A 53,624-nucleotide genomic window follows, 5' to 3' on the forward strand; every position below is an offset into this window, starting at 1 on the left:
CAAGGTCTGGCGCGAGATGGACGACCGCGACGAGGAGCCGGTGGTGATCTACCACTCGCACACCTCGACCGAGGCGTACCCGTCCCGTACCGACATCTCGTACGCGGCCGAGCCCAACGCGCACTACGTGCTGGTCTCCACGCGCGACCCCGAGACCTACGAGTTCCGCTCGTACCGGATCCTGGACGGGGAGGTGACCGAGGAGGAGGTCACCATCGTCGGGGACGGCGGGTGAAGGCGCCGGCGGACCGGGCCGGTAAACTGGCGGCCATGTGGACGAGCGAGCGGCAGCCGGGCCCGGCGGGCCCGTATCCGGCCGACTCGCCGCCGCCCGTGCAGAGCTTCCTCTTCGGGCACTCACGTGCCGAAGTCGTCTACGACTGTCGCTGACGCGTCGATTCTCGCCCGGAATTCCCCTGCGCCCCGCCCTGTTGTGATGCCTGAGACGGCCGCGGGCGGGGTGCCCGTACGACCTGAAGGAGATCTTCGCGATGGCGATCGAGGTCCGGATCCCGACGATCCTGCGCAACCTCACCGACGGCGCCAAGGCCGTCGACGGCAAGGGCGGCACGCTCGACGAGCTGTTCTCGGACCTGGACGAGCGGCACCCCGGCCTGCGCGGCCGGCTGGTGGACGACAAGGGCCTGCGCAAGTTCGTCAACGTCTACCTGAACGACGAGGACGTGCGCTTCCTGAACGGCCTGGAGACCGAGGTCTCGGACGGCGACAACGTGACGATCCTCCCGGCCGTCGCCGGGGGCTGAGCCCGGAAGCCGTGCCGACATGCGTTTCGAATCACTGCTGGACTCCCTGGGGCGCACGCCGCTGGTAGGTCTGCCCCGGCTGTCGCCGAGCCCCGAGGTGCGGCTGTGGGCCAAGCTCGAGGACCGCAACCCCACCGGTTCGGTGAAGGACCGGCCCGCCTTCTACATGATCGAGAAGGCGGAGAAGGAGGGGCTGCTCACCCCCGGCTGCACGATCCTGGAGCCCACCTCCGGCAACACCGGCATCTCGCTGGCCATGGTCGCCAAGCTGCGCGGCTACGCGATGGTGTGCGTGATGCCGGAGAACACCTCGGCCGAGCGCCGGCAGCTGCTGGAGATGTGGGGCGCCCGCATCATCTCCTCGCCGGCGGCCGGCGGTTCCAACGAGGCGGTGCGGGTCGCCAAGCGGCTGGCGGAGGAGAACCCCGACTGGGTGATGCTCTACCAGTACGGCAACGAGGCGAACGCGCTGGCGCACTACGAGACGACCGGCCCGGAGATCCTGGAGGACCTGCCGACGGTCACGCACTTCGTGGCCGGGCTGGGCACCACCGGGACGCTGATGGGCGTCGGCCGCTACCTGCGCGAGCAGCGCCCCGACGTCAAGATCGTCGCGGCCGAGCCGCGGTACGGCGAGCTGGTGTACGGGCTGCGCAACATCGATGAGGGGTTCATCCCCGAGCTGTACGACGACTCGGTGCTGACCACCCGCTTCTCGGTGGGCTCGCGGGACGCGCTGCGCCGTACCCGGGAGCTGCTGGAGCAGGAGGGCATCTTCGCGGGGATCTCCACCGGCGGGGCGCTGCACGCGGCGCTGGGCATGGCGGCGAAGGCGGTGAAGGCGGGCGAGCGCGCCGACATCGCGTTCGTCGTGGCCGACGGCGGCTGGAAGTACCTGTCCACCGGCGCGTACGGCGGCACCCTCGAAGAGGCGGAGGCCCGCCTGGAAGGCCAGCTCTGGGCCTGACCGCCCGTCCCGGTCCCGCCGTCCCCGCCTGCCCGGCGACCCCCGCGTTGCGCGCCCGCCCGCCCGGACGCCATACTCGAATCTGATTCTAGTAACGGGTTGTGGAGGTCGCATGGGCAGGTTCGGGGAGGCCACCGCGGTCGAGCGGGTCGCCGAGGGGCGCTACTCGGTCGAGCTGGACGACGGATACCTCATCGGGACGGCGCTCAACGGCGGTTACCTGCTGGCGGTGCTGGCCCGCGCCGCCGTCGACGCCACGCCCCACGAGCACCCCATCTCGACGGCCGCCAACTTCCTGCGGGTGTCCGGCCCGGGGCCGGCCGAGGTCCGGGTCGACGTCAGCAAGGTCGGCCGGACCGCCGCCACCTCCCGGGTCTCCCTCGTCCAGGACGGCCGGACGCTGATCGAGAGCCTGATCACGACCGGCACCCTGGACCCGGCCGCCGAGCCCGACTGGGCCGGCGAGCCGCCCGTCCCGCCGGTGCCGCCGATCGAGAAGTGCACCGAGGGCCTGCAGAACATCGAGCGCGACCGCGGTTTCGCCGACCGGGTCGACATGCGCTTCGACCCGGCCACCATGGGGTGGCTGGACGGCCAGCCGGCCGGGCGGCCCGAGCTGCGGGCCTGGTTCCGGCTGCCGGACGGGGAGGACGCCGACGCCTACGTCCTCGCCCTGGCCGTGGACGCGCTGCCGCCGGTGGCCCTCAACCTGGGCGCCAAGGGCTGGGCCCCGACCGTCGAGCTGACCTGGCACATGCGCGCCGTTCCCGCCCCCGGGCCGCTGGCCCTGCACGGCAGCGGGCGGCTGCTGACCGGCGGCTGGTTCGACGAGGAGGTGGAGGTCTGGGACTCGGCCGGCCGGCTGGTCGCGCAGAGCCGCCAGATCGCCCGCGTCGGCCGCGGCGGGTGACGCGGGGCAAGTCCCGGCAACCACTCGGCATGCCGCCGGTCACACCGCGTCCGACTCGTTCCGGTTTCAGGCATGTGACCATGTGATGTACGACGCATGACGCGCCTGGCGGGCGCGTTCTCGCTTAGCCTTGGGCACCATGTCTGATCGTTCCTGGGGGGCCCGTCCCCCGGATCCCGACGCGCCGATCGGGATCTTCGACAGCGGGTTCGGCGGGCTCACCGTGGCCCGCGCGATCCTCGACCAGCTGCCGCACGAGCCGGTCGTCTACCTCGGCGACTCGGCCCGCCAGCCGTACGGCCCGCGGCCCATCGCCGAGGTGCGCGCGTTCGCGCTGGAGATGCTGGACGAGCTGGTCGAGCAGGGCGTGAAGATGCTGGTCATCGCGTGCAACAGCGCCAGCTCGGCGATGCTGCGCGACGCCCGCGAACGCTACGACGTCCCGGTGGTCGAGGTGATCAACCCGGCCACCCGCCGGGCCGCCCGCGCCACCCGCAACGGCCGGGTGGGGCTGATCGCCACCGAGGCCACCGTCACGAGCCGCGCCTACGAGGACGCGTTCGCCGCGGCGCCGCACATCGAGCTGACCGCCGCCGCGTGCCCGCGCTTCGTCCCGTTCGTGGAGGCGGGGGTGACGATGAGCGAGGAACTGCTGGAGACCGCCCGCGGCTATCTCGCGCCGATCACCGACGCCGGGTGCGACACCCTGATCCTCGGGTGCACGCACTACCCATTGCTAACCGGCGTGATCTCGTATGTCGTCGGCGACGGCGTCACACTGGTGTCGAGTGCCGATGAAACCGCCAAGGACGTCTATCGAGTGCTGCACGACAGGGGGCTGGCCCGCGCGGAGGCGTCGCCCCCGCCCGAGCACCGGTTCCGCGCGACCGGTGACCCCGACGTGTTCGCCGCGCTCGGCCGCCGCTTCCTGGGGCCGGAGATCGGGCTGGTCGAAACCGCCGAGAGTAAGGCTCTGTCCACCTGATTCCTCGGGAGAAGCTAGAGGAGGAGTGAGCGTGCGGGTCACTGTGATCGGCTGCGCCGGCAGCTTCCCGGGGCCGGAGAGCCCCGCGTCCTGCTACCTGATCCAGGCCGAGGGGTTCTCCCTGCTGCTCGACCTGGGCAACGGAGCGCTCGGCTCGCTGCAGCGCTTCCATCCGCTGTACGAGATCGACGCGATCTGCCTGTCGCACCTGCACGCCGACCACTGCCTCGACCTGTGCGGGTACTGGGTGGCGCGCACGTACCGGCCCGGCGGCGCCCCGCCGCGGATCCCGGTGCACGGCCCGGCCGACACCCCGCGCCGGATGGCCGCCGCGTACGACCTGGAGCCCGAGCCGGGGATGTCGGAGACGTTCGAGTTCCACACCCTCCGGTCCGGCCCGTACGACATCGGCCCCTTCCGCGTGACGACCGCGCTGATGCCGCACCCGGTGGAGGCGTTCGCGTTCCGGATCGAGCACGGCGGGCGGGCGCTGGCCTACTCCGGCGACACCGGCCCGTCCGACGATCTGGTGGAGCTGGCCCGCGGCGCCGACCTCTTCCTGTGCGAGGCGTCGTTCCTGGAGGGCCCCGGGCAGCCCGCGGACCTGCACCTGACCGCGCGCGAGGCGGCCGAGCACGCGGCCCGCGCCGAGGTCGGCCGGCTGGTGCTCACCCATCTCGTGCCGTGGAACGATGCGCAGATGTCGCTCACCGAGGCGAAGGGCAGCGCGTACCGCGGGCCGATCGAGCTGGCCACCGTGGGCGCCGTCTACGACCTCTGAGCGGCTCCGGCCACGGCTAGGGCACCCGGCCGTGCGGCTCGTGGGAGTCCGGCCGCGGCGGCTCGTTGGGGGTGGGGTCGCGGCGCGAGCGCAGGTACGGCTCCGCCAGCGCCGCCAGGGCGCCGCCGACCAGCGGGGCCAGGATGAACAGCCACAGCTGCGACATCGCGTGCCAGCCGCCGAACAGCGCGGGCCCGATCGAGCGGGCCGGGTTCACCGACGTGCCGGTGAGCGGGATGCCCACCAGGTGGACGAGGGCGAGCGTCAGGCCGATCGCCAGGCCGTCGAAGCCGTAGACGTCGTTCCGGCGGGTGACCATCAGCACCACCATGACCAGCATGAACGTCAGGATCACCTCCAGGATGAAGGCCCCGCCGGCGTTGATCTTCTCGCCGTAGCTGTTGGCGCCGTTCACCTGCATGGTGACGTCGCCGGCGGCGGCGACCAGCCGGATCACGGCCATCCCGACGATGCCGCCGACGACCTGCGCCACGATGTAGACGCCCGCCTCGATCGGCGTGATCCGCTTCGCCAGCAGCATTCCGAGCGTGACCGCCGGGTTCACGTGCGACCCCGACGTCGGCCCGATCGCGTACGCCAGCGCCAGCAGCACGAACCCGAACGTCAGCGCCACGCCGAGGGTGCCGACCTCGGCCAGCCCGAATACGGCGCTTCCCACAGCGAAAAAGACGAGCAGGGCGGTACCCGCCCCTTCTGCGATATATCTGTTCATTCCCGTCCCCCCGTTATGACTCACCGTCATTGATTGCCACCGATCGTGAGATCAACCGGTTTTCCGGCAGGTCGCGGCAGGAACGGGGAACGGCTCCGGGCGGGCCTCGGGCCGTTCGGGCGGGGCCCCGGCCGGGCATTAGGGTGGTCACCATGGCCCGTCCTGATGATCGTTCACCCGACCAGCTCCGCCCCGTCCGCTTCGAGCGCGGCTGGCTCGACCATGCCGAGGGCTCGGTGCTGGTCGAGTTCGGCGGCACCCGGGTGCTGTGCGCCGCGTCGGTCCAGGACTCGGTGCCGCGCTGGCGGCGCGACAGCGGGCTGGGCTGGGTCACCGCCGAGTACGCGATGCTGCCCCGCGCCACCAACACCCGCAACGACCGCGAGTCGATCAAGGGCCGGGTCGGCGGCCGCACGCACGAGATCTCCCGGCTGATCGGCCGGTCGGTCCGGGCCTGCCTGGACTTCAAGGCGCTCGGCGAGAACACCGTCCAGCTCGACTGCGACGTCCTCCAGGCCGACGGCGGCACCCGCACCGCCGCGATCACCGGCGCGTACGTGGCGCTGGCCGACGCGGTGAGCTGGATGCGCGAGCGCGGCCTGTGCAAGGGCGACCCGCTGGTGACCTCGGTGTCGGCGGTCAGCGTCGGCGTGATCGACGGCGAGCCCCGGCTCGACCTCTGCTACAAGGAGGACGTGGCCGCCGGGACGGACATGAACGTCGTCTGCACCGGCGACGGCCGCTTCGTCGAGGTGCAGGGCACCGCCGAGGGCGCCCCGTTCGACCGGGCCGAGCTGGACGCGCTGCTCGACCTCGCCGCCGGCGGGTGCGCGCGGCTGACGCAGATGCAGAACGAGGTGCTCGGCCGGTGAGCAGGATCGTGCTGGCGTCCCGGAACAAGGCCAAGATCGTCGAGCTGGAGCGGATCCTGGCCGGCCAGGGCGTCGAGGTGGCCGGGCTGGAGGCGTTCCCGGACGCGCCGGACGTCCCGGAGACCGAGCTGACCTTCGAGGGCAACGCCCTGCTCAAGGCGCGCGCGATCGCCGCGCACACCGGGCTGCCGGCCGTCGCCGACGACTCGGGGCTGTGCGTGGACGCCCTGAACGGCATGCCGGGCGTCCTGTCGGCCCGCTGGTCGGGCCGGTTCGGCGACGCCGCCGAGGGCGGCAAGGACCGCGCCAACCTGGAACTGGTCCTCGACCAGCTGGCCGACGTGGCCGACGACGCGCGCGGCGCCCACTTCGTCTGCGCCGCCGCGCTGGTCGTGCCCGGCGGGGCCGAGCACGTCGTGGAGGGCCGGATGCACGGCCGGGTCATCCGCGCGCCGCGCGGCACCGGCGGCTTCGGCTACGACCCGATCTTTTTGACCGAGGACGGCGTCCGTACCAGCGCCGAGCTGTCGGCCGCCGAGAAGGACGCGATCAGCCACCGCGGCCGGGCGTTCCGCGCGCTGGCCGAGCTGCTGCCGGACGCGCTCGCCACCGCCCGCACGCCGCACTGAGCGACACCGGGCGACGCACCGGCGACGCGCCGGGCGGAAAAGGATCCGCGGCATGACAACCGCGGGCGGCCCGGCGGGGGTTGAGAGGGATGTACGGAAACGTCACCCCTCCGAGGAGCGCCATGATCGACAAGGGTTCCCGCCGCGGCCTGCCGCTGCTGGCCGCGGCCACCGGGCTCGGTGCCGCCGCGCTGGCGGCCGGCGTCTGGGTCGCCACCGCCACCGGCGAGCCCGTCGTGGCCGACCCGGCCTCGGCGAACAGCCCGGCGCCGCCGTCGGCCGCCCCGACCGCTCCGGCCGTCCCGGTGCCGTCCGCCACCGCGCCGCGGCCAGTGCCGCCGTCGGCGGCTCCCACCGCGCCGCAGCCGTCCCCGACCGCCTCGCGGCCGCCCGTGCCGAGGCCCTCGCCCACGCGCCCGGCCCCGCCGAGGCCGACGCCCACGTACACGTCGCCGGAGCCGGCGCCGGTGCCGCCGCAGCGGCCGTAGCGGGGGCCGTCCGCTGTTCGCGACGACCGCGCGGGAGGCCCGCGGGGCGGAGATCACGTTCGAGGAGTTCGTGACCGCCACCGCGGGCCGGCTGCTGCGCACCGCCGTCTTCCTCGTGTACGACCGCCATCTCGCCGAGGACCTGCTCCAGGTCACCTACGAGCGCGTCGCCCGGCGCTGGAGGAAGGTCGCCGCGGGGGAGCCGGAGGCGTACGCCCGCAGGATCCTGGTCAACCTGGCCATCGACGAGCACCGGCGCCGGTCGCGGCGCGGCGACCTGCCCGTCGGCACGCCCGCCGACGTCGAACGGTACGCGCCCGTGCCGGGCGGCGGCGCGGGCGGCGGCGGCCCCGGCGGCGAGCTGGACGAGGTGCTGCGCGCCCTGCCGGTCAAGCAGCGCGCGTGGTCGTCCTGCGGTACTGGTGCGATCTGAGCGAGCAGGAGATCGCCGCCGCCCTGGGCATCTCCCGGGGCACGGTCAAGAGCCACACCGCGCGGGCGATGACCGCCCTGCGCCGGCACATGGAGCGCACGGAGGAGGTCCGGGCCCGTGAACGATGAGCTCGAGACCCTGCTGCGGGAGCACTACCGGCGCCGCGCCGACCGGATCGGCCCGGACGCGGAGCTGCTGCACCGGCTCCGGAACGCGGCCGGCCCGGCGGGCCCGAACCCGTACCCGCACCCGCGCGTGCGGCGGCGCGGCCCGTGGCTCCGCATCGGGCTGTGGGCCGTCCCCGCGCTCGCCGCGGTGGCCGCCGTGGTCGCGTTCGCCCTGCTCGGGCCGGGGGAGCAGCGCCGGGAACGGCCGGAGCCGCTGGCGCCCGCGCCGAGCCTGACCGTGCCGGTGCCGACGCCGACCCGGCCCCTCCCGGTGCCGCGGCCGACGCGCCCGGGCCCGGAACCGCGCGGCGGGAACGTCCCGCCGGCCGGGACCACCCCCACCTCGGCCCCGCCGGAACCCGTCCGGCGCGCGCCGTCGCGCACGGGGGAGTGAGGGCGGTCAGCCGCCCAGGCGCAGGCCGGGGAGCATGTGCCAGCCGACCGTCTCCACCACGGTGCGGAGCTGCGGCGACATCCGGTCGAGCACCAGCGGGCAGCGGCCGTCCGCGTGCGCGGCGGCGTCCGCGAGGATGTTCAGCGCGCCCAGGTCGATGAACCGCAGCCGGGACAGGTCCAGATGGACCTCCCGGCCGCCGGCGCCGGCCGCCGCCGTGGTCAGCGCCTCCAGCAGGACGGCGTGCCGGGACGCGTCCAGCTCGCCGGACAGCGCCAGCCCGGGCGGGCGGAACGTGCGCACGATCCGCAGCACGGAGTCCTCGAACTCGGGATCGGGGACGACCTCCACGCCGTGCGACGCGCCGAGGGCGGCCAGCTCGGCGGCGGTGCAGCGGGCGCGGTCGAACTGGCACAGCGCGATCGCCCGGGTGCTCGGCCCGATCGCGATGTCGATCCGCCGCTCGCAGCCCAGCAGCAGCTCCAGCCCGCTCGGGCGGCGGACCGCCCAGGTCATGTCGGCGGCGATCCGGATGCCCCGGTGGCCGTCGGCCCCGTCCCGGACGGCCTCGGCCACCGCGCGCACCAGCGCCGCCGGGTCGAAGTGGCCGCCGCGGCCGTACCGCCCGCCGCGGCCGAGCGCGACGATGCTCAGCCGCTCGTGGGCGGGCAGCCGGGGCGCGGTGACGGGGGCCGCGCCCGCCAGGTAGACGACCTTCTCCCCGGCGTCCAGCCCGGCGCGCACGAACGCGCCGGTGACATGGTGCTGCTCCTCGCGGCCCGTGTACGCCAGCCAGGCGTGGTCCCCGGGGCGCAGCTCCCGTACCGGCCTCCGGACCGACCAGGGGCTCTCCATGCCTCCCACGGCGCCTCCACCGCGGCTCGCGCCGGGTCCCCTCAGCGCCGCTGCCGCATCCGCACGAACGTACCGTCCCAGCCGGCCCGCAGCTCCATGAGATCGACCAGGAGCCGCACCGTCCACAGCCCGAAGCCGGGCCGCAGCGCCGACTCGGGCGGGTCGAAGCCGACCAGGGAGTCGGCGTCCCGCCAGATGCCGTGGTCGCCGACCTCGCACACCAGCTCGGGTCCCTCCGCCCACAGCCACAGCCCGGCGGGCGGCGCGCCGTGCCGGAGGGCGTTGGCGGCCGCCTCGTTGGCGGCGGTCACCAGGTTCTGCGCGGCCTGCCGGGGGAGGCCGTGCGCCGCCGCCCGGTCGCCGACGAAGGCCCGCAGCCCGCGCAGGTCGGCGGAGTCGATCGCGAGGTACGCGGCGTCCCGGGGACGCTCGAAGCGGCGGGTGCGGTCGCAGCGGGCGCCGAAGTCGGCGGGCCTGACGTACTCGGGATTGCGCACCGTCAGGTCGCCGGAGGCCAGCAGCGGATGCGTCTCCCGGGCATGCCGGATGATCTCGGGGGGCAGCGCGGTCCGGTCGTACGGGCACAGCGCCCGCGCCCCCGAGCCGGCGAACGCGACGTTGATGAGCGACTCGTACCGGGCCCATTCGAGCGTCTCGCGCGCGCTCCAGCCGGACCAGACGGGCTCGGCCAGCGCCCGCACCCGCCGCGGCCGCTCCGCCTTGACCAGCTCCTGGTAGATCTTCAGCGTGCGCACCGGGTGCCGGTAGAAGTCCTCGGACGCGTGGAAGGCGACCGCGCCGGCGCGGTCGCCCAGCGCGTCCCGCAGCGGGCCGTGCCCGGCCCGCCGGAGGACGGCGACGACCGCCTCGCCCGCCTCCAGCCCGGCGGTCAGGAACGGCACCGCGACCGAGAGGAGGTCGTCCGCGCCGTCGTAGATCAGCGCGCGGTGCTCCAGCGTCATGGGGCGCCGCCTTCCGGGCCGTGCGGGGCGCGTCCCCGGCCGCGGACCAGCCCCGGCAGCCGGTGCCAGCCGACCATCTCGATCACGCTCTCCACGTCCGGCGGCAGGTAATCGAGGACCAGCGCCCGGCCGCCGCCCAGCCGGGTCGCGTGCTCGGCCAGCAGGGTGAGTCCGCCGAGGTCGATGAAGCCCAGCTCGGCGAAGTCGAGATGGATCTGCCGGTGCGAGCGGGCGACCCGGTCGAGCTCCTCGGTGAACCGGGCGTGCCGGACGGCGTCCAGCTCGCCCGCCAGGCGCAGCCCGTGCGGCTGGAACGTGCGCACGATCCGCAGCACCCCGTCGTCGAACTCCGGATCGACCTCGATCAGCACCTCGTGGGTGGCGCGCAGCGCGGCCAGCTGCCCGGGCGAGCAGGCGCGCCGGGAGACCTGGCAGATCGCCATCGCCATCGTGCTCGGCGAGACCGCGTCGCCGAAGCCCTGCTCGCAGCCCAGCATCGGGCCGAGGTCGGCACCGTCCCGGCCGGCCAGCACCCAGCTGTGGTCGATGGTGAGGCGGGCGGCGCGGAACCCCTGGCCGAACGTCCCGTCGACCTCGCGGCCGAGGGTGTCCAGCAGCCGGTCGGGCTCGAACGCGCCGTCGCGCCCCCGGCACGCCTCCTCCGTCGGGATCACCCGCAGCTGCCCCGACCCGGTGTAGTCGCACAGGTCGAGCGAGGTGCGCATGGACATGCCCGGCAGCCGGTCCGGCGGCGTGTCGGTGACGTACACGACCTTCTCCCCGTGGCGCAGCCCCGCCTCGATGAACGTGCCGATGACCCGGTCGCGCTCCTCGGCGCCGGAGTAGGCCAGCCAGCCGTGGTCGCCCGGCCGGACCTCGGTGACGGGACGCTTGGCGAACCAGGTGGTGTCCATGGCCTGCCCATCGGGATCGTCGGGGTGCTGACAAGCGTACGCCGCCCGGCGGGATTCGTAAGCCCAACGCATGGAGTTCCTCACGCTGTGTCGACCGCCTGCGCGGTGCCCGCCGGGACGGCGGGCGGCCGGAGCCGCAGCCGCACCGTGGTGCCCTGCTCCCCGGTACGGATCTGGACGGCGGAGCAGAGCAGCCGGACGGCCCACAGCCCGAACCTCCCGGGCCCCGCCGCGTTCCCCCGGGCCGCGCCCGGCGGCCCGGGGGAACGCGGCGGCACGAGCCCGTGCCCGGCCGCCGCGGGCCACCGCCCGGCATCGGTGACCTGGCAGACCACCGAGCCGTCCGCGGGGTCGGTCCACATCGTGAGCGTCATCGGCGGCGCGCCGTGCCGGACCGCGTTGGTCACCACCTCGGTCGCCGCGACCAGCAGCCGCTGCACGTCCCCGGCGGGCAGCCCGGCGCGGCGGGCGAAGTCGCCGGCGTACGCCCGCAGCCAGTACAGGTCGGGCCGGTCGAGCGCCATCGACTCGGCGTCCGGCGGCGGCGCGGGCAGCGGCTCACCGTCGCAGCGGGCGCTGAACGTCCAGGGGTCCAGGTAGCCGGGGTTGCGGACGGCCGTGACGCCGCGGACGCTCTCCGGGTGCGTGCGCCGCGACGAGGCCACGACGCCCGCGGGCAGGCTCCGCGCGTACGGGCACAGGATCGCGGTCGCGGTGCCGGCGAACGCGACGTTGACCAGCGCCTCGGTCCGCTGCCACTCCAGGACCTCCGGCGCGGGCCGGCCGTTCCAGCCGGGCTCGCCCAGGATCCGCAGCCGCCGCCCCTCCCGCTCCGCCGCGTCCGCCATGTCCAGGCAGCCGGCCAGCGTGCGGGCGGGATGCGAGTACCAGGCGGCCGACTCGTGGAACTCGATCCCGGCCGCGGCCGCGCCCAGCTCGCCGCGCAGCAGCAGCCCGGCGGCCACCGGCGTCACCGCGAGGACCCGGTCGCCGCTCGCGGCGCCCGCGCGCAGGAAGGGGAGGGCGCCGGCGAGATAGTCGTCCATCCCGTCGTACGGAAGCACGCGATGAGTGAAGCTGTCGCTCACGATGCCCACCTGCGTCGGCCGTCGGTGATCGCGGCGTCCCGGAACGGCGAGGAACGGGACCCGTCCAGCCTAGGCCGCGAGCGTCCGGTTGCCGAGAGCGATTTTCACCAACTGAGAATTCCCGGCGGTGCTTCCCGATCAGGACGCTAAGCTGGCCGGGCGCCTCCGGAGCAATGCCCCGGAGTCACCCCGGGCGGACGTGGCGAAATCGGCATACGCGGCAGGTTTAGGTCCTGTTGGTGGAGACACCGTGGGGGTTCGAGTCCCCCCGTCCGCACTGGAACCGTCTACCGCGGAAGGCTAGACGCCCAGGTCGCGCCGCAGCCGCTCGACGTGGCCGGTGGCCTTCACGTTGTAGTACGCCTTCTCGATCTTTCCCTCGGCGTCGATGATGAAGGTCGAGCGGATCACGCCGACGACGACCTTGCCGTAGAGCTTCTTCTCGCCGTACGCGCCGTACGCCTTGAGGACCTGGGTCTCCGGGTCGGACAGCAGCGGGAAGGTCAGCCCCTCCTTCTCCCGGAACTTCGCCAGCTTGGCGGGCTTGTCGGGGGAGATGCCCACGACCGTGACACCGCCGGCCTCCAGCTCGGCCAGGCTGCCCTGGAAGTCGACCGACTCCTTGGTGCAGCCGGGGGTCATCGCCGCCGGGTAGAAGTACAGGATCACCCGCCGGCCGCGCAGGGACTCCAGCGTGACCGGCGCGCCGTCGGCGTCCGGAAGCTCGAATCCGGGGGCGACGTCGCCGGGCTCCAACCGCTCGGACACCGGTACCGCCTTTCTCTGGACTGGTCGGCTCCACCGTACCGGCTGGGGCGGCGCGGGCGTTTCGCGGGCAGACCTGCGACACTGTTCGGATCATGCGTGGCTGAGGCTCGAACGAGAAGGAACAGGCATGGCTGACAGGTCCCGCGACCCGGAGGCGCTGGAGCGGCAGATTGAGCGCGCCCGCCTGGAGCTCGCCCAGACGATCGACGAGCTCGCCGAGCGGGTCAACCCGCGGAACGTGGCGCAGCGCGGCGCCGAGCGCCTCAAGGACGAGGCCGGCCAGGTCGCCAAGGCCGTCGGTGCGATCTTCACGCCGGCCGAGGGCAAGGACGGCGAGGACGACCGGCCCGGCGGGATCGACCCCCGGATGGTGGCGGCCGGGGTCGGCGCGGCCGTCGCGGTCACCGCCCTGGTGCTCTGGCGGCGCAGGCGCCGCCGCCGCTGACCAGCAGGAACGAGGCGCCGGCCCGCGCGCGAGCGCGGGGACCGGCGCCTCGCCGCGTCCGGGCCAGGAGGTCGACCACGCCGCGCAGCTCGGCCAGCTCGCCGCGGCACCGGCCGCATCCGGCGAGATGGTCGCGCAGCTCGTCGGCCTCGCCCTCGGCCAGCCGCCCGAGGGCGTACACGCCGAGGCCGATCCGGTAGTCGCCGCAGTCGGTTGGTCTCACACCTCATGTACGCGGGAGCGCCCCCGGCCGTTCAGCCGAACTGGGGGAGATGCGCCCGGTGCGCGGCCAGCCCCTCGTCCAGGATCTTCTCGGCGGTGTGCTTGCTCCGCACGAACGGGTGCGCCATCAGCGCCTGGAGGGCCGTGCGGCGGGACCCGGTGACGGCGGCGTCGGCGGCGAGCCGCTCGTACGCGTGGATCGCCTGCGTCAGCCCCCGCACGGGCCCCGGCAGCGGCCCCATCGTCAGCGGGACGGGGCCCGACCTCCCGACCAGCGCCGGCACCTCCACGATCGCGTCGTCCTCCAGCGAGGAGATCGCGCCGTTGTTCCGGGTGTTGACGATCATGCGGCGGCCCTCGTCGCGGTGCAGCGCGCAGATGGTGTCGACGGCGAACTCGCCGTGCTCGCCGCCGCCGCGCTCCCGGCTCGGGTCCGGGTCGTCCCCGGCGGCCTCGGCCCGGATCCCCTCGTAGTACGCGGGCAGCATGTCCTGGATGTCCTCGGCGCGGGTGCGGCCCTTCTCGCGCAGCTCACGCACGACGTCGTCGTGGAAGAAGTAGTACTTGGAGTACGAGTTGGGCAGGAAGCCGAGGGCCTTGGCCAGCTCCGCCATCCGGGACGGGTCGCGCCACGGCGTGGCGCCGCCGCCGGGCACCTCCAGCCCGTCCAGCAGGGCGGGCAGGTCGAGCCGCTCACCGTCGAGGCGGAGCCGCTCGGCCCAGGTGGCGTGGTTGAGCCCGATCCAGTCGGCCTCCAGCCGCTCGAACGGCAGCCCGAGCAGCTCGGCCCACATCTCGGTGTCGCCGACGTGCTGGTCGCACAGCCCGATGATCCGGGCGCCGGAGTGCCGCGCGACGGCGTCGGTGACCACGTTCGTCGGGTTGGTGTAGTTGACGATCCAGGCGTCCGGATCGGCCGCGGCGGCGATCTCCAGCAGCACCGGGACGGACCGGCACGCCATCAGGAACCCGCCGGGCCCGGCCGTCTCCTGGCCGACGACGCCGTGCTTCAGCGGGATCGACTCGTCCAGGTGGCGGCCCGCCATCCCGCCCGGCCGGAACGTGGTGAACACGTACGCGGCGCCGTCCAGCGCCGCCTTCAGGCCGGTGTGCGCGGTGACGGTGAACGCGGCGCCGCGCGCGGCGAACATCCGCCGCGCCAGCCCGGCCATCAGCTCCAGATGGCCGGCGTCGATGTCGTGGCAGGCCAGCTCGGCCCCGGCGAGGTCGTCCGCGCGGTGCAGCAGCCCGCGGACGATCCCCGGCATGTAGCCGCTGCCCGCCCCGATGATCGCGATCTTCACGGTGTCCCCGGTGTTCAAAAGGCTCCTTGCCGCAGGGTCGGCTCCGCGCGGGTGACCGAGTCGGCCCCGCTCTCCAGTTCGGTCTCCGGGATGTACGGGACGACGAACGCGTACTGCTCCAGCACCTCGGCCGGCACCTCGCCGGTCTCCCCGAACGCCGCGATCTCGCCCCAGCACGGCGCGCCGAGCGAGCCGCTGTGGTGCCGTACCGACAGGCCCGCGCACAGGTTGGCGAAGCGCAGCCGGTGGTCGAGCGGCCAGTCGGCGAGCGTCCCGAACACGAACCCGGCGGCGAACACGTCGCCGGCGCCCGTCGGGTCGAGCGCCGTGACGGGCAGCGCCGCCGCCGAGGCGCGCGTCCCGGCGCGCGCGTCGATCGCGATGGCGCCGCGCGCGCCCTGCTTCACCACCACGACCGGGACCCGCTCGGCGAGCGCCTCCAGGGCCTCTTCGGGCGTGCGGGTGCGGGTGTAGGCCATCGCCTCGACCGCGTTCGGCAGGAAGACGTCCACGTGCTCCAGCCGGTCCAGCACGTCCGTGGACCACGTCTCGGTCGGGTCCCAGCCCAGGTCGGCGAACACCAGCGCCCCGCCGCGCCGCATCTCCAGCGCCCAGTCCGGGACCGGGCGGTCGATGTCGACGAAGCAGGTGGCGGCGCGCGGCGGCGTGGCGACCAGTTCGTCGGCGGGCAGCGGCGGCGGCCGGGTGAACGTCACCATGCTGCGGTCGGACGCGTACGCCAGCGACACCGTGACGGGCGTGGACCAGCCGGGCAGCCGCCGCGCCCAGCGCAGGTCGACGTTCTCCTGCTCCGACAGCGTCCGCCACAGGTACGCGCCGAACATGTCGTCGCCGAACGCGGCGGCGAGCCCGGTGCGCAGCCCGAGGCGGCTCATCGCGACCGCGATGTTGGCGATCCCGCCGGGCGCGGAGCCGAGCCCGTCGGTGACCAGCTCGGTGCCGGGCGGCGGCAGCCCCGGCAGCCCCGTGAAGATCATGTCCATGAAGACCTGGCCGGTCAGGAAGACGTCCAGCTCGCGCGGCACCGTCCCCGCGTGGTCGTGCTGGTGCCGGTGCAGGAGTTCACCGGCCGGCCCCCGTTCGGTGCAGGGATCCGCCATCGACGGCTGCGGCGGCGCCCCCTGCTCTGCTGCTGTCATCGTCCCCCTTTTCCTGCAGTCCTGGCCCACGACCGCTCGCCTGGCGGCTCGCGGTCGTGACCATGCCTGTGCGAGCGCGACATCGCTTCGCGATCCGCCCGGGGAGGCGGCGCGCTCGCGCGGTGGCTGAGGTCACTTCACGAACACGCCTTAGCCCAGATCAGGTGCGGTGGCGGTGAAGCGGGCCTCCACCGCGGCCCGGACGATCTGCGTGGCGGGCTCCAGGTCGATCGCCGGCGGCTCGGTGCCCTCCATGGCCCCGCCGGCCGCCGCGGGCGCCGCCATGAGGGACACCGGCTGGGCGCCCCGCGTCGCGGTGTCGCTCGTGAGGCCCTCGTCGGCCAGCTCGACCAGGCCGGTCAGGCGCGCGCCGAGCGCCTCGGCGTAGCTGCGGGCCCGCTCGACCGCCTCGTTCGCGGCCTGCCGGGCGGCCCGCTTGTAGACCTCGCTGTCGCGGCGCAGCCCCCAGTCGGGGCCGTGGACGTAGGCGCGGTCCACGTCGCCGAGCCGCGTGACCAGCTCGCCGAGCACCGCGAAGTCGGCGACGACCAGCCGGATCCAGACGGTGCCCTGGTACGCGCGGATGTCGCCCTCGCGGCGGCGGTACTTGAGCTGCGGCGTGATCGACATGCCGCCGGTCTCCAGCTTCTCGACCGCGTCGCCGTACGACTTGATCAGGTCGAGCGCCTGCTGGTTGCGTTCGACCAGCCGGTCCAGGGCCTGGCGGCGGTCGCGTTCCTGTGACTGGACGTGCACCGACAGGTGCGCGATCTCCGGCTCGACCTCGAGCACGGCCTCGCCGCGGACGCTGATCAGGGGCGCGTTGGTCATACCGGCCAACGTAACCGGTCGGGCGCCCCCGGGGTCAAAGAAATGTGCGACCTTCGCCGCGGTACGTGGGAACGGTCCGGACGGCGCGGTCGTCCTCGATGAGGTGCAGCGCGTCGAACCGCTCGCACAGCTCGCCGGCCTTGGTGTGCCGGAACCACACCCGGTCGCCGACGCGCAGCAGGTCGGCGCTGGAGCCGAGCAGGGGCGTCTGCACCTCGCCGGCGCCCTCGTTGGAGTCGTACGACAGCCCGGTCGGCAGGTACGGCCGGGGCAGCCGCAGCGCGTCGGCCGGGCCGGAGGCGAGGTAGCCGCCGCCCAGGCAGGTGACGACGCCGGGGCCGGGCCGGCGGACGACGGGCAGCGCGAACAGCGCGGCCGGGCGGCCGCTGAAGTTGGAGTAGTTGTCGAACAGGTGCGGCTGGTAGAGCCCGGACCCGGCGGCGATCTCGGTGACGGCGCGCTCGCGGGCGGTCTTCTCGACGCTGCCGGTGCCGCCGCCGTTGACGAACTCCAGGTCGGCGACCTCGCGGACGGCGGCGACGATCGCGGCGCGGCGGCGGGCCAGCTCCATCCGGGAGCGGCGCTGCATGGTCTGGATGGCGCGGGCCATCGCGGGCCGGCCGGGCGGGACGTCGCCGACGCCGGCGATCTGCGACTCGTACGCCATGAGCCCGACGAGCCGCAGCCCCGGCCGCTTGACGATCACCTCGGCGAACGCGCGCACGTCGGCGGCGGTGTGCAGCGGGGAGCGGCGGGCGCCGAACCGGACCCGCCCGCCCAGCGTCCGGTACGAGGCGTCGATGTCCACGCACACCCGGATCGGGCGGCCCCCGGCGGCGTCCTCGACGAGGTCGAGGTGCTCGGCGGAGTCGACCATGAGCGTGACGGTGCGGGCGGCGCGCTCGTCGGCGGCCAGCGCGGCGATCGCGGTGCGGTCGGCGGTGGGGTAGGCGACCAGGATGTCGTCGCTGGTGCCCTGCTCGGCGAGCCAGAGCGCCTCGGGGAGCGTGAACGCCATGATCCCGGCGAACCCGTCCAGTCTCAGGACCTCGTCCAGGAGCGCGCGGCAGCGCACCGACTTGCTCGCCACCCTGATCGGCTTGCCGCCCGCGCGGCGGGCGAGGTCGGCGGCGTTGGCGTGGAAGGCCCGCAGGTCGACGACGGCGAACGGCGCCTCGAATGCCGCGGTGGCGGCGTCGTAACGCTCCCGGAGGTTCATGGGGTCACAGTGCCACAGAACCACCGAATATGAGAAGTTTTCACGATAGCCGGACGGGAGCGATCATCCGGTGATCAGCCTACCCGCGGGTGATCGGCGAAGAAGTCCCAGAGCATCGCGCTCGTCCCGGCGTGCCAGCGGTGCTCGCCGCCCTCGATCTTGCAGAACGCCACCTCGACGCCGCCGCGCCCCTTGCCCGTCCCCTCGCAGTCGGCGCCGTTGCTCAGCCCCTTCAGCGGCCTGGACGGCGCGGGCAGCCCGGCCTTCCGCCGCCAGAGGTCGACCGCCTCCGACACCGGCGGGAACGGCCGGCCGTCGTTGAAGTCGCGCCGCCCGCCCCCGTTGAACGGGACGCTGCCGTCCGCCGTCCCGTGCACGATCATCGCCGACGGAGGCCGCTGCGGATCGCACTCGGTCACCAGCGCACCCTCCACGACCCCGATCGCGGCCACCCGCCCGGGCCGCTCGCAGGCCAGCCGGTACGCCATCCCCGCGCCGTTGGAGAACCCGGTGACGAACACCCGCTTCGGGTCGGCCAGCCCGGCGCCGGTCAGCTTGCCGATCAGCTGCGCCAGGAAGTCCACGTCGTCGATCTTGCCGAGCTTGGCGGGGCCGCAGCAGTCGCCGGCGTTCCAGCTCATCACGAACCCGTCCGGGTAGGCGACGAGGAAGCCCTTGTCGTCGGCGATGCGGTCGTATCCCGTCAGCTTCCGCATCTGGTCCATGTTGGCCGCGCCGCCGTGCAGGGCCAGGACCAGCGGCAGCGGCTCGGCCGGCTTGCCGTCGCGCCACGTGCCGCCGGTGAGCTTGGGCGGGACGTGCAGGAGGTACTCGCGGTGCCCGGGCGTTCCCACGTCGATCTTCTGCTTGTGGGTCCCGGTGTCCGTCGGGACGCCGTCGACGCTTTCGGGCCGCTTCTCGGTCGCGGCCGGCGGCTCGGGGCCGCCGTCCCCGCCGCTCTTCGGGTCGTCGCTGCAGCCCGCCAGCGCCAGTGTGGCGGTTGTGGCGAGGGGCAAGAGGAGGGCAAGGATCCGCCGCATGCGAGCGAATCTAACCCTCAGGAGGCCGCCGAAACTACTCGCTGGTAGGAAGCGCCGGTCAGCCCGGCGAGCCGGGCCAGCCGCCGGTGCGACTCCAGCCGGGCGGCGCGGTCGTGCGTGCTGGTGTGGACGAGGAACTCGTCCGCGCCGGTGCGTTCCAGGAGATCCTCCAGGGCCTCGGCGACGTCGTCCTCGGTCCCGTGCACGTGCCCGCGCAGGGCCTCGTCGAAGTGGCGCCGCTCCCGTTCGTCCAGGTCCATCGCCAGGATCCGCTCCGCCGGGACGAGCGGCGGGAACTCCCCGTGGACCTTGGAGTACGCGTGCGACCACGCCTCCGGAACGAGCATCCGCCACGCCTCCTCCCGCGTGTCGGCGATCGCGACCGTCCCGGAGACGATCACGTACGGCTCGCGTCCCCACGGCCCCGGCCGGAAGCCCGCCCGGTAGCGCTCGATCGCCTCCACCATCCGCGCCCGGCTCCGTACGGCCGCGATCACCAGCGGCAGCCCGGACGCCGCCGCGATGTCCGCGCCCGCCCCCGTGGCCAGCACGAACGCGGGCACCCGCAGCCCCTCCGCCGGCCAGGCGTGCACGCCGGGATGGGCGCTCTGGTCCCCGCTGAAGTAGCCGAGCAGCTCCGCGAGCTGCGCCTCGAAGTCGTCCGCGTCCTTCCGGTCGTGCCCGAGCGCGCGCCGCACGCCGCCGGTGAACCCGACCGAACGCCCGAGCCCCATGTCGATCCGCCCGGGATACAGCGACTCCAGGACGCCGAACTGCTCCGCCACCACCAGCGGCTGATGATTGGGGAGCATGACGCCGCCCGTGCCCACCCGGATCCGGGACGTCGCCGCCGCCACCGCCGCCGCGAGAACGGTCGGCGCCGGCCCCGCCACGCCCGGCACGCCGTGGTGCTCCGACACCCAGAACCGGTGGTACCCGAGCGCCTCCGCCTGCCGCGCGAACTCCACCGTGTCCCGGAGGGCGCGCGGATGCCCCTCGCCCTCCCGCGTACGGGACCGGTCCAGGATCGAGAAACGCGTCGTTCCGAGGCTCACATCTCCTGCAACACCGCACGCCCCGCCGCATTCCTTCGGCGTAAGCTCGGACCGTGCCCGAATACGTCCTGACCCTCTCCTGCCCGGACCGTCCCGGGATCGTCGCGGCCGTCTCCGGCCTGCTCGCCGAGCGCGGCTGCAACATCCTGGAGAGCCAGCAGTACGGCGACCGCGACACCGGCCGCTTCTTCATGCGGGTGCAGTTCGCCGGGCTCCCCGACACCGACCCGGAAGAGCTTCGCGGCGCGTTCGGCGCGCTGAGCGCCGAGCTGGGCCTGGAGTACAGCCTCACCGGCACCACCGACCGGCAGCGCGTGCTGATCATGGTGTCCAAGGGCGGGCACTGCCTGAACGACCTCCTCTACCGGCAGCGGTCCGGGCTGCTCGACATCGACATCGTCGCCGTCGTGTCCAACCACCCCGACCTGCGGCCGCTGACCCAGTCGTACGGCATCGACTACCACCACCTGCCGGTCACCGGGGAGACCCGCGCCGCGCAGGAGGCCGAGGTCCTCACCCTCGTCGAGCACTACCGCGCCGACGTCGTCGTGCTGGCCCGCTACATGCAGATCCTGTCGGACGATTTCTGCGCCAAGCTGCCCGGCCGGGTGATCAACATCCACCACTCGTTCCTGCCGGGGTTCAAGGGCGCCCGCCCGTACCACCAGGCGCACGCGCGCGGCGTGAAGCTGATCGGCGCCACCGCGCACTACGTGACCGCCGACCTGGACGAGGGGCCGATCATCGAGCAGGAGGTCGCCCGGGTGGACCACGGCCACAGCCCGGAGGACCTGATGGCGGTCGGCCGCGACCTGGAGTGCCTGGCGCTGGCCCGCGCCGTCCGCTGGCACACCGAGCACCGGATCCTGCTGAACGGTGAGAGCACCGTCGTCTTCCGCTGATCCGGGCCGTCCGCAGCGCGCCGGGTTTCACAGAATGTGATCTTCCATCACCATGGGTGAGGTGTATCTGCGCACCTCGGGGGTGGTGATGTGGTGACGAGCGAGACGCTGGTCGCGGAACCGGCCGTGGACGCCGAGAGCGGGCAGCGGGCCCGGCGGCTGGCCGCGCGGGAGTTCCGGCCGCGCCGCGCGGCGGCGGGGCTGTGCGCCGCGCTGCTGCTGGCGGTGGCCGGCGGCGTCGCGGCGATCGAGGTGGTGAGCGTCCTCATCGGGGACCCGGCCGGGCTGATCCCGGCCGACCGCTGGGCGGCCTGGCTGCACCGCACCTCATGGAACGATCCACGCGTGCTGGGCGCCGCGGCCGGCGTGACCGCGGTGGGCCTGGCGCTGCTGCTCAGCCTGCTCCCGGCGCACCGCCCGCGGATGATCCCGCTGCACGGCGCCGACCCGTACCTCGCCGCCGCGATCAGCCGCCGCACGCTCCAGCGCTCGCTGGTCTCGGCGGGCCTGAGCGTGCCCGGCATCGTGAAGGTCCGCGTCCGGGTGCGCGGCGGCCGCTTCCGCCGCCGCGTGTCCGTCCGCGCGGTGACCCGCTACCGCAACCCGGCCAACCTCGCCGACCTCGTCCGCGGGGCGCTGGCGGCCCGGCTGTCGGAGATGGACCTGATGGACCCCCGGCGCGTGCGCGTCCGGCTGAGCTGGCGGAAGGACTGACATGAGACTCGCGACCCTGACGACCGGGCTGCTCGTCGTCGCCGCCGGGATCGGCGCCCTGCTGGCCGGCCTCGGCGCGTTCGGCCCCGGCCTCGCCGAGCGCCCCCTGCTCACCTCCGAGATGGCGCGGTACGCGGGGGAGAACGACTGGTTCTGGCCGGTCGCGGGCGGCATCGCCGAGACCGTGGCGCTGGCCGGCCTGATGTGGTTCGGCACGCAGATCCGCGCGTGGACGCTCACCCGCCGCGCCGCCCTGGACGCCCCCACCCGCAAGCTGGCCGCGGTGGCCGGAGGCGAGCTCCTCCGCGAGGCCCGCCACGTCCCCGGGGTCCGCGACGCCCGCGTCCGCCTGACCGGCAGCCGCCTGCGTCCGCGCCTCCTGGTGACCATCCTCTGCGCCCCCGACGCCGCGCCCGCGGAGATCCACACCGACCTCTCCAACGGCCCCGTACAGCGCTACAGGGCCGCCATGGACCTGGACGGCCTGATCACCGTGATCCGCTTCCACATGGAAGACCCGATCCCCACCCCACCGGAGCCCGAACCCGCCATCGCCTGAACCGGGCGAGAAAGCGACACCGCCCCCGGGTCGGCCACGTGGGAGCGCGAGTCCGAACCGGGGGCGGCGGCGTCCGGTGGAGGTGTCCGGGGGCGTCCCCGACTCCGAGCGGGAGGAGCCGGGGACGCCGCCGGGGCCGTCCGCGGATCACATGTCTGTACGGTTCACATGTCTGCACGGTGACTATGCGCGACCCCATGGCGACGGTCACTCTTGTGTACATTTCGTTCACGAGCGCGGCGACGCGCGGCCGGCCCGCCGGTTCCAGGAGCCCGGGCGGATGCGGCGGCCTGGTGGATCGGGTTCAGGGATGTGCTCGGGATGCGGCGGAAAGAGATGATGGCGGGGCCGGGGAAGGGCTGGAGCCTGGCCCGGCAGCTGCTGGTGCTCCAGGCCGCGATCGTGGGACTGCTGGTGGTCGTGGGGGCCGTGGCGGCGTACATGGACTCCCAGCGGGCGGCGCGCGTCCAGGCCCGGCACACCGTGACCGTGGTGGCGCTGACGATCGCGGACGCGCCGAGCGTGCGGGCGGCGCTGTCGGCGCGGGACCCGGCGCGGGCGCTCCAGCCGTACGCGGAGCGGGTCCGGCACGACACCGACGTGGACTTCATCACGATCATGAGTCCGCAGGGGATCCGGTACACGCATCCCAATCCGAGCCGGATCGGGCAGCACTTCGTCGGCAACACGGCGCCGGCGCTGGCCGGTGAGACGTTCAGCGAGACCTACACCGGGACGCTGGGGCCGTCGGTCCGTACCGTGACGCCGGTGTTCGACGACGCCGACCGGGTGGTGGCGCTGGTCGCGGTCGGCATCACGATCGACACGATCTCGGCGGAGCTGCGCGACCGGCTGGTGCCGCTGATCGCGGTGGCGGTGGGCGTGCTGGCGTTCGGGATCGCGGGGAGCTGGCTGGTCAGCACCCGGCTGCGGCGGCAGACGCGGGGCGTGGCGCCGGGCGAGCTGCGCGGCATGTTCGACTACTACGAGGCGATCCTGCACGCGGTGCGGGAGGGCCTGGTGCTGCTCGACCGGGACGGCCGGATCGTGCTGTGCAACGACGCCGCCCGGGACCTGCTCGACCTGCCCCCGAAACCGCAGGGCAGGGACGCGGACCGGCTCGGGCTGCCGCCGGAGCTGGTCGCCGCGATGAACTCCGCCGAGCCGCGCACCGACGAGATCCATGTCGGCGACACCCGGGTGCTGGTGGTGAACACCGCGCCTGTACGGTCCAGGGACCGTGCCATGGGAAACGTCGTGACGCTCCGCGACCACACCGAGCTGCAGGCCCTCCTGGGGGAGCTGGACACCGTACGGGGCTTCGCCGAGTCGCTGCGCTCGCAGGCCCACGAGGCCGCCAACCGGCTGCACACCGTGGTGTCGCTGGTCGAGCTGGGCCGGCCCGCGCAGGCGGTCGAGTTCGCCACCGCCGAGCTGCGGACGGCGCAGCGGCTCACCGACCGGGTGGTGGGCGCGGTCAGCGAGCCCGTCCTGGCGGCGCTGCTGCTCGGCAAGTCGACCGAGGCGGCCGAGCGGGGCGTGGACCTGGAGGTGGCCGACGACATCACGATCGGCGGCGGGGCGGCGGGCGCGGTCGAGCCGCGCGATCTCGTCACCATCCTCGGCAACCTGATCGACAACGCCGTGGACGCGGCGATCGAGGGGCTCGCCGAGGACCGGCCGCCGCGGGTGCGGGTCACCGCCGCGACGACGGCCGGCGAGCTGGTGATCGAGGTCCGCGACACCGGTCCGGGCCTGGACCCGGACAGCGCGCAGGACATGTTCCGGCGCGGCTGGACGACCAAGGCCGCCGACGGCCCGGCCGGGCCGCGCGGGCTGGGTCTGGCGCTGGTCGGGCAGGCCGTCCGGCGCTACCGGGGGACCATCGAGGTGGAGCGGGACGGCGGCGCGGTGCTGCGCGTCCGGCTCCCGCTGCGCTCCCCGGAGGAGATCAGCACGTGATCAAGGTTCTGGTGGTGGAGGACGACCAGGTGGCCGCCGAGGCCCACCGTCAGTACGTGGAACGGGTCGCGGGCTTCGAGGTGGCCGGGGTGGTGCACTCGGGCGCCGACGCGCTGCGGTTCTGCGAGCGCGAGCGGGTGGACGTCGTCCTGCTGGACTTCTACCTGCCGGACACGCACGGGCTGACGGTGTGCCGGGCGCTGCGCGCGGGCGGCCTGGCCGTGGACGTGATCGCGGTGACGTCGGCGCGGGACCTGGCGGTGGTGCGGACGGCCGTGTCGGTGGGCGTCGTCCAGTACCTGCTGAAGCCGTTCACGTTCGCGTCGCTGCGCGACAAGCTGGAGGGGTACGCGCTGTTCCGGCGGCGGGCCGAGCAGCCGGGCGAGGTCAGCGGCCAGGCGGACGTGGACGGCATCCTCGCCGCGCTGCGCACCACCGACCAGCGGTCGCTGCCGAAGGGCATGAGCGGCGCCACCCTCGAAGCGATCACCGAGGTGCTGACGGGTGCGGAGGAGGGGCTGTCGGCGGCGTCCGCGGCGTCCCTCACGGGCGTGTCGCGGGTGACCGCGCGCCGCTACCTGGAGTACCTCGCGGACAACGGGCTGGCGCAGCGCCGGCCCAGCTACGGCCAGGTGGGGCGGCCGGAGGTCCGCTTCTACCCGGTTCCGGCAAAGAGGGATTGACCTGCTTATTGTCGCCGAAGGTGATTTCCGGCGCCCCCGCCGAGTATGTACTGCACACCATCGGTTCATCAGGGGGAAGCCGCCATGACTGAGGGAAAGACGCAGGCCACCGAGCGGCCCGCGGGAGCGAGCCTGCCGGGCCAGACCCGGCGGACGGTGAGCGGGCAGGGGAGCGCGTCCGGCGGGGACCGGAGCGATCTCGTCACGCCGAACGGCCGTACCAAGATCGCCGACGCGGTGGTCGCGAAGGTGGCCGGCATGGCGGCCCGCGAGATCGGCGGGGTGCACGACATGGGCGCCGGGGTGAGCCGCACGATCGGCTCGGTCAAGGAGCGGCTGCCCGGCGGCATGGGCGGCGGGCAGAGCAGCTCGCAGGGCGTGTCGGTGCAGGTCGGCGAGCGGCAGGCCGCGATCGACATCGATCTGATCGTGGAGTACGGCGCGTCCATCCCGGAGCTGGCCGCGGCCGTGCGGGACAACGTGATCGAGGAGGTCGAGCACATGTGCGGGCTCGACGTCGTCGAGGTCAACATCGACGTGGCCGACATCCACCTGCCCGGCGAGGAGGCGCGGGAGGACTCGCAGCCGTCCGAGCCGCGGGTGCGATGACGGCCGGCACGGCGACCGCGGCCCGGCCGCCGGGCACGGCGGGCGCGTCCGGCGCCCCGGAGCGGGTGCGGCTCGCCGAGCGGATCGGCGCGGCCGTCGCGGAGCTGCCGGAGGTGGCGGGACTGTCCGCCGGGCCGCGCGCGCAGGTGGTCACCTACCGCGTCGGCCCCCCGTACGCCGGGGTCGCCGTCCGCGAGGGGGAGGTCGAGGTGGGCGTGAACGTCGCCCGCCCGGACCGGCCGCTGCCCGCGATCGCCGAGAGCGTCCGGCAGGCCGCCCTCCCGCTGGCGGGTGGGCGGCCGGTGCACGTGCTGGTCGCGGACATCGCGGAGGGGGACTGAGATGGACGCTAGAAGGTGGGCGCCGGTCGTCGGGCTGGCCTTCGGCACGGCGCTCGGGTTCGCCGGGGCGTTCGGCGGGTTCGGGACGTTCGTCCTCGTGCTGGTGATCGGCCTGATCGGCATGGCCGTCGGGTTCGCCGTCAGCGGTGACCTGGACGTCGGCGAGCTGGTCTCGTCGGTCGGCGGCCGGAGGGAGCGGCCGTGACCGCCGAGGTGCTGCCGCCCACGGCGGAGCCGCCGCCCCGGCCCGAGCGCTCGCCGGACGCGGGCGACCCGTACGGCGGCGGCCGCGGCCGTACCGAGATCGCCGACCGCGCGGTCGGCCGGATCGTCGCCCGCGCCGTGGCCGAGACCGCGGACGCCGGCGGGCTGGGCCGCGGCGGCAGGGCCCGCACCGACGTGGAGATCGCCGGTTCGGTGGTGACCGCGCGGGTGCGGATGTCGGTGGTCTACCCGGCGCCGGTACGGGACGTCGCCGCCCGGGTGCGCGAGCGCGTCCGGCAGCGGGTGGAGAGCCTGACCGGCCTCGCCGTGCGGCAGGTGGACATCGAGGTCGAGGCGCTGGAACGGCCCGGCCGCGACACCCGGCGGGTGGTCGCGTGACCACCGGCGCCGGGCGGCTGCCCGGAGTCGGGGCGCCGGCCGGCGACAGGAGCAGGGCGGGCGGCCGGGCGGCGCGGCGCGCGTTCCACTCCCGCCGGATCCTGCCCGCGCTGATCGCGGCGCTGCTGCTGACGGCCGCCGGGGTGCTGCTCGCGATCGAGGCGATCTCGGCGCTCGCCGGGGGGCCCGCGCGGCTCGTCCCGTACGACCGGGTGACATCGTGGGCGACCGGCACCGCGTGGAAGGACGCGGCCGCGCTGGCCGCGTCCGGGGTGGCCGCGCTGCTCGGACTGCTGTCGCTGCTGGCCGGGCTGCGGCCGGGCCGGGGCCGGCTGGTCCCGCTGCGCGGCGGCGATCCCCGGCTGACCGTCGCGATCACCCGGCGCGGGCTGCGGTCCGCCGCCGCGGCGGCCGCCGCGGAGACCGCGGGCGTGACGGGGGCGAAGGTCAAGGTGCGCCGGCGCAAGGTCAAGGTGACCGCCGAGACCGCGATGCGGGACCCGGGCGACCTGCGGCAGCGCGTGGAAGAGGCCGTGCGGCGGCGGCTCGACGAGCTGGACCCGCTGCCCCGGCGCGGCGTCGCGGCCCGGGTCCGCGCCCCGAAGGAGTCGTCCTAGGAAGGGAGGTGCCGCCATGGACCGCCACGCGTCACGGCTCAACCACGTGGGCCTCACCCTGCTCGGCCTGGTCCTGCTGGCCGCGGGCGCCGCCGGGCTGGCCCGCGGGCTGGGCGCGTTCGGCACCCGCGCGGCGGCCGACCCGCTGATCACCGAGCGGATGCGGTCGTTCGCGGGGGACCAGGGCTGGTTCTGGCCCGCCGTCGCCGCCACCGGAGTGGTGCTGGCCCTGCTCGGCCTGGCGTGGCTGCTGGCCCAGGCCCGGTCGGAACGGCTGCCCGGGCTGGCGCTGAACCCCGGCGGCGCGGGCGGCTCGACCCGGCTGTCGGGCAAGGCCGTCACGGCGGCGCTGGAGGACGAGATCGGCGACTATCCGGGCGTCCAGGGCGTCCGGGCCCGCCTGCTCGGCAGCTCCGCGCGGCCGCGGCTGCGGCTCCACGTCGCGTACCGGCGCGGCACCGACCTCGCCGAGCTGCGCGACCGCATCGACCGCGAGGGCGTCACCCGCCTCAGGGCCGCCCTCGAACGCGACACGATGCCCGCCGCCGTCCGGCTGCGCCCGGCCGCGGGCAAGAAGGCGAAGCGCCGCGTCGCCTGATCTTGTCTCGTCGCGTCCCGGCGTGCCACCGTGCGACGCATGGAGACGGAGATGCAGGCGAACGTCGCGGCGTTCGAGCAGACGCTGCGGTCCACGATCGCGCTCGCGGAGACGTTCGCGGCCGAGGACTGGCGGCGGCCCACCGACTGCCCCGGCTGGTCGGTCCAGGACGTCGTGTCCCACATGGTCGGCACCGAGCTGATGCTGCTGGGCGAGGACCCCGCCGCCGGTCACGTGCTGGCCGAGGAGCCCGCGCACGTACGGAACGATCTCGGCCGGCTGATCGAGCCCGGCGTCGACGCCCGGCGCGGCCGGTCCGGGCCCGAGGTGCTGGCGGAGCTGCGCGCGGTCCTGGACCGCCGCCTGGAGGCGCTCGCCGGGACCGACCCCGAACGGCCGACGACCGCGCCGACGGGCGCGACGGTGCCGTACAGGGAGTTCATGGTCTTCCGCGCGTTCGACTGCTACATCCACGAGCAGGACGTGCGCCGCGCCGTCGGCCGTCCCGGCAACCTGGACGCCCCTGCCGCGGCGTGCGCGCGCCGGATCATGACGCCGGGCCTGCCGATGATCGTGGGCAAGCGGGCGGGGGCGGCCCCGAAGCAGACCGTCCTGTTCGAGGTCACCGGCGCGTTCACCGCCCGGATCCAGGTCGGCGACGACGGCCGAGCCCGCCCGGTCGAGTCGGGCGCGCCGGACGTCACGCTGCGGATGGACTGGGAGACGTTCATGGTGCTGACCGCGGGCCGCCGTACCGCCGCGGACGTCACGGTGGACGTCGACGGCGACACCGCGCTGGGCGGCCGCGTGCTGGCGAACATGACCCTGACCCCTTGACGCCGGTTTTGACGGGTTTTGGCGGCTGACATCCGTGAATGCCCAGCTCGCTGGGCTATCGTGCGAAGAAATCGGCGTCGAGGGGATGGAGGGTTCAGCTTGAAGGACGTTCCAGCGCAGGCCGGCTCCAGCACGGAGCCCTTCGACGTACGGGGGGATATCACGGACCATTCCGCGGGCCCCTTCCACTGAGCGGCCCGTCGTCCCGGGGACCGTGACGCGCGTCACGGTCCCCGGACGCTTTCCCGTAGTAGGTTGTGTTTTCCAACTTACTAGGGAGCAGGCATGCGCGACGCAGTGATCATCGACGCCGTCCGTACCCCCATCGCCAAGGGCCGCCCGAACGGCGCCCTCCACGACGAGCACCCCGCCGGCCTGCTCGCCCGCACCCTCCGGATCCTCGTCGAGCGCGCCGGCATCGACCCCGCCACCGTCGACGACGTCATCGGCGGCGTGGTCACCCAGGCCGGCGACCAGGCCCTCAACCTCACCCGCACCGCCGTCCTCGCCGCCGGATTCCCCGAGACCGTCCCCGCCATGACCGTCGACCGGCAGTGCGGCTCGTCCCAGCAGGCCGTCCACATCGCCGCCCAGGGCGTGCGGAGCGGCGCGTACGACATCGCCATCGCGTGCGGCGTGGAGTCGATGTCCCGGGTGCCGATGGGATCGTCCGTCCTGCCCGGCTCCGACCCCTTCGCGCCCCTCGCGTCCCGCTACCCCGAGGGCCTCGTCGGCCAGGGCATCAGCGCCGAACTGATCGCCGCGCGCTGGAAGCTCACCCGCGAGGAGATGGACGCCTTCGCGTACGAGTCCCACCGCCGCGCGGCCGCCGCGCACGCCGCCGGCGAGTTCGACCGCGAGCTCGCCTGGCCGGGCACGGACGAGACCGTACGCCCGAACACCTCGCCCGAGATCCTCGCCGGCCTCAAGCCCGCCTACCACGACCCCGCCATGGCCGCCCGCTTCCCGGAGATCGGCTGGAACATCACCGCCGGGAACGCCTCACCCGTCAACGACGGCGCCGCCGCCGTACTGATCATGGGCGCGGACGTCGCCGAACGCCTGAACCTGCGGCCCCGCGCCCGCTTCCGCGCGTTCGCCGTCGCCGGCGACGACCCGCTCCTCATGCTCACCGCGATCATCCCCGCCACCGCCAAGGTCCTCGCCAAAGCCGACCTGCGCCTCTCCGACATCGACCTGTTCGAGGTGAACGAGGCGTTCGCGCCCGTCGTCCTGGCCTGGGCCCGCGAGACCGGCGCCGACCTGTCCCGCGTCAACGTCCGCGGCGGCGCCATCGCGATCGGCCACCCGCTCGGCGCCAGCGGCGCCCGCCTCATGACCACCCTCCTACACGCCCTGGAGGACCGGAACGCCCGCTTCGGCCTCCAGACCATGTGCGAGGCCGGCGGCCTGGCGAACGCCACCGTCATCGAACGTTCCTAAGATGGAGCGCATGCCGAAGGACGCCGACCCGCGCCCCTGCTCGATCGCCGACACGCTCGACATCATCGGCGAACGCTGGACGATCCTCGCGATCCGCGAGCTGTTCCACGGGGTCCGGCGCTTCGACGGCATCGCCCGCAACACCGGCGCGTCCCGCGACATCCTCACCACCCGGCTCCGCAAGCTGGAGTCCGCGGGCATCATCCGCCGCGAGCGCTACAGCGACCACCCGCCCCGCTTCGAGTACCACCTGACCGCCGCGGGGCGGGAGCTGGGCGAGGTCCTGCTCGCCCTCGCCACATGGGGCGACCGCCACCTGAACGCCGACGACCCGCCCGTCCGCTGGCACCACTCCTGCGGCGAGCTCCTCGACCCCGCCATGGTCTGCGCCCACTGCGGCGGCCCCGCCGTCTCCGGCGCCCACACCCCCGTGGGGCGCGGCGTCCTCAACGCTTGATCATCGACCAGGTCCGCGGGCCGCCGTCCGGCAGGTCGTACTCGCTCACGACCTCGAACCCCAGCCGCTGGTAGAACCGGACGTTCCGGTCCGTCGACGTCTCCAGGAACGCCGGCACCCCGTCCCGCTCGGCGGCCTCGATCCCGGGCCGCACGATCGCGCCCCCGAGCCCCGCCCCCTGGGCCGCCGGGTCGACCCCGACCGTCCCGAGGAACCACATCGGCTCCCGCGGCCGCTGCGCCGCCATCACCGCCTCCGCCGCCTCGTACGCCTCCAGCCGGTCCCCGACCAGCTCGGCGAACCGCGGCGCCAGCTCCCCGAAGACGTCCAGCGGCGTCTCCGGCGTCGTCCACACGGCCACGGCCCGGACGCCGTCCTCGACCCACACCTTCCCGTACGGCATCCCCACGTGGGCGAGGAACAGCTTCTGGAACCGCTCCAGCCGTCCCAGGTGATCGTCCTCCGCGAGGACGTGCCGCGTGAACGGATACTGGGCGAACGCCTCCCGCAGCGTCCGCGCCGCCTTCGCGAGATCCGCCTCCTCGGCCTCCCGCACGACAACCTGCACCAACGCGAACCTCCCATCGAGACCACCCCAACCCCTACCACCCCCGGCGGCTCCCGCGCACCTGCGAATGTCGTCCCCCCGGGTCACAATCACCGTTCCATGAGCAGTGAATGGCCGGCCTGGAACGACCTCGCGGGAATCCGCGCCCACCTCGACGCGGGCGCCGACCCGGACGCCCTCGTCCACGGATGGCGCCCCCCGCTGGACTTCGCCGCCGAGTACGGCACCCCCGAAGTGGTCGCGGAACTCGCTGGCCGCGTCACCGACGTCGACGCCGTGAACGAGGGCCGTACCGCCCTCTGGACCGCCGTCTCCGAAGGCCGCCCCGACAACGCGCGCGCCCTCATGGAGGCCGGCGCCGACCCGTGGCGCCCGCTGATCGCCGGCTGGTCGCCCGCCCGCCTGTCCCTGGCAGGCCCCCATCCGGACCTCTTCCCGCCGCGCGCCGAACTCTCCGCCGCCGAGTCCGCCGCCGTCGCCGAGGCCCCCCGCCTGATCGAGGCGCTCGCCCCCGGCCGCGACGGCGGCTTCAGCCTGGCCTGCGTCGCCGGGATCACCGCCGCCGAAGCCGCCCGCCGGCTGGAAGCGTCCCCGGCCGAAGGCCCGGAAGAGGACGACGAGTTCGACGACCTGGACGACCTGCTCGTCGGCGCGACCGACGTCCCGGGCGGCTGCGTGATCGTCCAGCCGTGGGGCTACGCGGCCCAGACGCCCGGCGTGACGAAGGCCCTCTCCTCAGGAACGGTCTGCTACGCCATGTACGCCAACCCCAAGAGCGGCAACCAGGGCCAGATCGTCCGGGACGGCACCATCGAAGGCTGGGACCTGCACCCCGGAGGAGGCGTCCCCCGCCCCGACGCCACGCCCGAGGAGGTCCTCCTCACCTACCTCTACAAGCACGAGGCACCCGCCTACTGCTACGCCTACACGAGCCTCCGCCCGACCGACTCCCGCTCCCTGACCGGCCCACCCGACCAGTGGCTCCAACTCCCCACCCGCGACCACTGGACCTGACCCGCCGGCCCAGTCCGGTCACGGCTCCCGCCGAACGGCCGCGATCGTTCGGCGGGAGCCGTGACCGCGTACGGGTCAGTCGAAGATCTCGTCGACGGTTTCGGCCGTGACGGCACGGTCGAGCCAGCGGTCCAGCTGGTCCTTGTCCGTGCACGCCTGGATTCGAGTCCGGTCGGCTTCGGAGGGCTCCAGCCCGCGCGCGGACAGGATCTTGACGATCGCCCGGGCCTTGCCCCGGGCTTCTCCTTCGGCCTCGCCTTCGGCTCTGCCGATCGCCGCGTAGTGGAGGGCGAACTCGCTCTTGAGCTCGTACTTCTCGATTTTCATGATCTCCCTCAGGATGGAGCGGGCCGCTGGGGGAAGCCGTGACTCTACGTGGTCATAGTACTTTCCGCCGATGTCTCGGGGCAGTGTGGTCAGGGCCGGCGCAGAACGCCTTCAATACGGGACGTGTCTCGGAGCCGCCGGTCACGAGGAGAGCGCCGAGGACGGCGAGTTCGGGGAGCTGGCGTGCCAGCGGCATCTCGTGATCGATCGTGGGCACGAGAGGAAGCTAGCCGTAGTCGGTAGATCACTGTGCGCGATTGACTCAACTGAAGGTAAAGGATCCGGAGGCGGTCGTCGCCCTGTGGTCATTCGGGGTGGTGGTGCGGGTCACCTGGGTGGGCTGTCACATGGGGAGGTCCGGGGCCGTCTATTTGGTAGACGGCCTATTCAGGGGGCGAGCCTGATGTTGACGAAGAAGCCGACCGGTGCGTCGGCCGCCGCGACGGGGTGGTGGCGGCGCGGTGGCGGGGATCATTGGAGCTTCCTGTTCGCGCAGATCGCACTGCATTCGTTCATCGTGCTGGTGGTGACCGGGGCGTTCCTGACGTTCTTCTATGACCCGGATATGTCGCGGACCACCTATGACGGGTCCTATGCCCCGCTGCGCGGTATCGACGTCAGCAGGGCGTACGACTCCACCCTGCATCTCAGCCTTGAGGTCCGCGGCGGGCTGCTGATGCGGCAGATCCACCACTGGGCCGCGCTGATCTTCATCGCCGCGATCTGCTGCCAGCTCCTGCGGATGTTCTTCACGGGCGCGTTCCGCCGGCCGCGCCGCCTGAACTGGCTGATCTGGGTCGGGATGCTGCCGCTGGCGATGGTCGCGGGCGTGACCGGCACCGTCCTGCCCGATGACATGCTGTCGGGCGGCAGCATCAGCCTGATCCAGGGGATCACCCAGTCCATCCCTTTCATCGGGACGGACCTGACGGGCCTGCTGTTCGGCGACGACGTTCCCGGCGACGACATCATTCCGCGCATGTACTGGGCGCACATTCTGGTGATACCCGTGGTCATCGCCGCGCTGTTCCCGCTGCGCCGGATGCTGATCAAGCGGGTCGGGCACAGCCGCTTCCGGAACGCCGCGCCCGCCGGCCGGGACGGGCGCCTGCGTTCGGCGGCGCTCCTGCTGTACACGTGCGGGGTGCTGGCCCTGCTGGGCACGCTCGTCCAGGTCAACCCGATCTGGCTGTTCGGCCCGTACGAGCCTGGGGCGATCACCGCCGGGGCGGTGCCGGGCTGGTACATGGGGTTCCTGGACGGCGCGATTCGGATCATGCCCGGCTGGGAGATCACCGTCGCCGGCCATCCGATCACCTTCGCGGTGCTGGTGCCCGCCCTGATCGTTCCCGGGGCGTTCTTCACCGCCCTGGCCGCGTACCCGTGGGTCGAGGAGCGGATCACCGGTGGCCGCTGCCTGCACCATGTGCTGGACCGGCCCCGCGACCACGCGTTCCGGACGGGGGTGGGCGCGGCGGGGATCGCCTTCTACGGGCTGCTGTGGGCCGCCGCGGCCAACGACCAGATCGCCGACACGTTCCATCTGTCGCTGTTCGCCGTGTCGGTGTTCTTCCGGGTCGCGGTGCTGGCCGGGCCGGTCCTGGCGTTCATGATCACCCGCTGGCTGTGCCTTGGGCTCGCCGCCCGCGAACGGGAGGAGGCCGAGCACGGCTACGAGACGGGCCGGATCGTGATGAGCGCGGAGGGCGCGTTCAGCGAGATCCACGCTCCCGTACGCGATGAGGACGCGCCGCGCCAGATTTCGGGGCCGGCCCACCCCGCGGCCTGAGCTGGGAGCGGAGGGTGCGATGCGGGGCCGTTCGTTGACATGCAACCCTCCGGCTGCCTATCGTGAACAGGCAACCAAAAGGCTGCCTATTGTGGAGGCGCGATGGACGCGGTGTTCAAGGCACTGGCCGATCCCACCCGCCGGCGCCTGCTCGACAGCCTCAACGCGCGCAACGGGCAGACCCTGCGGGAGCTGTGCGCCGGCCTGGACATGACCAGGCAGTCGGTCAGCAAGCACCTGGCCGTGCTGGAGGAGACCGGACTGGTCACGCCCGTCCGGCGCGGGCGGGAGAAGGTCCACTACCTCGACGCGGCGCCCATCAACGCCATCGCCGAACGGTGGATCCGCCGGTACGACCGCGAACGCGCGCGAGCACTCGCCGACCTCAAGACCGCACTGGAGACCGACCCCATGAGCGACGACGCCTTCGTCTACACGACGTACATGAAGACCACGCCCGAGCGGCTCTGGCAGGCCCTCACCGATCCCGCCTTCACCGTCCGCTACTGGGGCGTGACCTTCGATACCGACTGGGCCCCCGGATCCACCATGATCTGGCAGGAGAACGACCGGAAGACCATCGACCCGGAGCAGGTCGTCCTGGAATCCGACCCGCCCCGCCGCCTCTCGTACACCTGGCACACTCCCACCGCCGAATGGGCCGAGGCGGCCGGAGTGGGCGCGGACGTCCTCGCGAGACTCCGCGACGAAAAGCGCACCCGCGTCACCTTCGACATCGAACCGCGCGGCGACATGGTCAAGCTCACCGTCGTCCACGACGGCTTCCAGCCCGGCAGCGTGATGCGCGGCATGGTCGGCGAAGGCTGGCCGGAGCTCCTCTCCGGTCTCAAGACCCTGCTGGAGACCGGCGACACCCTCTGACCCGCGCTAGGCGTCGGCTGGGTCGCGTAGGGAAAGGGCTTCCCGGTCCGTCAGGCCGCTGCGGGCCGCCACGCGGCGGCGGGCGCGGACTTCCGGGCTCGTGCGGGGGCGGTATCGGGGACGGCGTCCGCAGCCGCACGGTTCGAAGCCCTCGTAGCGCAGGCCGGCCTGGAGGACGGCGGCCACGGCGGCCCAGCGGCGGTCGTCGCGCCTGCGGGGCGCGGCGAAGTCGTGCCCCGCGAAGATCATCGGGGCGCGGCACGTGGTGCACGGGTGCTCGGCGCCGTCCCAGGGGAGCTTGCGGCTCTGGCGGCACGGGACGCACACGTAGTGGACCTTGTAGGTGACCTCGGCGTACGTGCACATGGCTCAGGAGCGTAGCGCGTCACTCGCGGCACACGCCTTCGCCGCCCAGGGCGACCTCGACCGGAGCCTCGCGTCGGTCCGCCCCCGACGGCGCCGGGCGGTCAGCACTCGATGACGTTGACGGCGAGGCCGCCGCGGCTCGTCTCCTTGTACTTGTCGAGCATGTCCCGGCCGGTGTCCTTCATCGTCTTGACGGCCCGGTCCAGGGAGACGAAGTGGCGGCCGTCGCCGCGCAGCGCGATGCGGGTGGCGGTGATGGCCTTCACTGCGCCGACCGCGTTCCGCTCGATGCACGGGACCTGGACGAGGCCGCCGACGGGATCGCAGGTCAGGCCCAGGTTGTGCTCGATACCGATCTCGGCGGCGTTCTCCACCTGCTCGGGGGTGCCGCCGAGGACCTCGGTGAGGCCGGCGGCGGCCATGGAGCAGGCCGAGCCGACCTCGCCCTGGCAGCCGACCTCCGCGCCGGAGATGGAGGCGTTCTGCTTGAACAGGGCGCCGATCGCCCCGGCGGTGAGGAGGAAGCGGACCGCCCCGTCGTCGGACGCGTTCGGGACGAACTTCGCGTAGTAGTGCAGTACGGCCGGGACGATGCCCGCCGCGCCGTTGGTGGGCGCGGTGACGATGCGGCCGCCGGCGGCGTTCTCCTCGTTCACGGCGAGGGCGAACAGGGTCACCCAGTCCATGGCGTGCAGCGGGTCGGAGCCGTCCTCGGTGAGGAGGCGCCGGTGCAGCTGCGGCGCCCGGCGGCGGACCTTGAGCCCGCCGGGGAGCAGGCCCTCGCGGGTGCAGCCGCGGTCGACGCAGCCGCGCATGACCTGCCACAGGTCGACCAGGCCGCCGCGGATCTCCTCGGCGGTGCGGCCGAACGCCTTCTCGTTCTCCAGCATCAGCGCGGAGATCGACAGGCCGGTCTCGCGGCAGTGGTCGAGCAGCTCGGCGGCGGTGTCGAACGGGTACGGCAGGACGGTGTCGTCCGGCTTGATCCGGTCGGCGCCGGCGGCGTTCTCGTCCAGGATGAAGCCGCCGCCGACCGAGTAGTAGACCTTGGAACGGAGCTCGTCGCCGTCGGCGGTGTACGCGGTGAAGCGCATTCCGTTGGGGTGGCCGGGCAGCGACTCCTTGCGCTCGAAGACCAGGTGCTCGCCCACCACGAACGGGATGTCGTGGGAGCCGAAGAGCCGCAGGGCCCCCCGGGAGCGGATCTCGGCCAGCCGGGCGTCGACCGTGTCGACGTCGACGCGTTCGGGCTTGTCGCCCTCCAGGCCGAGGATGACGGCCTTGTCGCTGCCGTGGCCCTTGCCGGTCAGGCCGAGCGAGCCGTACAGAACCGCCCGGACGGACGCGGCCTTCTCCAGCAGGCCGTCGCGGTGCAGGCCGCGCGCGAAGCGGTGGGCGGCCGCCATCGGCCCGCCGGTGTGCGATGAGGAGGGGCCGATGCCGATTTTGAAGAGGTCGAAAACGCTGATCGCCATGAATCCTCCTCGGTGCCCCCTCCGCGCCGTCGCGAAGGGGGCGAGGAACTTCCTACAGACCCGGGTAGAGAGGGTGCTTCCCGGAGAGGGCCTTGACGCGGGCGGCCAGGGCGTCCCGGTCGAACGACGGCTGCAGCGCCAGGGCGATGACGTCGGACACCTCGGCGAAGTCCGCGGCGGTGAAGCCGCGGGTGGCCAGGGCGGGCGTGCCGATCCGCAGGCCGGAGGTGACCATCGGCGGGCGCGGGTCGTTGGGGACCGCGTTCCGGTTGACGGTGATGCCGATCTCGTGCAGCCGGTCCTCGGCGTCCCGGCCGGTCAGCTCGGAGTCGACCAGGTCGACCAGGACGAGGTGCACGTCGGTGCCGCCGGTGAGGACCTTGACGCCGGCCTTGGCGGAGTCCTCGGCGGAGAGCCGCTCGGCGAGGATCTTCGCGCCCTCGACGGTACGGGCCTGCCGCTCCCGGAACTCGTCCGAGCCAGCGATCTTCAGCGCCACCGCCTTGGCGGCGATCACGTGCTCCAGCGGGCCGCCCTGCATGCCCGGGAACACCGCCGAGTTGATCTTCTTGCCGTACTCCTCGCGGGCCAGGATCAGCCCGCCGCGCGGCCCGCCCAGCGTCTTGTGCGTGGTGGTGGTGACGATGTCGGCGTGCGGGACGGGCGAGGGGTGCAGCCCCGCCGCGACCAGCCCGGCGAAGTGCGCCATGTCCACCATGAGCAGCGCGCCCACCGAGTCGGCGATCTCGCGGAACGCGGCGAAGTCCAGCTGCCGCGGGTACGCCGACCAGCCCGCGACGATCATCTTCGGCCGGTGCTCGGCGGCCAGCGCGGCGACCTCGTCCATGTCGACCAGGCCGGTCTCCGGGTGGACGTGGTACGCGACCACGTTCAGCATCTTGCCGGAGTAGTTGAGCCGCATGCCGTGCGTGAGGTGCCCGCCGTGCGCCAGGTCCAGGCCGAGGATCGTGTCGCCCGGCTGGAGCAGCGCGAAGTAGACGGCCGTGTTGGCCTGCGCGCCCGAGTGCGGCTGGACGTTCGCGTGCTCCGCGCCGAACAGCTCCTTGGCGCGGTCGATGGCCAGCTGCTCGGTCACGTCGACGAACTCGCAGCCGCCGTAGTAGCGGCGGCCGGGGTAGCCCTCGGCGTACTTGTTGGTCAGGACCGAGCCCTGCGCCTCCAGCACCGACACCGGGGCGAAGTTCTCGGAGGCGATCATCTCGAGCGTGGACTGCTGCCGGTCCAGCTCGGCGGCCACCGCCCGCGCGACCTCGGGGTCGGCGGCGGCCAGCGAGTCGTACAGGCCCACGGTCAGCTCTCCTCGGTCAGCTTGGCGTACGCCGCCGAGTCCAGCAGGTCGCCGGGCTCCTCGGAGATCCGGACCTTGAAGATCCAGCCCTCGCCGTACGGGTCGTCGTTGATGACCTTGGGCTCGTCCACCACGGCGGTGTTGATCGCGGTGATCTCGCCGCTCACGGGGGAGTAGAGCTCGCTGACGGACTTGGTGGACTCCACCTCGCCGCACGGCTCGCCGGCCTCGACCGTGTCGCCCTCGCCCGGCTGCAGTTCGAGGAAGACGATCTCGCCGAGGGCGTCGGCGGCGTGCGCGGTGATGCCGACGGTCACGATGCCGTCCCCGTCCTCACCGAGGCCGGACACCCATTCGTGCTCCTCGCTGTAGCGGAGCTGCTCCGGAACGCTCACGATGCTTTCTCTCCAGATCTCAGGAACGCTTGTAGAAGGGCAGATCGACCACGTCGACCGGCTCCTGCCTGCCGCGGACGTCCACGGCCAGCTCGCCGGACACCGTGCAGTCGACGTACGCCATGGCGATCGGCTTGCCCAGTGTGGGCGACGGGGCGCCGCTCGTCACCACCCCGCACGGCGTGCCGTCGGACGTGACCACCTCGTACCCCTTGCGGGGCGCGCGGCGGCCGCGCGCGACCAGCCCCACGAGCCTACGGCCTGGCGGGGTCTGCGCCTGCGCGGCCAGCGTGGCCTTGCCCACGAAATCGCCGGGCTTGTCCAGCTTGACGACCCGGCCGAGTCCCGCCTCGTACGGGGTGGTCTCGGCCGTCAGCTCGTTGCCGTACAGGGGCATGCCCGCTTCGAGGCGGAGCGTGTCGCGCGCCGACAGCCCGGCCGGGACGACGCCCTCGACGGCGGCCAGTTCCCGCCAGAGCCGGACGGCGTCGGCGGCGTCCACGAACAGCTCGAAGCCGTCCTCGCCGGTGTAGCCGGTACGGGCGATGAGCGCGTCCACGCCCCCGACCTCGTCGGCGGTGATCGCGTAGTACTTCAGGTCGGGCAGCGGCGCGGCGGTGAAGCGGGCCAGAATGCCCTGCGCCTCGGGCCCCTGGAGGGCGATCAGGGCGTAGTCGGCCGACCGGTCGGTGACCCGGGCGTCGAACCCGGCCGCCCGCTCGGCCAGCGCCTCCAGGACGACCGCGGCGTTCGCGGCGTTGGCGACCACCATGAACGTCTCGTCGGCCAGCCGGTACACGATCAGGTCGTCCAGCACCCCGCCGTCCGGCGCGCAGATCATCGTGTAGCGGGCCTTGCCGACGGCCATCGGCGACAGGTTGCCGACCAGGGCGTAGTCCAGCGCGGCGCCGGCGCCCGGCCCGTCCAGGAAGATCTCGCCCATGTGGGAGAGGTCGAACAGCCCCGCGCCGGTGCGGACCGCGCGGTGCTCGGCGGTCTCGCTCGCGTAGCGCAGCGGCATCAGGTAGCCGGCGAAGTCGACCAGGTTGGCGCCGAGCTCCCGGTGCACGTCGTACAGCGGCGTCGTCCTGGCCTGCGGGGCCGGCGGTGTGGCGGCGGCGTTCTCGGTGTTCTCGGCGGGCACGGGGTCGGCTCCTTCGTCGCGGGCGCGTGGGTCCAATCGTCCCACCCGCACCGGGCGTGGTCTGGGCCTCCCCCTCTGTCATCGGCGCCTGAGAGCTTCACCCGTCCCAGGGGAGGGCTTTCACCTTCGGCGGGGGACGGCTCCGTGGTGGGCGCGTCCCCGCTTTCCAGAGGTCGCCTGGTCCGTGCGGTCCGTGGGCCTGAGAGGTTCCGGGGAGGAGTTGCTCCTTCGGCGTCCCTGACCGGCTGCCAGGGCACTCTCCCGCACGGGATCAGCGGCTGCCCGCCAGGCTAGCAGCGGAGTCCGGTCCGGGGCCATGTGCGTGCATGAGTACGCGGTCGTCCGCACCGCGTATCACGTAACCTGAACGCGTCATTCGAGATCACCGAGAGATCACCGAGGAACGGGGCGCTCATGGGCTGGCTGGCGGGAGTACTGATCCTGTTCTTCGGCCTGATGGCGTCCATCGCCCTGCACGAGCTGGGGCACTTCTCGTTCGCGAAGCTGTTCCGGGTCCGGACCACGCAGTTCATGGTCGGCTTCGGGCCGACGCTGTGGTCGCGGCACAAGGGCGAGACCGAGTACGGCGTCAAGTGGATCCCGCTCGGCGGCTACATCCGGATGATCGGCATGCTGCCGCCGCGCAAGGGCGACGCGTCCGGCCAGGTGCGGCAGATCAGCACGGGCCCGTGGCAGGGGCTGATCGAGTCGGCCCGCGGCGCGGCGCTGGAGGAGGTCCGGCCGGGCGACGAGGACCGCGTCTTCTACGCCAAGAAGTGGTGGCAGAAGCTCACGATCATGTTCGCCGGCCCCGCGATGAACCTGCTGCTCGCGGTGATCTTCTTCGCGATCCTGCTGATGGGCATCGGCACCCTGACCCCGCAGCCGGTGATCTCCACGGTCGAGAAGTGCGCCATCCCGGCGAACTCCAAGCTCACCGACTGCCCGCAGGGCTACACGCCGACCCCGGCCGCCGCGGTGGGCCTCAAGCCCGGCGACCGCATCCTCTCGTTCGGCGGCGAGAAGGTCGACGAGTACGCCGAGCTCCAGGCCATGATCCGCGACTCCGGCGGCCGGACGGTCGCGATGGAGGTCGACCGGGGCGGTCAGCGGATCCCGCTCCAGGTGCCCATCGCCAGCAACAAGATGTACGACCTGGAGGACAACCAAAAGGTCGTCACCGTCGGGTTCCTCGGCATCACCCCCCTCCAGGAGCGCGAGCGCAAGGGCCCGGTCGCGGTCGCCGACCACATGGCCGAGCTGACCGCGCACACCGCCGGGGCGCTGATCAGGCTGCCGCAGAAGATGGTCGGCGTCTGGGAGGCCGCGTTCGGCGGCGAGAAGCGCGACCCGAACGGGCCGATCGGCGTGGTCGGCGTCAGCCGGCTCGGCGGCGAGATCGCGGCGTCCCCGCAGCCGGTGCTCGACAAGGTCGAGATGTTCATCCTGCTGCTCGGCTCGCTGAACCTGGCGGTCGGGCTGTTCAACCTGATCCCGCTGCTGCCGCTGGACGGCGGCCACATGGCCGGCGCCCTGCTGGAGGCGATCAAGAAGTTCTTCGCCCGGCTGCGCGGCCGCCCCGACCCCGGGTACGTGGACGTCGCCAAGGCGCTGCCCGTCACGTACGTGATGGCGGTGGTGCTGATCGTCATGGGCGGGCTGCTGATCTACGCCGACCTGGTCAACCCGATCCGGTTCGGCGCGGGTTAGCGCGCGTCCGGGGCGGCGCCGCGGGCGCTCAGGACGGCACCGCGGGCGCCTCGCCCGTCTCCAGGAAATGCTCCAGCGCCTTCACGTACGGCCCGATCTCGATGCCCTGCTCGGCGAGCCAGGCGTCCGAGCAGTACGTGTGCGCGTACCGCTCGGCCCCGTCGCAGATCAGCGTGACCACGCTGCCGCGCTCGCCGCGCGCCCGCATCTCCGCGATCAGCCCGGCCGCGCCCCACAGGTTGGTGCCGGTCGAGCCGCCGACGTTCCGGCCGGTCACCGCGCGGGTCCAGCGCATCGCCGCGATCGACGCCGCGTCCGGCACCCGGATCATGCGGTCGATCACGGTGGGCAGGAACGACGGCTCGACGCGGGGCCGGCCGATGCCCTCGATCCGGGAGCCGGCGGCCGTGCGGGCGGTGTCGCCGTCCTGGTACGCGTCGTAGAACGCCGAGCCCTCCGGGTCGACCACGGCCACCCGGGTCTGGAAGCGCCGGTACCGCGCGTACCGGCCGATCGTGGCGGACGTGCCGCCCGTACCGGCGCCGACGACGATCCAGGACGGCTCGGGGAAGCGCTCCAGCCGCAGCTGCTCGAAGATCGACTCGGCGATGTTGTTGTTCCCGCGCCAGTCCGTCGCGCGCTCGGCATAGGTGAACTGGTCCATGAAGTGGCCGTTGCACTCGCGGGCCAGCCGCCGCGACTCGGCGTAGATCGCGGTCGGGTCGGCCACCAGGTGGCAGCGGCCGCCGTAGAACTCGATCAGCTCGATCTTCTCCGGGCTGGTGCGCTCGGGCATCACGGCCACGAACGGCAGGCCGACCAGCCGCGCGAAGTACGCTTCACTGACGGCCGTGGACCCGCTGGACGCCTCGATGATCGTGGTGTCCTCGCGGATCCAGCCGTTGGCGAGCCCGTACAGGAACAGCGACCGCGCCAGCCGGTGCTTCAGCGACCCGGTGGGGTGGACGGACTCGTCCTTCAGGTACAGGTCGATGCCCCACTCCGGAGGCAGCGGGAACACGTGCAGGTGCGTGTCGGCGCTGCGGTTGGCGTCGGCCTCCACCAGCCGGATCGCCTCGGCGATCCACGCCCGCCGATCCGGGTCGTACCGGTCCACGGCCTGGCTCATCGGCACCGTCCTTTCCGTAGGGAGCACGATATCCGCGCACGCCACAAGGCATCATGGAGGGCGGGGTGATCATGGCGGAGTTCTTCACGCTGCGCGTCGCGGACGGGGGGCGTGCGCCGCTGCTCGGCTTCTTCCTGGCGTTCATCGTCACGTTCGTCGTGACGCGGGTGAACGTCCGGCTGATCCGGGCGAACGTGCGGTTCTGGTTCAGGAACGTCCAGGCGGGCGACCTGCACATCCACCATGTCGTGTTCGGCGTGGTGCTGATGCTCGTGGGCGGGGTCGCCGCCATCGCCGTGCCGGACGAGTACGCGGGCTGGGACGTCGCCGCGGCGGTGGTCTTCGGCGTGGGCTCGGCCCTGGTGCTGGACGAGTTCGCGCTGATCCTGCACCTCAGCGACGTCTACTGGACGGAGAAGGGCCGGGCCAGCGTGGACGCCGTGTTCGTGGCGATCGCGGTGACCGGTCTGCTGCTGCTCGGCGTGCGCCCGGCCGGCTTCGAGGGGCTGCGGCCCGACGTGGACGTCGACGTCAGCCCGCCGCTGCTGGCCGCCGTGTACGTGTGCTCGCTGATCATCAACCTGGTGCTGGCGGTGCTCACCCTGCTCAAGGGCAAGATCTGGACCGGTCTCATCGGGCTGTTCCTGCCGTTCCTGCTGGTGATCGGCGTGATCCGGGTGGCGCGCCCGGGCTCGCCGTGGGCGCGCTGGCGGTACGCGCCGGACTCGCGCGAGTACCGGGCGGCCGTCTACCGCGAGGCCCGGTTCCGGCGGCCGCTGATCCGCGCCAAGATCTGGGTGCAGGAGTTCATCGCGGGCCGGCACGACCTGATCCCGCCCGAGCTGCGGCACCGCACCCGGACGATGGAGCGCCGCCGGCAGCAGCGCCGCCGCCCGTTCGACAGCGCCCACCACGACCGCCGCGGCGAGCCGCCGTCGCCGGAGCGCCCCAGCCGCCACAACTGACCACCGGCGCGTCACAGCGGTCCGGGTCGTTCCAAGGGGACGACCCCTCGGCGCCCCGGCAAGAGCCATTCGGGTCAGTCGAAGACGGGCGCCACGGCGCGCACGGTCTCGATCGTGTCGGCCTCCTTCGCGGACTTGTCGGGCCGGTAGCGCAGCACGCGGGCGAACCGCAGCGCGATGCCGCCCGGATAGCGGGTGCTGCGCTGGACGCCGTCGAACGCGATCTCGACGACCAGCTCGGGCCGGACGTGGACGGTCCAGGAGTCCTCCCGCACGGCCAGGGCGCGCAGCTTCTCGGTCTGCCAGGCCAGCAGCTCGTCGGTGAGCCCCTTGAACGTCTTGCCGAGCATCACGAACCCGCCGGTCTCCGGGTCCCGGGCGCCCAGGTGCAGGTTGGACAGCCACCCCTGGCGGCGGCCGCTGCCCCATTCGACGGCGAGCACGACCAGGTCGAGGGTGTGCCGCGGCTTGACCTTGATCCAGCCCGCTCCGCGGCGGCCCGCCGTGTACGGGGTGCCGGGCGACTTGACCAGCACGCCCTCGTGCCCGCGCGCCACCGCGTCGTCGAAGAACGCCTTGGCCTCGGCCGGGTCGGCGGTCACCAGGCGCGGCATCCGCAGCTCCTCGGGGACGGCCCGGGCCAGCGCCGCGTGCCGCTCGCTCCCGGGCCGGTCGAGCAGGTCCTCGCCGTCCAGGTGCAGCACGTCGAACAGGAACACCGACAGCGGCACCCGCTCCGCGCCGTCCCCGCCTCCACCACCCCCACCGCCGTCGCGGCGGCCGCGGGTGGCGGTGCGGGCCGCCGTCACCTGGAACGGGTGCGGCCGCCCGCCGGGCCGCAGCGCGATCAGCTCGCCGTCGAACACCGCGTCCCGCACGGGCAGCCCGCGCAGCACCTCCACGACCTCGGGCAGCCGGCCGGTGATGTCGTCGAGGGTCCGGGTGAAGACGGCGATCCGCGGCTCGCCGCCCGGCGGGCGGGCGATGTGGATCTGGGCGCGGATGCCGTCGAGCTTCCACTCCACGGCCGCCTCGCCGCCCTCGCCGCCGCCCGCCTTCTCGCCGGCCGCCTTCTCGTACGCCTCCTCCATCGACGGCGCGGCGGCGGCGAGCATCGGCTTGATCGGCCGGCCGACCTCCAGCGTGAACGCCCGCAGGCCGTCGACGCCGTCCGCCAGCGCCGCGGTGGCGACCGGGCCGAGCGCGCCGCGCAGCATCAGCGCCCGGCGCACCTCGGCGGCGGGCACCTTCGCGGCCGCCGCGATGCCCTCGGCCATCACGCCCTCCAGCGCGCCCTGGCGCAGCTCGCCCGACAGCAGCCGGATGAGGAAGTCCTGCTCCTCGTGCGTGGCGCGGCCCATCAGCGCGGCCAGCAGCTCGCGGCGGCGGGCCACCGACCCCTTGCCCGCCACGGCGCCGATCCCGGTGAACGCGGCGTCCACCTCGGGCACGGTCAGCGTCGCCTCGTCGGCGGGCGGCGGGACGTCGCGCAGCGAGGCGTACCCGACGCCGATCTGCCGCTGCGGCAGCTCGCCCGACAGGTAGGCGACCACGAACGGCGCCTCGCCGGGACCGGCCGCCCGCAGGCAGCCGGCGAGCAGTTCGATCTTGGCCTTCCGCGCCGCCGTCGCGGCCACGGCCGCGGACGTACGGGCGATCTCCACTAGCAGCACAGTCACATTGTCTTCCCCGGGTACGACAGTGTTATCGCAGCGAGCGGGCCCGTCCGCCGGTGCCGGGACCGCGGACGCCACAAACTCCTGCCTTCCCGAACGGTGGTCAGCCGGGACGGGGACGATTACCGTGCGAGTGTCATGGGGCGACCGACGGAGTCAACCGAGGAGTCACGCGTGGGCCTGCCGCGTCCGCCGGAACCCTTCCAGAGGGTGTACTCGCCTCCGGATCCGCCGTCGGCGGCCCGGGGGCCGCGGCTGCTGGCGATGGCCGTCGCGCTGCTGGCGTTCGCGCTGGCGGCCGGGGCGGTCTTCTGGCTGGCGCCCGGCGGGGGCGGCGGCGACCGCGTCGTGCCGGCGTCGATGCCGTCCAAGGGCGGCGAGGAGGCGCCCAGGCACTCCGGCGGCGCCTCGCCCGCACCGATCGGGAAGCTCCCGCCGCCGTGCGGGACGATCGCGGCGGGGACGGTCGAGAGCCTGATCCCGAAGGCGCACCGGCGGGAGAGCTCCAACGAGACGCTGACGACGTGCACCTACTCGTCCGGCGCGGCCGCGTTCCGGTGGCTGCGGGTGGAGGTGCACCTGTACGCGCCCGCCTTCACGGCGACGCCCGTCGAGGACGCCAGGCGCTTCTTCGGGGCGCAGTGGACGCAGGCCCACGAGGCGACGGTGGAGCGGACCGTGAGCCTGTCCCGCCAGTCCGGGATGGGGGACGAGGCGTACCGCTGGTTCAAGGTCGACAAGGGCCAGCCGACGGGCGTGGGGCAGGTGGCCGTGCGGATCCGCAACGCGGTGGTGACGGTCGACTACAGCGAGGAGGCGGGCGCGGGCGGCGCCGACGCGCGCGAGGCGGCCTGCCTGGCCAATGCGACCCGGGTCGCCCGGGAAGTGCTGCGCTCGTTCCGGTAAATCATTTCCGCCCGGAAACGACCGATCATGGCTTATTCGCTTTATCATGCTGCGGAGGCATTTCCGGGGAGGAGGAGGTCGGCGACGTGGCCGCACAGCCTGATGGAGTGTCCTGGGTCAGGTGACACCCGAGCTGAGAGCTGAGGCTCCCGGCCGACTGGGGCCGCGGGATGGACCACCATCCCGCGGCCTTTATCGTGGCCGTGACGATCCAATGGCACGCGGTGATAAATGGCGGGCAAGGCATCGGCTAAAGCGGCCGTCCGCGACTCAAAGAATGGAGCGGAAGTGGAACCGGTTACTGTTTGGTGGGCGGCGCGGGACGCGGCCCGGCCCGGGCTGGCCGGATTGCTCGACCCGGTCGAGCGGGGGCGCCGGGAGCGCTACCTCCGCGAGGCCGACCGCGACCGGTTCCTGCTCGGCGCCGCGATCAGCCGGCTGGCCGCCGGCGCCCGGCTCGGCGTCCCACCAGAACATGTTCCGATCACCCGCGCCTGCGCCGACTGCGACGAGCCGCACGGCCCGCCCGTCATCGCCGGCGGGCCGCACCTGTCGGTGTCGCACTCGGGCGACCTGGTCGCGGTGGCGGTGTCGCCGCACGGGCCGCTCGGCGTGGACGTCGAGGAGGCCGGCGGCCGGATCGGCGAGGACGTCGCGCGCCTTCTCCTGGCACCCGGCGAGGGCCCCGGCGGGCTGCCGGCGTACTGGACCCGCAAGGAGGCCCTCCTGAAGGCCACCCGCGACGGCCTCCGCGTCCCGCTCGCCGACCTGCGCGTGTCGGGCCCCGGCGAGGCGCCCCGGCTGCTCTCCTGGGAGGGGCGCCCCGACCTGCCCGGCCGCATGGCCATGCGCACGCTCGCGCCGCGCGACGGCTACGCCGCCTGCCTGGCGCTGCTCGACCATCCGGCGGACGTCCCGGTGGAGGAGCGGTCCGCCGCCGAGCTGCTCGCCGCGGCCTCAGGCCAGCAGACCTGACCTCCGCCAGACGCCGCGGGCGGGACCGTCCAGGAAGCCGACCTCGTCGAAGAACGCGGTGCACTTGCGGAACGCCCACGCCAGCGTGGCGCGGCGGTGCGGGCTGCGGGCCGCCACCCGGCGGGCGAGCCGCGGGTCGATCCCGACCGCCTCGTAGCAGGACGGGTGGATCACCTGCGTCGCCATCACCCGGGTGGCCTGGGCGAGCCCGTACGCCGCCGCCCGCCGCCGCACCGGATGCGCCTTCGCGACCAGCCGCTTGAGCTCCTCCCGGGCGTACCTGATGTGCCGCGCCTCCTCGATCACGTGGATCCTGGTGACGTCGCGGACCATCGGCTGGACGCCCTCGTCCGGGAACGTCAGCCGCTGGAACGCGTCGGTGAACTCCTCGACGACCAGCGTCCCGGCGAACATCGGCATCGGGTCGTACACCGCGCCGGTGAGCTTGCCCACCTGGAACTCCAGGGCGCGCGGCCGGTGGGTGCGCAGCCCGCAGGTCCGCACCATCCGCGCGAACATCCGGGAGTGCCGGCACTCGTCGGCGATCTCGGTCAGCGCGTACCCGACGTGGTCGCTGTCGTAGCGGCGCCGGTAGGCGTGCATGACGAGCGACTGCATCAGCATCAGCTCCGACCAGATGCCGAACGAGGCGATGCTGCACATCTCCCGCTTGGACAGCTCGACCCGCCGGCGGTGGTCCAGCGCGTCCCACAGCGGTGTCTCGTAGATCGACACCAGCTGCGGGGGCGCGTAGAACACGTCCGGGTCCTGCGGGGCGTCCCAGTCCACGTCGGTGTCCGGGTCGAACGAGTGCCTGCGGGACGCGCGCAGCAGCCGCTCGGCGACCACCTCGCGGTCGGTGAGCTCCAGCGTGTGGTCGCCGTCGCGGCACCTGATCCGCGCGGTCCGGGCGCGCGGCGCGGCGGGGGCGGAAGTGGGGGCGGTCATGGTGTCCGGCTCCTCTCCTCCCCCTGGCGCGGTCTACCGCAGGACGGCCGGGGCCCGCGCGAGGAGGCGCAGCGAGGCGGGGGAGATCCTCGACAGCGCGCGCAGGACGTGGGCCTCGGTGTTGACGGGGACGAACGGCTTGTTCTTGACGATGGCCTCGACGATGCGCTCGGCCACCTTCTCCGGCGGGTAGCGGCGGGCCTGGATCGCGCGGTCGGCGCGCTCGCGCAGCCGCTCGGCGGTGGCCCGGTCCGTCCCGACGAACGTGGCGTTCCGCAGGATGCTCGTCCCGGAGAACCCGGGGCAGACCGCGGTGACGCCGATGCGCAGCCCGGCCAGCTCGCCGCGCAGGCAGTCGCTCAGCATGACCACGGCCGCCTTGGTGGTGCAGTACGCGGGCATCACCCGGGACGGGGTGTACCCGGCGGCCGAGGCGATGTTGACGATGTGGCCGCCGAAGTTGGGCTTGTCGGGCTTGGCGGGCAGGCCGCGCACCCGTTCGGCCATCTGCCTGCCGAACAGCCGCGAGCCGTGCACGACGCCCCACAGGTTGACGCCGATGATGCGCTCCCAGTCCTCGACCTCGTGGTCGAGGAAGTCGCCGGCCATCGCGATCCCGGCGTTGTTGACGACGATGTCGGGGACGCGGCGGGACTCGCGCACCTCGGCGGCGAACGCCTCCATCGCGGCGGCGTCCGCCACGTCCACCCGGCGGGCGGTGCCCTCGGCGCCGAGCGCCTTGGCCAGCGTCACCGTCCGCTCGGCGGCGGGCAGGTCGATGTCGGCCGCGACGACCGCGGCACCGCGCTCGGCGAGGGCGAGCGCGGTGGCGCGGCCGAGGCCGCTGCCTGCTCCGGTGACGACGGCGAGCGCGCCGTCGAAGTGCGCGAGGGGCATGTGCCTACCTCCGGGGGTCTGGGGGGACGATCAGGAAATCGTCCGGTGCCCGGACACCGGACGTCAACCGGCTTGTTCGGCCGCGATGACGGCGTCGACCTCCGCCTTCCGCTCGGCCTCCTCGGCCGCGAACCGCTCGGCGTCCAGCCGGTCGGCGATCTCCTCGTCCTGGGTCATCAGCGCGTCCAGGTCGGACTTGGACGCGTCCAGCACGCCCATCTCCTCGAACGTGTCCCGGATCCGCTCGCTCCACAGCCCGATGTCCTTCACGCACGGCACGATGCGGCTGAAGAGCAGGCCCTGGAACATCCGCATGTACGGGGAGTTCTCCACCATCTCGTCGACCTCGGCCGGGTCGATCCCGAAGTTGGTCCAGATCTCCCGGCCGCGGATGCGGTCGCGCATCAGGTGGCAGCCCTCGATGACGAACTCCTCGCGCTCGCGCAGCTCGGGCGCCGACAGTTGCCGGTAGTAGTCGCGCAGCGCCATCCGGCCGAACGCGACGTGCCGGGCCTCGTCCTGCATCACGTACGCGAGGATCTGCTTGGGCAGCGGCTTGGTGGTGATGTCGCGGATGACGCCGAACGCCGCCAGCGCCAGGCCCTCGATGAGGACCTGCATGCCGAGGTACGGCATGTCCCAGCGCGGGTCGCCGAGGGTCTCGTCCAGGAGCTCCTGGAGCTTGGTGTTGATCGGGTAGACCATCCCGATCTTCTCCTGGAGGAACCTGGAGAACAGCTCGACGTGCCGCGCCTCGTCCATGGTCTGGGTGGCGGAATAGAACTTGGCGTCCAGGTCGGGCACCGACTCCACGATCCGGGCGGCGGTGACCATGGCGCCCTGCTCGCCGTGCACGAACTGGGAGAACTGCCAGGACGCCTGGTGCTGGCGCAGCTCACCGCGCTCCTTGGGGCTGAGCATGTCCCAGTACTTGGTGCCGTAGATGGCGAGGGACTGGTCGGGGACGCCCATCACGTCGTGCGGGTCGACCTCCAGGTCCCAGTCGATCCGCTTGGTGGAGTCCCACTGCCGGTCCTTGCCCTTCTGGTACAGGGCGAGGAGGCGGTCGCGGCCGTCGTCGTACTCCCAGGTGAACCGGGTGTCGCCGGCGAGCGGGATGGCGTAGGGGTCCTTGGATACGGGCTCGGTGTACAGGTCATGCGTCGACACGGGCGGCTCCTCGGCGAGCGACCGACGTACGGCATACGTCAAATGTACGATGTACGTACGGTGGCACGTCGCGCTCGCCGGTGTCAACGGCCGCCCGGCGCCCGGCGGGCGGTCAGGCGCCCGCCGCCCCGGTGCCCGCCGTCCCGTCGAAGTAGGGGCTGAGGCCGTGCCAGCAGAAGTCGGTGATGTAGCGCGCGGTCTGCTCGACCGACACGTCCGGGCGCCGGGTCCGCCACACCGACAGCCGCTCGGAGGCGCCCAGGATGATCTCGGTGTACGCCTCGATCGCCTCGGCCGGCGCGCCCGCCGCGAAGGTCGCCAGCACGCCGGAGATCAGCGCGGTCTGCTGGCGCCGGATGCCCTCGATCGCCTCGGGTGTCTCGGGCGGGCCGCCGACCGGGTTCCGCAGCAGTTGCAGCACCATCGCGAACGAGCGGCTGTGCGAGTCGATGAACGAGAAGTAGGCGACCATGCCGCGCCACAGCACGTCCCGCGGGGTGGTCGCGCCCGCCACGGCCTTCTGCGTCACCTCGTGCAGCTCGGCCTGCGAGCGGGCGACGCAGGCCATGAGCAGGCCGTCCTTGGAGCCGAAGTACTCGTACAGCATCGGCTTGGAGACGCCGCACCGCTCGGCGATCTCGTCCATGGACGTGCCGCGGTAGCCGCGCTCGCCGAACACCTCCTCGGCCACGTCGAGCATCTGGCGCTCCCGCTCGGCGCGCGACATCCGGCGGCGCCGGGGGCTCGGGGGAGTGGCGGCGCTCACAGCGGAAAATCCCTCCGTCGATCTAGCTCATTGGACATCGCGTCAGTAACCTACTCGTAGTAACTTACTCCGAGTAGGTAGGAGTAAGGGTAACCGGGAAGGGACGGCATGAGCGAGCGCTCCACCACCGGGATCGTCATCGTCGGGTCCGGCTTCGCCGGGCTGGGCATGGGGATCCGCCTGAAGCAGAACGGTTTCGACGACTTCGTGATCGTGGAGAAGAGCGAGGCGCTCGGCGGCACCTGGCACGACAACACCTATCCCGGGTGCGCCTGCGACGTGCCCTCGCACATGTACTCCTTCTCGTTCGAGCTGAACCCCGGCTGGTCGCGGATGTTCGCCCCGCAGCCGGAGATCCGCGCGTACATGGAACGCACCGCGGACAAGTACGACGTCCGCAAGCACATCCGGTTCGGCGCCGCCGTCGACGCGATGGAGTACGACGAGGACGCGCGCGGCTGGACCGTGACGCTGGCCGGCGGCGACGTCATCGCCGCGCGGGCCGTGGTGTCCGGCGTCGGCGCGCTCCACATCCCCTCCTTCCCGGACCTGCCGGGCATCGAGCGGTTCCAGGGCACCGCGTTCCACTCGGCCGAGTGGGACCACTCCTACGATTTCACCGGCAAGCGCGTCGCCGTCATCGGCACCGGCGCGTCCGCGATCCAGTTCGTCCCGCAGCTGGCGAAGCAGGCCGGTGAACTGGTCCTGTTCCAGCGCACCGCGCCGTGGATCCAGCCGAAGCCCGACCGCGCGTTCCCCGCGCCGATGCGCAAGGCGTTCGAGAAGCTGCCCGGGACGGCCCGCGCCTTCCGCAACGGCATCTACTGGACGCTGGAGGCCCGTGCCGTCGGCTTCACCATCGACCCGCGCCTGTCCGGACCGCAGGAGAAGCTCGCCCGCTGGCACATCAAGCGGCAGATCCCGGACGACCCCGAGCTGCGCGCCAAGGTCACGCCCGACTACACCATCGGCTGCAAGCGCGTGCTGCTGTCCAACGACTACTATCCGGCGCTCACCCGCCCGAACGTCGAGGTCGAGACCAGCGCGATCGCCGAGGTGCGGGAGAACTCGATCGTCACCGGGGACGGCCGGGAGTACGAGGTCGACGCGATCGTCTACGGCACCGGCTTCAAGGTCGTGGACGCCATGTCCGAGTGGCGCGTCATCGGCCGCGACGGCGTCAAGATCCAGGAGGCGTGGGCGGACGGCATCGAGGCCCACCACGGCACCACGATCCCCGGCTTCCCCAACTTCTTCATGATGCTGGGCCCCAACACCGGGCTCGGCCACAACTCGGTCGTCTTCATGATCGAGGTCCAGATCCAGCACGTGCTGAGCCTGCTGCGGCAGATGCAGGAGCGCGGCGCGCAGACCGTCGAGCCGCGGCCCGAGGCGATGCGCGCGTACAACGACCGCCTGCAGCGGCGGCTGCGCCGGGCGGTGTGGAACGAGGGCGGCTGCGACAGCTGGTACCTCGACGCCGACGGCGTCAACCGCACCCTGTGGCCGGGGCACACGTTCGAGTTCTGGGCCGGCGCCCGCAAGGCCCGGGCCAGGGAGTACGTCTTCTCCTGACCCCGCCGCGCGGCCGCCGTCAGCCGGCGGGGGCGAACATCGGCCGGAAGCCGGCGATCAGCTGCCGGATCACCGGCCGCTGCTCCGCCGGCGTGCGGCCGCGCAGCCCCAGCACCGGGTCCAGCCCGTCGTAGTACGGCGCCAGCGCCAGGAACGGCAGCGTGACCAGCAGGAGCGTGGCGAGCACGTCCAGGTCGGCGTCCGGCCGGATGTCGCCGCGCTCCTGCCACAGCCGCAGCGACGGATGGATCACCGACAGGTAGTGCTGGTTGGCGGTGTCGCGCACCACCGACCGGACGTTGTTGTCCAGCTCGAAGTTCGTCGCCGCCGTCACCGCCCGCTCCAGCGGGTACTCGGCCATGTACTCGGTCCACTCGCAGAACACGTCGAACAGCCAGCCCTCGAAGGACTGCTCGAAGTCCATGCGGGCGATCCGCCGTTCCATCTCCTCGCGGATGCGGCGGGACGCCTCGTCGCAGACGAACGCGAAGAACTCCAGCTTGTCGGTGAAGTACTGGAACAGCGAGCCCTTGGCGATGCCGGCCTCACGGGCGATGGTGTTCAGGCTGCCGGTGGAGTAGCCGTGCTCGCCGAACTCGCGCATCGCCACTTCGAGGACGCGCTCGCGCTTGGCGACGTTGAGCCGGAACCAGGTGGACGTTGGCATGGCACGTCTGCTCTCTGGTCGACGGGGCGGGGAGCGGGGGGCCGATCAGCGGGCGAGCCGGATCAGGATGCGGCACACCTCTTCAATGATCTCATGGGCCGCGGCTGCGTCGGGTGCGAGCGCGACCTCCCGTCCCGCCTCGCCGATGACCGTGGTCAGCACCATGCTGAGCACCTGCGTCTCGCGGTCGCCGTCGGCGCCGCGCAGCAGCCGGTTGTTCTGCCCGATCCACTGGCGGGCCCGCGTCCGGCGCATCAGCGAGAACCCCGGCGGCCCCTCGCCGCCGTGGAACAGCCGCGCCGCCGACCGGCGCTCCCAGCACACCTCCAGGTACGCCCGCGCGCCCTCGATGAACAGCGCGATCGGATCGTCCTCCCCGGCCTTGCGGGCGGCGGACACGGCACTCGCGGCCTGGGCGTCCTGCTCGTCGCTCAGCTCCTCCCACAGCGCCAGGTAGAGGCCGGCCTTGCCGCCGTAGTGGTGGTAGAGGCTGCCGACGCTGATCCCGGAGGTCTCGACGATCTCGGCGATGCCGGCGTCGGCGTACCCGCGGTCGTCGAAGACCTTCTGGGCCGCGTCCAGCAGCGCCCGCCGGGTGGCGTCCGCGCGGGCCCACTGCCGGCTGCCGCCCGACTCGCCCACCCCGCCACCGGCCGGCCG

Annotated in this window: 63 protein-coding genes, 1 tRNA gene and 1 riboswitch (2 of these 65 cut by a window edge); of the genes, 36 read left to right on the top strand and 28 right to left on the bottom strand. The window is 73.2% G+C overall.

The window, feature by feature from the left end:
* From ACA361_RS36940 to ACA361_RS36965, 6 genes are all read left to right on the top strand, one after another.
* A protein-coding gene (locus ACA361_RS36940) for a M67 family metallopeptidase (protein WP_366619858.1) crosses the window boundary here: on the top strand, positions 1-235 show its 3' portion. Its footprint begins 182 nt before the window's first position; 235 of the gene's 417 nt are visible here — the last part of the coding sequence; its start codon lies beyond the left edge, outside the window; the stop codon is at positions 233-235.
* Positions 236-491: 256 nt separating this feature from the next.
* Positions 492-764, top strand: a complete 273-nt coding sequence (locus ACA361_RS36945; RefSeq protein ID WP_375019756.1) for a MoaD/ThiS family protein — start codon at positions 492-494, stop codon at positions 762-764.
* Positions 765-783: 19 nt separating this feature from the next.
* A complete protein-coding gene (locus tag ACA361_RS36950) occupies positions 784-1,731 on the top strand; it encodes a PLP-dependent cysteine synthase family protein (protein ID WP_375019757.1) in 948 nt (315 codons plus the stop codon).
* A 112-nt stretch (positions 1,732-1,843) separates the two neighbouring features.
* Positions 1,844-2,641, top strand: a complete 798-nt coding sequence (locus ACA361_RS36955; protein WP_375019758.1) for a thioesterase family protein — start codon at positions 1,844-1,846, stop codon at positions 2,639-2,641.
* Positions 2,642-2,780: 139 nt separating this feature from the next.
* Positions 2,781-3,626: a glutamate racemase gene (gene murI, locus ACA361_RS36960; protein WP_375019759.1), complete on the top strand. Its 846-nt coding sequence runs from the start codon at positions 2,781-2,783 to the stop codon at positions 3,624-3,626.
* Positions 3,627-3,657: 31 nt separating this feature from the next.
* Complete coding sequence (locus ACA361_RS36965) at positions 3,658-4,407, top strand: MBL fold metallo-hydrolase (RefSeq protein WP_375019760.1); 750 nt, start codon at positions 3,658-3,660, stop codon at positions 4,405-4,407.
* A gap of 16 nt (positions 4,408-4,423) precedes the next feature.
* Here ACA361_RS36965 and ACA361_RS36970 read toward each other — a convergent pair whose 3' ends face one another.
* Entirely contained in the window at positions 4,424-5,170 is a 747-nt protein-coding gene (locus tag ACA361_RS36970) for an MIP/aquaporin family protein (RefSeq protein WP_375019761.1), read from the bottom strand.
* A gap of 122 nt (positions 5,171-5,292) precedes the next feature.
* Here ACA361_RS36970 and rph point away from each other — a divergent pair, with 122 nt between their 5' ends.
* The 6 genes from rph (at position 5,293) to ACA361_RS37000 (ending at position 8,123) form a co-directional block, all read left to right on the top strand.
* Positions 5,293-6,012 (top strand): ribonuclease PH, encoded by a 720-nt coding sequence (gene rph, locus ACA361_RS36975; RefSeq protein ID WP_375019762.1) that lies wholly within the window; start codon positions 5,293-5,295, stop codon positions 6,010-6,012.
* Complete coding sequence (gene rdgB, locus ACA361_RS36980; protein ID WP_375019763.1) at positions 6,009-6,641, top strand: RdgB/HAM1 family non-canonical purine NTP pyrophosphatase; 633 nt, start codon at positions 6,009-6,011, stop codon at positions 6,639-6,641. Before rph ends, rdgB begins: the two co-directional genes overlap by 4 nt.
* A 122-nt stretch (positions 6,642-6,763) precedes the next feature.
* A complete protein-coding gene (locus tag ACA361_RS36985; protein WP_375019764.1) occupies positions 6,764-7,129 on the top strand; it encodes a hypothetical protein in 366 nt (121 codons plus the stop codon).
* A gap of 70 nt (positions 7,130-7,199) precedes the next feature.
* Positions 7,200-7,562: an RNA polymerase sigma factor gene (locus tag ACA361_RS36990; RefSeq protein ID WP_375019765.1), complete on the top strand. Its 363-nt coding sequence runs from the start codon at positions 7,200-7,202 to the stop codon at positions 7,560-7,562.
* A complete protein-coding gene (locus tag ACA361_RS36995; protein WP_375019766.1) occupies positions 7,532-7,690 on the top strand; it encodes a sigma factor-like helix-turn-helix DNA-binding protein in 159 nt (52 codons plus the stop codon). The genes ACA361_RS36990 and ACA361_RS36995 overlap by 31 nt, the downstream gene beginning before the upstream one ends.
* The gene (locus ACA361_RS37000; protein ID WP_375019768.1) at positions 7,680-8,123 is read left to right on the top strand and encodes a hypothetical protein; all 444 of its coding nucleotides are present in this window, start codon (positions 7,680-7,682) and stop codon (positions 8,121-8,123) included. The genes ACA361_RS36995 and ACA361_RS37000 overlap by 11 nt, the downstream gene beginning before the upstream one ends.
* 6 nt (positions 8,124-8,129) lie before the next feature.
* Here the strand turns inward: ACA361_RS37000 and ACA361_RS37005 are convergent, their stop codons facing one another.
* From ACA361_RS37005 to ACA361_RS37020, 4 genes are all read right to left on the bottom strand, one after another.
* Entirely contained in the window at positions 8,130-8,978 is an 849-nt protein-coding gene (locus ACA361_RS37005) for an MEDS domain-containing protein (protein ID WP_375019849.1), read from the bottom strand.
* Between the two features lie 41 nt (positions 8,979-9,019).
* Positions 9,020-9,940 (bottom strand): anti-sigma factor RsbA family regulatory protein, encoded by a 921-nt coding sequence (locus ACA361_RS37010; RefSeq protein WP_375019769.1) that lies wholly within the window; start codon positions 9,938-9,940, stop codon positions 9,020-9,022.
* The gene (locus ACA361_RS37015) at positions 9,937-10,854 is read right to left on the bottom strand and encodes an MEDS domain-containing protein (RefSeq protein WP_375019770.1); all 918 of its coding nucleotides are present in this window, start codon (positions 10,852-10,854) and stop codon (positions 9,937-9,939) included. The genes ACA361_RS37010 and ACA361_RS37015 overlap by 4 nt, the downstream gene beginning before the upstream one ends.
* Before the next feature lie 80 nt (positions 10,855-10,934).
* A complete protein-coding gene (locus ACA361_RS37020) occupies positions 10,935-11,942 on the bottom strand; it encodes an anti-sigma factor RsbA family regulatory protein (RefSeq protein ID WP_375019771.1) in 1,008 nt (335 codons plus the stop codon).
* A gap of 193 nt (positions 11,943-12,135) precedes the next feature.
* Between ACA361_RS37020 and ACA361_RS37025 the strand changes: the two genes are divergently transcribed.
* Positions 12,136-12,219: transfer RNA gene (locus tag ACA361_RS37025), tRNA-Leu, on the top strand.
* Positions 12,220-12,242: 23 nt separating this feature from the next.
* On the opposite strand, the gene bcp is transcribed toward ACA361_RS37025, so the two are convergent.
* Positions 12,243-12,710 (bottom strand): thioredoxin-dependent thiol peroxidase, encoded by a 468-nt coding sequence (gene bcp, locus ACA361_RS37030; RefSeq protein ID WP_375019772.1) that lies wholly within the window; start codon positions 12,708-12,710, stop codon positions 12,243-12,245.
* 127 nt (positions 12,711-12,837) lie between these two features.
* Between bcp and ACA361_RS37035 the strand changes: the two genes are divergently transcribed.
* Complete coding sequence (locus tag ACA361_RS37035) at positions 12,838-13,155, top strand: DUF3618 domain-containing protein (RefSeq protein WP_375019773.1); 318 nt, start codon at positions 12,838-12,840, stop codon at positions 13,153-13,155.
* Here the strand turns inward: ACA361_RS37035 and ACA361_RS37040 are convergent.
* The 7 genes from ACA361_RS37040 to ACA361_RS37070 all read right to left on the bottom strand — a co-directional run bounded on the left by ACA361_RS37040 (position 13,112) and on the right by ACA361_RS37070 (position 19,986).
* Entirely contained in the window at positions 13,112-13,378 is a 267-nt protein-coding gene (locus ACA361_RS37040) for a zf-HC2 domain-containing protein (protein ID WP_375019775.1), read from the bottom strand. The genes ACA361_RS37035 and ACA361_RS37040 overlap by 44 nt on opposite strands.
* Positions 13,379-13,409: 31 nt before the next feature.
* The gene (locus tag ACA361_RS37045) at positions 13,410-14,699 is read right to left on the bottom strand and encodes a glycoside hydrolase family 4 (protein ID WP_375019776.1); all 1,290 of its coding nucleotides are present in this window, start codon (positions 14,697-14,699) and stop codon (positions 13,410-13,412) included.
* Positions 14,696-15,841 carry a carbohydrate kinase family protein gene (locus ACA361_RS37050; RefSeq protein ID WP_375019777.1) on the bottom strand — a complete coding sequence of 382 codons (1,146 nt, stop codon included), beginning with the start codon at positions 15,839-15,841 and terminating at the stop codon, positions 14,696-14,698. The genes ACA361_RS37045 and ACA361_RS37050 overlap by 4 nt, the downstream gene beginning before the upstream one ends.
* Positions 15,842-15,991: 150 nt before the next feature.
* Complete coding sequence (locus tag ACA361_RS37055) at positions 15,992-16,672, bottom strand: SIMPL domain-containing protein (RefSeq protein ID WP_375019779.1); 681 nt, start codon at positions 16,670-16,672, stop codon at positions 15,992-15,994.
* Between the two features lie 34 nt (positions 16,673-16,706).
* Entirely contained in the window at positions 16,707-17,891 is a 1,185-nt protein-coding gene (locus ACA361_RS37060) for an amino acid deaminase/aldolase (protein ID WP_375019780.1), read from the bottom strand.
* A gap of 74 nt (positions 17,892-17,965) precedes the next feature.
* Positions 17,966-18,931, bottom strand: a complete 966-nt coding sequence (locus ACA361_RS37065) for an alpha/beta hydrolase family esterase (protein ID WP_375019781.1) — start codon at positions 18,929-18,931, stop codon at positions 17,966-17,968.
* A 17-nt stretch (positions 18,932-18,948) separates the two neighbouring features.
* Positions 18,949-19,986, bottom strand: a complete 1,038-nt coding sequence (locus ACA361_RS37070) for an LLM class flavin-dependent oxidoreductase (protein ID WP_375019782.1) — start codon at positions 19,984-19,986, stop codon at positions 18,949-18,951.
* Positions 19,987-20,039: 53 nt separating this feature from the next.
* Between ACA361_RS37070 and purU the strand changes: the two genes are divergently transcribed.
* The 14 genes from purU (at position 20,040) to ACA361_RS37140 (ending at position 30,311) form a co-directional block, all read left to right on the top strand.
* Entirely contained in the window at positions 20,040-20,888 is an 849-nt protein-coding gene (gene purU / locus ACA361_RS37075) for a formyltetrahydrofolate deformylase (RefSeq protein WP_375019784.1), read from the top strand.
* 93 nt (positions 20,889-20,981) lie between these two features.
* Entirely contained in the window at positions 20,982-21,602 is a 621-nt protein-coding gene (locus tag ACA361_RS37080; RefSeq protein WP_375019785.1) for a DUF6286 domain-containing protein, read from the top strand.
* Between the two features lies 1 nt (position 21,603).
* Positions 21,604-22,161 carry a hypothetical protein gene (locus ACA361_RS37085; protein ID WP_375019787.1) on the top strand — a complete coding sequence of 186 codons (558 nt, stop codon included), beginning with the start codon at positions 21,604-21,606 and terminating at the stop codon, positions 22,159-22,161.
* A gap of 321 nt (positions 22,162-22,482) precedes the next feature.
* Positions 22,483-24,123 (top strand): ATP-binding protein, encoded by a 1,641-nt coding sequence (locus ACA361_RS37090; protein WP_375019789.1) that lies wholly within the window; start codon positions 22,483-22,485, stop codon positions 24,121-24,123.
* Positions 24,120-24,806, top strand: a complete 687-nt coding sequence (locus ACA361_RS37095; protein ID WP_375019790.1) for a response regulator — start codon at positions 24,120-24,122, stop codon at positions 24,804-24,806. Before ACA361_RS37090 ends, ACA361_RS37095 begins: the two co-directional genes overlap by 4 nt.
* An 84-nt stretch (positions 24,807-24,890) precedes the next feature.
* Positions 24,891-25,415: an Asp23/Gls24 family envelope stress response protein gene (locus ACA361_RS37100; RefSeq protein WP_375019791.1), complete on the top strand. Its 525-nt coding sequence runs from the start codon at positions 24,891-24,893 to the stop codon at positions 25,413-25,415.
* Positions 25,412-25,756, top strand: coding sequence for a hypothetical protein (locus tag ACA361_RS37105; protein WP_375019793.1), 345 nt, complete (start codon positions 25,412-25,414; stop codon positions 25,754-25,756). The genes ACA361_RS37100 and ACA361_RS37105 overlap by 4 nt, the downstream gene beginning before the upstream one ends.
* 1 nt (position 25,757) lies before the next feature.
* Positions 25,758-25,961, top strand: coding sequence for a hypothetical protein (locus tag ACA361_RS37110; protein ID WP_375019794.1), 204 nt, complete (start codon positions 25,758-25,760; stop codon positions 25,959-25,961).
* Positions 25,958-26,359 (top strand): Asp23/Gls24 family envelope stress response protein, encoded by a 402-nt coding sequence (locus tag ACA361_RS37115; RefSeq protein ID WP_375019795.1) that lies wholly within the window; start codon positions 25,958-25,960, stop codon positions 26,357-26,359. The genes ACA361_RS37110 and ACA361_RS37115 overlap by 4 nt, the downstream gene beginning before the upstream one ends.
* Entirely contained in the window at positions 26,356-26,976 is a 621-nt protein-coding gene (locus ACA361_RS37120) for a DUF6286 domain-containing protein (protein ID WP_375019796.1), read from the top strand. The genes ACA361_RS37115 and ACA361_RS37120 overlap by 4 nt, the downstream gene beginning before the upstream one ends.
* 16 nt (positions 26,977-26,992) lie before the next feature.
* Positions 26,993-27,574, top strand: coding sequence for an alkaline shock response membrane anchor protein AmaP (locus ACA361_RS37125; RefSeq protein WP_375019797.1), 582 nt, complete (start codon positions 26,993-26,995; stop codon positions 27,572-27,574).
* 39 nt (positions 27,575-27,613) lie between these two features.
* Positions 27,614-28,411: a maleylpyruvate isomerase family mycothiol-dependent enzyme gene (locus ACA361_RS37130; RefSeq protein ID WP_375019798.1), complete on the top strand. Its 798-nt coding sequence runs from the start codon at positions 27,614-27,616 to the stop codon at positions 28,409-28,411.
* Between the two features lie 285 nt (positions 28,412-28,696).
* Complete coding sequence (locus tag ACA361_RS37135; protein WP_375019799.1) at positions 28,697-29,854, top strand: thiolase family protein; 1,158 nt, start codon at positions 28,697-28,699, stop codon at positions 29,852-29,854.
* Positions 29,855-29,864: 10 nt separating this feature from the next.
* Positions 29,865-30,311, top strand: coding sequence for a winged helix-turn-helix transcriptional regulator (locus tag ACA361_RS37140; RefSeq protein WP_375019800.1), 447 nt, complete (start codon positions 29,865-29,867; stop codon positions 30,309-30,311).
* Here ACA361_RS37140 and ACA361_RS37145 read toward each other — a convergent pair.
* The gene (locus ACA361_RS37145) at positions 30,301-30,879 is read right to left on the bottom strand and encodes a GNAT family N-acetyltransferase (protein ID WP_375019801.1); all 579 of its coding nucleotides are present in this window, start codon (positions 30,877-30,879) and stop codon (positions 30,301-30,303) included. The genes ACA361_RS37140 and ACA361_RS37145 overlap by 11 nt on opposite strands.
* A 99-nt stretch (positions 30,880-30,978) precedes the next feature.
* Between ACA361_RS37145 and ACA361_RS37150 the strand changes: the two genes are divergently transcribed.
* Entirely contained in the window at positions 30,979-31,893 is a 915-nt protein-coding gene (locus ACA361_RS37150; protein WP_375019802.1) for an ankyrin repeat domain-containing protein, read from the top strand.
* 75 nt (positions 31,894-31,968) lie between these two features.
* Here ACA361_RS37150 and ACA361_RS37155 read toward each other — a convergent pair whose 3' ends face one another.
* Positions 31,969-32,220, bottom strand: a complete 252-nt coding sequence (locus ACA361_RS37155; protein WP_375019803.1) for a hypothetical protein — start codon at positions 32,218-32,220, stop codon at positions 31,969-31,971.
* Between the two features lie 403 nt (positions 32,221-32,623).
* Between ACA361_RS37155 and ACA361_RS37160 the strand changes: the two genes are divergently transcribed.
* Both ACA361_RS37160 and ACA361_RS37165 read left to right on the top strand, forming a co-directional pair.
* Entirely contained in the window at positions 32,624-34,009 is a 1,386-nt protein-coding gene (locus tag ACA361_RS37160; RefSeq protein ID WP_375019804.1) for a cytochrome bc complex cytochrome b subunit, read from the top strand.
* Between the two features lie 102 nt (positions 34,010-34,111).
* Entirely contained in the window at positions 34,112-34,891 is a 780-nt protein-coding gene (locus ACA361_RS37165) for an ArsR/SmtB family transcription factor (protein WP_375019805.1), read from the top strand.
* 6 nt (positions 34,892-34,897) lie between these two features.
* Here the strand turns inward: ACA361_RS37165 and ACA361_RS37170 are convergent, their stop codons facing one another.
* From ACA361_RS37170 to gcvT, 5 genes are all read right to left on the bottom strand, one after another.
* Positions 34,898-35,257 (bottom strand): hypothetical protein, encoded by a 360-nt coding sequence (locus ACA361_RS37170; protein ID WP_375019806.1) that lies wholly within the window; start codon positions 35,255-35,257, stop codon positions 34,898-34,900.
* A gap of 101 nt (positions 35,258-35,358) precedes the next feature.
* Positions 35,359-36,732 carry an L-serine ammonia-lyase gene (locus tag ACA361_RS37175; protein ID WP_375019807.1) on the bottom strand — a complete coding sequence of 458 codons (1,374 nt, stop codon included), beginning with the start codon at positions 36,730-36,732 and terminating at the stop codon, positions 35,359-35,361.
* Positions 36,733-36,784: 52 nt separating this feature from the next.
* Positions 36,785-38,041 (bottom strand): serine hydroxymethyltransferase, encoded by a 1,257-nt coding sequence (gene glyA / locus ACA361_RS37180; protein ID WP_375019808.1) that lies wholly within the window; start codon positions 38,039-38,041, stop codon positions 36,785-36,787.
* A gap of 2 nt (positions 38,042-38,043) precedes the next feature.
* Complete coding sequence (gene gcvH / locus ACA361_RS37185) at positions 38,044-38,436, bottom strand: glycine cleavage system protein GcvH (protein WP_375019809.1); 393 nt, start codon at positions 38,434-38,436, stop codon at positions 38,044-38,046.
* 19 nt (positions 38,437-38,455) lie between these two features.
* Positions 38,456-39,580: a glycine cleavage system aminomethyltransferase GcvT gene (gene gcvT / locus ACA361_RS37190; RefSeq protein ID WP_375019810.1), complete on the bottom strand. Its 1,125-nt coding sequence runs from the start codon at positions 39,578-39,580 to the stop codon at positions 38,456-38,458.
* Positions 39,581-39,757: 177 nt separating this feature from the next.
* Positions 39,758-39,854: riboswitch (glycine riboswitch) on the bottom strand.
* A gap of 140 nt (positions 39,855-39,994) precedes the next feature.
* Here gcvT and ACA361_RS37195 point away from each other — a divergent pair.
* The gene (locus tag ACA361_RS37195) at positions 39,995-41,290 is read left to right on the top strand and encodes an RIP metalloprotease (RefSeq protein ID WP_375019811.1); all 1,296 of its coding nucleotides are present in this window, start codon (positions 39,995-39,997) and stop codon (positions 41,288-41,290) included.
* 28 nt (positions 41,291-41,318) lie between these two features.
* On the opposite strand, the gene ACA361_RS37200 is transcribed toward ACA361_RS37195, so the two are convergent.
* Positions 41,319-42,419, bottom strand: a complete 1,101-nt coding sequence (locus ACA361_RS37200) for a PLP-dependent cysteine synthase family protein (protein WP_375019812.1) — start codon at positions 42,417-42,419, stop codon at positions 41,319-41,321.
* 71 nt (positions 42,420-42,490) lie between these two features.
* Here ACA361_RS37200 and ACA361_RS37205 point away from each other — a divergent pair, with 71 nt between their 5' ends.
* A complete protein-coding gene (locus tag ACA361_RS37205; RefSeq protein ID WP_375019850.1) occupies positions 42,491-43,384 on the top strand; it encodes a hypothetical protein in 894 nt (297 codons plus the stop codon).
* 74 nt (positions 43,385-43,458) lie between these two features.
* Here the strand turns inward: ACA361_RS37205 and ACA361_RS37210 are convergent, their stop codons facing one another.
* A complete protein-coding gene (locus ACA361_RS37210) occupies positions 43,459-45,057 on the bottom strand; it encodes an ATP-dependent DNA ligase (protein WP_375019813.1) in 1,599 nt (532 codons plus the stop codon).
* 177 nt (positions 45,058-45,234) lie between these two features.
* Between ACA361_RS37210 and ACA361_RS37215 the strand changes: the two genes are divergently transcribed.
* Both ACA361_RS37215 and ACA361_RS37220 read left to right on the top strand, forming a co-directional pair.
* Positions 45,235-45,966, top strand: a complete 732-nt coding sequence (locus ACA361_RS37215; RefSeq protein WP_375019814.1) for a hypothetical protein — start codon at positions 45,235-45,237, stop codon at positions 45,964-45,966.
* A 288-nt stretch (positions 45,967-46,254) separates the two neighbouring features.
* Positions 46,255-46,941, top strand: a complete 687-nt coding sequence (locus ACA361_RS37220; protein WP_375019815.1) for a 4'-phosphopantetheinyl transferase family protein — start codon at positions 46,255-46,257, stop codon at positions 46,939-46,941.
* Here the strand turns inward: ACA361_RS37220 and ACA361_RS37225 are convergent.
* The 4 genes from ACA361_RS37225 to ACA361_RS37240 form a co-directional block, all read right to left on the bottom strand.
* Complete coding sequence (locus ACA361_RS37225; protein WP_375019816.1) at positions 46,924-47,889, bottom strand: diiron oxygenase; 966 nt, start codon at positions 47,887-47,889, stop codon at positions 46,924-46,926. The two genes, ACA361_RS37220 and ACA361_RS37225, sit on opposite strands and share 18 nt — an antisense overlap.
* 33 nt (positions 47,890-47,922) lie before the next feature.
* Positions 47,923-48,786 carry an SDR family NAD(P)-dependent oxidoreductase gene (locus tag ACA361_RS37230; RefSeq protein ID WP_375019817.1) on the bottom strand — a complete coding sequence of 288 codons (864 nt, stop codon included), beginning with the start codon at positions 48,784-48,786 and terminating at the stop codon, positions 47,923-47,925.
* 63 nt (positions 48,787-48,849) lie between these two features.
* Positions 48,850-49,956, bottom strand: coding sequence for a ferritin-like domain-containing protein (locus ACA361_RS37235; RefSeq protein ID WP_375019818.1), 1,107 nt, complete (start codon positions 49,954-49,956; stop codon positions 48,850-48,852).
* A gap of 112 nt (positions 49,957-50,068) precedes the next feature.
* Complete coding sequence (locus ACA361_RS37240; protein ID WP_375019819.1) at positions 50,069-50,722, bottom strand: TetR/AcrR family transcriptional regulator; 654 nt, start codon at positions 50,720-50,722, stop codon at positions 50,069-50,071.
* Between the two features lie 108 nt (positions 50,723-50,830).
* Between ACA361_RS37240 and ACA361_RS37245 the strand changes: the two genes are divergently transcribed.
* Positions 50,831-52,297: a flavin-containing monooxygenase gene (locus ACA361_RS37245; RefSeq protein WP_375019820.1), complete on the top strand. Its 1,467-nt coding sequence runs from the start codon at positions 50,831-50,833 to the stop codon at positions 52,295-52,297.
* Between the two features lie 19 nt (positions 52,298-52,316).
* Here the strand turns inward: ACA361_RS37245 and ACA361_RS37250 are convergent, their stop codons facing one another.
* Together ACA361_RS37250 and ACA361_RS37255 are read right to left on the bottom strand one after the other, a co-directional pair.
* Positions 52,317-52,964, bottom strand: coding sequence for a TetR/AcrR family transcriptional regulator (locus tag ACA361_RS37250; RefSeq protein WP_375019821.1), 648 nt, complete (start codon positions 52,962-52,964; stop codon positions 52,317-52,319).
* A 45-nt stretch (positions 52,965-53,009) separates the two neighbouring features.
* Positions 53,010-53,624 carry the 3' portion of a TetR/AcrR family transcriptional regulator gene (locus ACA361_RS37255; protein WP_375019822.1) on the bottom strand. Its footprint extends 18 nt past the window's final position, so the window shows 615 of its 633 coding nt (coding positions 19-633); the start codon falls outside the window, past its right edge; its stop codon occupies positions 53,010-53,012.

It is taken from the genome of Actinomadura sp. 21ATH (assembly GCF_041951345.1).
In the GTDB taxonomy this organism is placed as follows: Bacteria; Actinomycetota; Actinomycetes; order Streptosporangiales; family Streptosporangiaceae; genus Spirillospora.

Excerpts from the sequence above, each read along its gene's own strand:
- ACA361_RS36945 (WP_375019756.1), top strand. The coding sequence starts at position 492 with ATGGCGATCGAGGTCCGGATCCCGACGATCCTGCGCAACCTCACCGAC.
- ACA361_RS36950 (WP_375019757.1), top strand. The coding sequence starts at position 784 with ATGCGTTTCGAATCACTGCTGGACTCCCTGGGGCGCACGCCGCTGGTA.
- ACA361_RS36955 (WP_375019758.1), top strand. The coding sequence starts at position 1,844 with ATGGGCAGGTTCGGGGAGGCCACCGCGGTCGAGCGGGTCGCCGAGGGG.
- murI (WP_375019759.1), top strand. The coding sequence starts at position 2,781 with ATGTCTGATCGTTCCTGGGGGGCCCGTCCCCCGGATCCCGACGCGCCG.
- ACA361_RS36970 (WP_375019761.1), bottom strand. The coding sequence starts at position 5,170 with ATGACGGTGAGTCATAACGGGGGGACGGGAATGAACAGATATATCGCA.
- rph (WP_375019762.1), top strand. The coding sequence starts at position 5,293 with ATGGCCCGTCCTGATGATCGTTCACCCGACCAGCTCCGCCCCGTCCGC.
- ACA361_RS36985 (WP_375019764.1), top strand. The coding sequence starts at position 6,764 with ATGATCGACAAGGGTTCCCGCCGCGGCCTGCCGCTGCTGGCCGCGGCC.
- ACA361_RS37005 (WP_375019849.1), bottom strand. The coding sequence starts at position 8,978 with ATGGAGAGCCCCTGGTCGGTCCGGAGGCCGGTACGGGAGCTGCGCCCC.
- ACA361_RS37010 (WP_375019769.1), bottom strand. The coding sequence starts at position 9,940 with ATGACGCTGGAGCACCGCGCGCTGATCTACGACGGCGCGGACGACCTC.
- ACA361_RS37015 (WP_375019770.1), bottom strand. The coding sequence starts at position 10,854 with ATGGACACCACCTGGTTCGCCAAGCGTCCCGTCACCGAGGTCCGGCCG.
- ACA361_RS37035 (WP_375019773.1), top strand. The coding sequence starts at position 12,838 with ATGGCTGACAGGTCCCGCGACCCGGAGGCGCTGGAGCGGCAGATTGAG.
- ACA361_RS37050 (WP_375019777.1), bottom strand. The coding sequence starts at position 15,841 with ATGACAGCAGCAGAGCAGGGGGCGCCGCCGCAGCCGTCGATGGCGGAT.
- ACA361_RS37055 (WP_375019779.1), bottom strand. The coding sequence starts at position 16,672 with ATGACCAACGCGCCCCTGATCAGCGTCCGCGGCGAGGCCGTGCTCGAG.
- ACA361_RS37060 (WP_375019780.1), bottom strand. The coding sequence starts at position 17,891 with ATGAACCTCCGGGAGCGTTACGACGCCGCCACCGCGGCATTCGAGGCG.
- ACA361_RS37065 (WP_375019781.1), bottom strand. The coding sequence starts at position 18,931 with ATGCGGCGGATCCTTGCCCTCCTCTTGCCCCTCGCCACAACCGCCACA.
- ACA361_RS37085 (WP_375019787.1), top strand. The coding sequence starts at position 21,604 with ATGAGACTCGCGACCCTGACGACCGGGCTGCTCGTCGTCGCCGCCGGG.
- ACA361_RS37090 (WP_375019789.1), top strand. The coding sequence starts at position 22,483 with ATGCGGCGGAAAGAGATGATGGCGGGGCCGGGGAAGGGCTGGAGCCTG.
- ACA361_RS37100 (WP_375019791.1), top strand. The coding sequence starts at position 24,891 with ATGACTGAGGGAAAGACGCAGGCCACCGAGCGGCCCGCGGGAGCGAGC.
- ACA361_RS37105 (WP_375019793.1), top strand. The coding sequence starts at position 25,412 with ATGACGGCCGGCACGGCGACCGCGGCCCGGCCGCCGGGCACGGCGGGC.
- ACA361_RS37110 (WP_375019794.1), top strand. The coding sequence starts at position 25,758 with ATGGACGCTAGAAGGTGGGCGCCGGTCGTCGGGCTGGCCTTCGGCACG.
- ACA361_RS37125 (WP_375019797.1), top strand. The coding sequence starts at position 26,993 with ATGGACCGCCACGCGTCACGGCTCAACCACGTGGGCCTCACCCTGCTC.
- ACA361_RS37130 (WP_375019798.1), top strand. The coding sequence starts at position 27,614 with ATGGAGACGGAGATGCAGGCGAACGTCGCGGCGTTCGAGCAGACGCTG.
- ACA361_RS37135 (WP_375019799.1), top strand. The coding sequence starts at position 28,697 with ATGCGCGACGCAGTGATCATCGACGCCGTCCGTACCCCCATCGCCAAG.
- ACA361_RS37140 (WP_375019800.1), top strand. The coding sequence starts at position 29,865 with ATGCCGAAGGACGCCGACCCGCGCCCCTGCTCGATCGCCGACACGCTC.
- ACA361_RS37150 (WP_375019802.1), top strand. The coding sequence starts at position 30,979 with ATGAGCAGTGAATGGCCGGCCTGGAACGACCTCGCGGGAATCCGCGCC.
- ACA361_RS37155 (WP_375019803.1), bottom strand. The coding sequence starts at position 32,220 with ATGAAAATCGAGAAGTACGAGCTCAAGAGCGAGTTCGCCCTCCACTAC.
- ACA361_RS37160 (WP_375019804.1), top strand. The coding sequence starts at position 32,624 with ATGTTGACGAAGAAGCCGACCGGTGCGTCGGCCGCCGCGACGGGGTGG.
- ACA361_RS37165 (WP_375019805.1), top strand. The coding sequence starts at position 34,112 with ATGGACGCGGTGTTCAAGGCACTGGCCGATCCCACCCGCCGGCGCCTG.
- ACA361_RS37170 (WP_375019806.1), bottom strand. The coding sequence starts at position 35,257 with ATGTGCACGTACGCCGAGGTCACCTACAAGGTCCACTACGTGTGCGTC.
- ACA361_RS37175 (WP_375019807.1), bottom strand. The coding sequence starts at position 36,732 with ATGGCGATCAGCGTTTTCGACCTCTTCAAAATCGGCATCGGCCCCTCC.
- ACA361_RS37195 (WP_375019811.1), top strand. The coding sequence starts at position 39,995 with ATGGGCTGGCTGGCGGGAGTACTGATCCTGTTCTTCGGCCTGATGGCG.
- ACA361_RS37200 (WP_375019812.1), bottom strand. The coding sequence starts at position 42,419 with ATGAGCCAGGCCGTGGACCGGTACGACCCGGATCGGCGGGCGTGGATC.
- ACA361_RS37205 (WP_375019850.1), top strand. The coding sequence starts at position 42,491 with ATGGCGGAGTTCTTCACGCTGCGCGTCGCGGACGGGGGGCGTGCGCCG.
- ACA361_RS37225 (WP_375019816.1), bottom strand. The coding sequence starts at position 47,889 with ATGACCGCCCCCACTTCCGCCCCCGCCGCGCCGCGCGCCCGGACCGCG.
- ACA361_RS37230 (WP_375019817.1), bottom strand. The coding sequence starts at position 48,786 with ATGCCCCTCGCGCACTTCGACGGCGCGCTCGCCGTCGTCACCGGAGCA.
- ACA361_RS37245 (WP_375019820.1), top strand. The coding sequence starts at position 50,831 with ATGAGCGAGCGCTCCACCACCGGGATCGTCATCGTCGGGTCCGGCTTC.
- ACA361_RS37250 (WP_375019821.1), bottom strand. The coding sequence starts at position 52,964 with ATGCCAACGTCCACCTGGTTCCGGCTCAACGTCGCCAAGCGCGAGCGC.